Raw genomic sequence first — 56,258 nt, 5'->3', positions numbered from 1 at the left:
CACCTTCGTCGCCACGGTGCTGACGCACGTTCAGCTTCGGTCGAGTACGGCTCGCCTCACCGACCGGGCACCGCGCGCGACCCGTCGAACCAACCGGGTCCGCGGCACGCGGCGGTGCCTGTGCGGCACCCCACCGGGCAGCCCGAGCCGCTACAGCCGTCGCCGGTGGAAGTAGCGCCGGACAGGGTCGTCCGCATGACTGGCGAGATGCCGCTCTGCTGTCGCTCTGAGGCGCGGGTGCAGGTCGGGCTGCCTCCCAAACCCGACGGCTGCGATCAGATCGGCCAACTCCTGGTGTTCCTCCATGCTCCGGGTGAGCGACCAGGAGTGAACGGCGGACGCGTCGTCCACGTCGGGCAGCAGGGTGTCCACGATCGCAACGGGTATCCGGTCGCTGTTCTGGTAGGGCGTCAGGCGCCCGAGATGGGGTTTGAACACGACAAACCGGTGGGCCAGTCGTGCCACGCCATGGAACATCCGTAGGTGCAGTCGTCGCTCCTCCTCGGCGCAGAGCACGTCGAGCGCCGACAGATACCGTCCCAGTAACAGCGCGGGTGACTCGTGCGGCACCACGCGCCACAGGGCCCTCGGCGTGGGCGGCGAGTTCACGCAGCACGTCCGTGAGGGTCCCGCTGGGTATATGCTCCGGCTCGACGCCGAACTGGGAGAGCGGAAGAGGCCTGAGGCCGGGCACCAGATCGACCGGGAGCAGGCGCTGGATCCGCTTGGCCACCTGCGGGTCCAGCGCTTTGCGTGTCGGCCCGTAGCTCATCAACCCGTCGGCGTAGACGTGGATGGGGCTGTCGGAGAAGATCTGGGCAGCGGTGTGGGACGGTCGGCCCTGGATGTTCGTACGCGATCTCGATGTCCCCTGTACCCAGGTTCCACGTTTTCTGATCAGTCATGACCAGGATGCGCCGGTGCTCCGACCGTCGCCCGAAGAGCCCCGCCCGAACCGCGGCGGTCACGGTGGCGGCCGCATACTGCGGGCAAGCGCAGAATAGTTGCGTGGCGGCCGTAGGTCGCCGTTGCTCCCCGACGGTTCGTGTGCCCCCCGAGGCTGGAGGAGGCCGGGCCGTCGAGGCCTGAGCCGCGGCACACCGGCGGGTGCCGCGGCGCCGGCGTCAGGTCGGCAGTCCGCTCATCGGCGCCGTCGCGAACTCCTCCATCCCTTCCTCGAAGCTGATCCGGGGTCGCCACTTGAGCTCGCGGATGATCCGGTCGGGCGAGGCCACGATGTGCCGGACGTCGCCGATCCGGTACCTCCCGCAGGCCACGGGCGCCGGCGCCCCTGCCGCCTTGGCCAGGGCGTGGGCGACGTCGCCGATGGTGTGCGGGGTGCCGCTGGCGACGTTGAATGCCCGGTGCCCGGTGCCCGTCCACCGTTCGGCGGCCAGGCTGGCCTCGGCGACGTCCTCGACGTGCACGAAGTCGCGCAGGGGCCCGCCGTCCTCGTAGACCACGGGTGCCTCTCCGCGTGCGACGGCACTGCGGAAGACCGCCGCCACGCCCGAATAGGGGCTTTGGTAGGGAATGTTCGGCCCGTACACGTTGTGGTAGCGCAGAGAGACGGCCTGGCCCCCTGTCTCGTTGGCCCAGACGCCCACCAGGTACTCCTGGGCGAGCTTCGTCACCGCGTAGATGTTGCGGGGCGGGTCGGGCGGGTCGGTCTCGCTGACCGCGCTGGACACCAGCTCGGTGCCGCATTCCGGGCAGCGCGGTTCGAACCGCCCCGCGTCCAGATCCTCGCGACTGCGCCGGCCCGGCAGCACCCGGCCGTGCGCGGCGCAGTCGTAGCGGCTGTCGCCGTAGATCGCCACCGAACCGGCCAGCACCAGCCGCCGCGTCCCGGCCTCGGCCATGGCGGCGAGCAGGTTCGCCGTTCCCAGGTCGTTGCAGCTGACGTGGTGGCGGGCGTCAAGGATCTCCCGTCCCCGGCCGATCACGGCCGCGTGGTGGCTGACCATGTCGACGCCGTGCAAGGCGGTCTCGACGGTCTCCCGGTCGCGCACGTCACCCAGGACGAACTCCACACCGTCGGGCAGGGGTGGGGGAACGCGCTGCCGGTGCGTGTCGCTCAGCAGCGCGTCCAGGACCCGTACCTCGTGTCCCGCCCTGGTGTAGGCATCGACCACACGGCGTCCGATGAACCCGGCCCCTCCGGTCACCAGCACCTTCATGGGCGGGGTCCACCGTCGACTCGGCATGCGAAGCCCATGAAGTACCGCTCCTTGCGTACCTCGAGCACCTCGTCGAAGACCGAGCGCAGCACGGCCACGGCCTCGTCGCTGGGGGTGAGTTGGGTACGGTAGGCACCGGTCTTGAGGCGGCCCGCCGAGGCCCGGATGATCATTGCCGTGCCCAGGAACGAGGCGGTGCGCGTCAAGTGACCCGCGACGCCGTAGCGCTTGCGCTGGAACTCGTGGAAGTTGTCGCCGGTCCACAGGTTGCCGATGAAGATGCCGCCGGGCTTCACCATGGAGCGGAGCCGGATCAGCACCTGCCTGAGGTCTCCCAGGTGGTGGATGGCGTCCAGGCACTGCACCAGGTCCGCCTGTTCCAGGCCGTTGTCGGCCCAGAAGTCGCCCTCCACCAGCCTGAGGTCGTCGTGCTTGACCCGCTGCGCCGTGCGTGCCAGGCCCTCGGCGGAGATGTCGATCGCGGTGATCTCGACAGCGGGCGTCAGCTTCGCGGCCATCTCAGTGAACTCACCGGTGCCACAGGCCACTTCGATGACCGACTTGGCGTCCTGCCCGTGGGCACGCAGCAGATCGGCGATCGTCTCCTTCTGGGTCAGGAACTCGGGCCGCAACTGCACGTGCTGCTCGGCTGCGGCGCGGTCCCAGAAGCGTGCGGCCCAGTACTCCCGGCCGTCCGGGGGGAAGCCCTCCAGCAGTGCTCGGCCGCTTCGAGCGAATAGTTCTGCCAACATGTCCGTCCTCCAGGAGCAGTGGATCGACACGAAAAAGCGTCAGACGCCCACCTCGGGGGGTGGTCCAGCCGTGGTAGTCCACGCGGTTACAGCGGCCCACGCGTCCGCCCTCACCGAGCGCGGACGACGCATGCCGCCAGGCCCCCGGCGGGGCCGCGCGGGTCATCCTGCGATCGGCTCCTTCCGCGCGACCGCCGCGTCCGCGCCTGCCGTGGCCCCGAACAGGCGCAGTGCGTTGTCACGTTCGATCGGTCGGCGAGCAGCTTCCGGCAGGGTCCCAAGCGCCTGAGCGCAGGAGGCGACGGGCCCGGCCGGCGCGGCGCACCAGTCGGTCCCGAACAGGATCCGCTCCGGCCCGGCGACCGCCAGGAGCAAGGTCAGCGCGGACGCGCCCACCAGGGCGGTGTCGTAGTAGAAGCGCCGCAACGCGGCCCGCAGGCGGGCCGGTTCGATGCCGTAGAACGCCTCGCCGAGCACCTCGATCCGTTCGGCGGCGTACGGCAGGAAGCCGCCGCCGTGCGCCAGGACGAAGGAGATGTGCGGGTACCGCTCCAGTGCGCCGGACCTGATGAGGCCGATGGCGCCGCGCGTGGTGTCGAGCAGGAAGTCGGCCAGGACGGGGGGCGCCGCCTCGACGGGCCCGCCCGGCAACGTCATCGGGTGCACGAGCACCACGGCGTGGCGGCGGTTCAGCTCGGCGAGGAGTGGTTCGAACAGTTCGTCGCCCAGGTAGTGGGATCCGGCGTGCGGCACCAGGACGACACCGTCGGCGGCGAGTTCGTCGTAGACGAAGCGGAGATGGTCGAGGGCCTCGTCGAGGAACGGCATGGGCAGCGCGGCGAGCAGCCCGAACCTGCCGGGGTGGTCGGCCGCCAGTTCGGCGACGGCCTCGTTGGCCCGGCGGGTGAACGCGGACGCCTGCCGAGCGTCCGTGAACAGGTCCCCCGGGATCGGGTTGGACACCACGGCACGTGCGATGCCGTGGGCCTGCATCACCTCAAGGGTGCTCTCCAGGGACCAGGGGAGCGTGAACCGGGCGCCGTTCTCCCTCATCAGCGCGGCGATCTTCGGCACGATCGCGTGGTGGTGCACATCGATGCGGCGCGGAGCGCTCATCGTCTGCCTCCTGTGGCCGTCGGGCCCGTGTCAGTGCTCCGCCCGGACCTCGTACAGGCCGAACGCCGATCCGGCTGTCCGGTTCTGGTACGGCCGCAGCGGTGCGGTCGTGTCGCGATGGTGTGGCCCGTTCTCCCAGGCATGGAAGGCGTCGGCGTCGTGCCACTCGCTCAGCACGGCCCACTCCTGCGGCGCGGCGAGGCCCTGGAGCAGCTCGTTGCGGAGCAGCCCGGGGGTGCCCGCCAGTTCGCGGCTGACGCGGTGGTAGAGGTCCTCGACACGGTCCTCCTCCCCGGGAGCGACCCGTAGGTGGAGCAGTACCCGCACGCCCCCCTTCATCCCGCACCGCCCTTGCCGGTGAGCCGGTGCAGCAGGTGCATGGTCGTCATCTCTCCCTCACAACGGTACGGTGCCAGAGATCTGCGGTGTTCCTGGTGGCTCGTGCCGCGTTCGTAGGCGAGGAAGGCCTCCTTGCTGACCCAGTCGCTCACGACGTAGTAGGCGCCGTCCCCCTCGCCGCGGGACAGCTCCTGGCCGGCGTTGCCCGGGTCGTCGGCTATGCGGGCGGCGCCCGCCAGCCATGCCTCCTGGAATTCCTTCTCCATGCCGGGCCGTATGGGCATCCGCAAGGTGACGCGGTAGAGCTCTTCCGCCATCTCAGATGCCCCCGTCGACGCTGACGGTGGCACCGGTCATGTAGGACGCCAGGTCGCTGGCGAGGAACAGCACCACGTGGGCGAGCTCCTCGGGCGTGCCCAACCGCCCCAGGGCGGTCATCTTCTGGTAGCGGGTGCGCACCTCCTCGGACAGCTCGGCCTCGGTCTGGATGACACCCGGGGACAGGACGTTGACGCGGACGCCACGGGGCCCGAGCTCCTTGGCCAGCGACCGGGTCAGGCCGATCAGCCCGGCCTTGGCCGCGGTGTAGTGGGCGCGGTGGTGGATGCCGGCCAGTGCGGAGCCTGAGCCGACGTTGATGACCGAGGCGCCGGGGCCGAGCAGTGCGACGGCTCGGTGGACGATGTCGTAGGCGGCGGTCAGGTTGGTGTCGAGGATCTCGCGCCAGCCGTCCATGCCGAGGTCCTCGATGGGAACGTGGGTGATGCGGCCCGCGTTGTTGACCACGACGTCGAGCCCGCCGAGGCGTTCTTGGCAGGCGTCGACGAGGCGCTGGACGTCTTCGGTCCTGCTGACGTCGGCCGTCACGAAGTGGTGGTCGCCGGGCGTGGCCTTGAGCTCGCGCGCGAGGGCGTCGGCTGCCTCGCCGCCGGTGCGGGAACACGTGAGTACGCTCGCTCCGGCCTGCGCGAACGCACGGGTGATCGCGGCGCCGATGCCACGCGTTCCGCCGGTGACGAGGACACGTTTTCCGGACAGGGATATGTGCATGGTGTGCTTTCCCCTCCTGGGGAGCAGTGGGGGCTCAGCCGAGCCGGACGGTGGCCACGATGTTGGTCGCGAAGGCGAGCAGCGCGATCGATGTGCGGGTGGTGTTCCAGGCCCGCCACCTGCGCCGCGGATCGGTCGCGGCCCAGTCGGGGGGTTGCGCGGCGGGGCTGAGGGACTTGACGTACCGGTTGACGGGGACGTTCTTGGTGACGGAGATGCCCATCACGCACAGCAGCAGTGCGCCCGCGGTGGCGAATCCCGCCTGGGCGAGGCCGTCCCCTGCCGTGAGCGCGAGGAGCAGGTCCATCAGCACGGTCAGGCCGTTGGTCAGCGGCATGACGGGGTCGAAACGGGGCCACAGGAAGTGCACCGTCTGCACGTACCGCTCATAGGGCAGAGTCAGCATCAGCGGCACGATGCCGATGACGGTCGCGGTCATGATCCCCGCCGCGATGCCGTTGGTGAGGAGCGCGAGAGGGGCCAGTACGGTGCTCATTCAGGCCGCCTGGCGCGCTGCTCGACGAGTTCCTTGATCCGTTCCATCTGGATGAGGGTGTTGCGGTTCATCCGCTCCTCCATGGCCGCGTCGTCGAGCGGGGCCTGCGGGTTCAGGTGGAAGTCCTGCACCCACCGCATGTGCACGCCCTGCGGGGTCGTGCGGTACTCCCAGAAGATCTCCATGTAGGCGAAGGGGCCGCGTTCCACGCGGTGTGCCCGGACCGTGCCCCTCTCCTTGTCCATGCGCCGCTCGGAGACCCAGCTCCACTGGGTACCGTTCTCGTCGGGCACCGTCGTCAGCCGGAAGGTGACGGTGTCGCCGTCGCGTTCGAGGACTTCGGCCGAGGCGTATTCGCTGAACAGCTCCGGCCAGGACGGTACGTCGTTGGTCAGCTCCCAGACCAGTTCGTAGGGGGCGTCGATGACGACGCTGTTGTCGACGTGGCCCGCGCTGGAGGCGCCGTTGACCAGGGCGACGACCTCGCGGGGCGTGCGCGTGATCTCGATGACGTCGTCGGGGTCGTTCACCCGGTGCTCGGATTCGAGCACCGCGGTGATCTCCAGCATGATGAGCGAGTCGAAGCCCAGTTCCGCGAAGGTCACGTCGAAGATGTCGCCGTCGACGGCATCAAAGTCGCCCGCGGCTTTGCGCAGCACGCCCCGCAGGTCGTCGAAGGTGAACCCGGTCACCCGGGTGGTTCCGTTGTCCGTTGACATTGCTTCCTCCACTCATCGCTGTTCGCCGGTGAGCACGACGGCCGAGTTGTGGCCCCCGCGGCCGCGTGCCAGGACCAGCACGGCCCGCAGGGCGGCGGGGCGCGGCCGGTCCAGCACGAGCTCGATCCGGTAGTGCTCGGGCAGGTCGGGGGCCCCGGTCGTGGGCGGGATCACGCCGTCGCGCAGGGCCAGCAGCGCGGTGGCGATGTCGAGGGCGCCGCCTCCGGCGTACAGCCGGCCGACCATGGTCTTGGGCACGGTGACGGGCACGCTGTACGGGCCGAAGACCGCCTCGATCGCCGCCGCCTCCCGTTGGTCGAGTTCGGGCACGGCGGCGCCGTCGGCGAAGACCGCGTCGATGTCCGCAGGGGTCAGCGCCGCACGCTCCAGGGCCAGTTCGATCGCCCGGCGCAGTCCCGGCCGGCCGCCGCTGCCGGGCCTGGGGTCGAAGGTCGCCGCGTGGCCCGCGAGGTATCCGTAGGGCCGGCGGCCGGTTGAGGGGCTGTCCTCGACGACGAACATGGCCCCACCCTCGCCGGGGACGTGCCCGTCGGCGTGCCGGTCGAAGGGGCGGAACGCCCGCTCGGGGTCCGTGTGGGGGGAGATGCGGCCGTCTACCCGCTGGCAGGCCAGGGCGTACGGGGACAGCGGGGCCTCCGTACCGCCGGCGAGCACGACCCGCGCGCCTCGCTGCAGCACCCGTCCCGCTTGCGCCAACGCGTCCAGTCCGGAGGCCTGTTCGGTCACCACGACGCGGCAGGGGCCCCGCGCTCCGTGGCGGATCGACACCTGGCCGGTGGTCGCCGCGTAGAACCAGGCGATGGACTGGTAGGCACTGACGCCGGCGGGGCCTGCGGTCCACAGCTTCCCGATCTCGCGCTGGCCGAACTCGTTGCCTCCGGAGGAGCTGCCGGTGACCACTGCGATCTCGTACTCGGGGACGGCAGCCAGATCGGTGCCGGAGTCCTGGAGGGCCAGGGCGGTTGCAGCAAGGCCCAACTGCGTCCACCGGTCGGTCCGTACGATCAGCTGCGCGGGCATGTACTGCGCCGCCTCGAAGCCGGAGACCACGCCGGCCACGCCGTCCGGGATGGGCTCGATGCCGCTCTTGCCGTTCAACAGCTGTTCCCAGTAGGCCTCGTGGCCGATGCCGTTGGGCGCGACCACGCCGATCCCGGTCACCGCACAGGGTCGCATCACGCAGCCTCCGCCGCTTCGGGGCGGCCCAGTACCAGCGCGGTCTGGAAGCCGCCGAATCCGCTGCCGACGCTGAGGACCACGTCGGTGGGGTGTTCACGTGCCACCCGCGGCACGTAGTCCAGGTCGCACTCGGGATCCGGCTCCGTGAGGTTGGCCGTGGGCGGCACCACCTGGTGTTGCAGGACGAGCGCGCACGCTGCGGCCTCCAACGCCCCGATGGCGCCCAGGGAGTGCCCGATCATCGACTTGATGGAGCTCACCGGCACCTTGTAGGCGTGCGTGCCCAGGCTGCGCTTGAAGGCTGCCGTCTCGTGCCGGTCGTTCTGCCGGGTTCCGGACCCGTGGGCATTGACGTAGCCCACATCGGCCGGGTCCACGTGGGCCAGGTCGAGCGCCACCCGGATGGCCTCGCCGAGCTCCCGGCCGTCCGGCCGCAGCCCCGTCATGTGGTAGGCGTTGCTGCGGTGGGCGAAGCCGAGCACGCTGCCGTACGCGTGCGCGCCGCGGCGCCGGGCGGCCCCCGCCTCCTCCAGGATCAGCACGGCCGCGCCCTCCCCCAGCACGAACCCGTCGCGGGTGTGGTCGAAGGGGCGACAGGCGTGCTCCGGATCGTCGTTGCGGGCGGTGGTGGCCTTGATGGCGTCGAAGCAGGCCGAGGTGATCGGCGAGAGGGGAGCCTCCGAGGCGCCCGCGATCACGACGTCCGCGATGCCGTCCTCGATGAGCTGTGCGGCCGTTCCCACCGCGTCCAGGCCCGACGTGCAGCCGGTGGACACGCACTCGACCTGGCCCTGGGCGCCATGCTCCAGCGCCACCTCGGCGGCGATCGAACTGGGCACGAGGTAGTCGTAGAGCTCGGGTACGGCCTGGCGCTGGTCGACCTGCCACAAGCGGCCGTGGTCGCTCACCCGGAGGTAGTTCTCCTCCAGCCGCATGGTGCAGCCGACGGCGCTCCCGACGACGACGCCGACCCGCTCGGGTGCCGGCTCGCCAGGGACGAGGCCGCTGTCGGCCATCGCCTCGCGCGCGGCGACCAGCGCGAACTGCGTCACCCGGTCGAGGCGGGCGGCCCGGTCGGGGTCCAGCCCGGCGGCGACCGGGTCGAAGTCGCACTCGGCCGCGACTCGGGAGCGGAACCCGGAGGCGTCGAACAGGGAGATAGGCCGGGTCGTGGTACGGCCCGCCGTCAGCAGATCCCAGTACGCGCTGACGCCCAGGGCACCCGGCGAGACGACCCCGAGGCCGGTGATGACCGCCTTGCGTCCGCCCATCACGACATCCCGATCCCCACGTGGCGGTCGGCCCTCACGACGCCCCTCCGGCCGACCACTCGTAGAAGGACTGCGCCATCGCGTCGCGTGGCTCGCGCCAGCCCGGGTCGTACGGTCGTACCAGTTGGGCCAGTTCGGAGTTGAGGTCCTGGAACCCTTTGGTCGATCGCGCCTTTTCCAGACCGGGGCGGATGTCGCGGTCCGCCTCGATCAGGTGAAAGTACAGATCGTGGAAGCCGAAGAGCGTGCGGCGGCTGACGCCTACGTCATGGGGGAGGTCGGTGGTGTCGGAGCTGGCGAACAGGTCTGCCACCCGCTGCCGGTGAACGGGCTCCAGCCGGGCGACGATGAGCGTCCGATGTGGCATGCCAACGGTCCTTTCCTGGTTCCTCCGCGAGGATCAGCCCACCTTTGGGGGCGTTAGTCGACTCTCGGTCCAGCGAAGTTGGTGTCCCTGGAGCGACGGCGGGGGTACGAGCGGCACTTGACCGGCTCCCTAGGCCAACGGCCCAGGGTGAAGCCGACTTATCCGTGCGTCGGAGGGACGTTGCGTGACCGGCAGGACCCTTGCATATCCGTTCGCGTGGCCGTCCGCGTCCGAACAGCCGAAGGAGTTCACGGGGCTCCACGACGACCCCGTCGTCACCGTCGTACTGCCGAGTGGTGACGAGGCGCTGCTCATCACCCGGTACGAGGACATCCGGGCGCTGCTGACCGACCCCCGGGTCAGCAAGAACAGGAACCGGCCCGGCATCGCCAGAATGACGACCCGTAAGGTCAAGGCCTTCCAGAGCCAAGTGTCCATGGATCCGCCCGAGCACACCCGGATGCGGTCCCTGATCTCCAAGGCGTTCACAGCGTCCCGGGTGGAGCGGCTGCGGCCGCGGATCCAGGAACTGACCGACGGACTGCTCGACGTGATGGAGGCGGGGCCCCGGCCCGTGGACTTCGCCACGGCTTTCGCGTTCCCGCTCAGCATCCAGGTCATCTGCGAACTGCTGGGCGTGCCGGCCGACGAGCGTGAGCAGTTCGCGCTGAAGCAGACACCTCCGTGGGACTACATGACGGACCTCATCGAACGAAAACGCGCCAGCCCGGGCGAGGACCTGATCAGCGCACTGATCGAGGTCCACGACGAGCAGGACGGCCGCCTGGACGCCACCGAGCTGCACTGGTGGTCCACGATGCTGCTGCTGGCCGGGTACGAGACCAGCGCGAACCAGCTGTGCAGCGCGCTGGTCATGCTGACGGCCCACCCCGACCAGCTCGCCAAGCTCACCCAGGACCCGGGGCTGCTGCCCGGCGCCGTCGAGGAACTGCTGCGCTGCCAGGTGGTGGGCACCTCCCTGTCGATGCTGCGGTACGTCACCGACGACATCGAGGTCGGCGGTGTCACCGTCCCGCGCGGCTCCAGCATCATCACCGCCCTGGAGGTCGCCAACCACGACCCGTCCGCCTTCGGCTGCCCCGCCCGATTCGACGTCACCCGCTCCGGGGACGCACCGCAACTGACCTTCAGCGTCGGCCGGCATTTCTGCGTCGGCGCCGCGCTCGCCCGGGCTGAACTGCAGGTGGCCCTCGCCTCCTTGCTGCACCGCTTCCCGAACCTGCGGCTCGGCGTGCCGGCGGACCGCCTGGTGCGCGTCGAGGACGCCTTCACCCAGGGCTTCCAAGAAGTCCCCGTGACCTGGTGAGCCCGTACCCGGAAAGGCCCTGCCATGGCTGAACGCTGCCCCTATCCCTTCCCGCGCCCCACGGCGCTGGGCATCCCGGAGCGTCTCGCCGGGATCCACGACGAGCCGCTGGTGCCCGTCGTACTGCCGAGCGGCGACGAGGCGGTCCTGCTGACCCGGTACCAGGACGTGCGGCAGGTGCTCACCGACGACCGCCTCAGCCGCAATCTGGACCGGCCGGACGCGGCCCGCATCAGCCGGCACAACAGCATGTTTCAGGATCCGCGCATCAACCCGGACCCGCCCGAGCACACGCGGGTGCGCAACCTGGTCGCGTCGGCGTTCAGCGCGGCCCGGGTACAGCGGCTGGAACCGCGGATCCATGCCGTGACCGACGAACTCCTCGACGCGATGGAACGCTCGGGCGGCCCTGTCGACCTCAACGAGGCGCTCGCCTTCCCCCTGCCGGTGCGCGTCATCTGCAGCCTGCTCGGCGTCCCCGACGAGGACGTGGCGCTGTTTCGGCACTGGACGTCGGCGTTCCTGTCCGTCAGCCACTTCCCGCGCGAGGAGATCCGGGCGGCGATGACGGAGATGAGCCGCTACATCGCCGAGCACATCTCCCACCGCCGCGCGCACCCCGGCGACGACCTGGTCAGTGCGATGGTCCGGGCCCATGACGACGAGGGGCGGCTGAGCGAGTACGAACTGCAGTGGTGGTGCCGGCTCCTGCTCCTCGTCGGATACGAGACGACCGCGACGCAACTCGGCGGCGGCGTCGCCATGCTGCTCAGCCACCCCGAGCAGCTGCGGCTGCTGCGTGCGGATCCGGCGCTCCTGCCGAACGCGATCGAGGAGCTGCTGCGCTGGAAGCTCGTCGGCTCCTCCGTGTCGATGCTGCGGTACGCGACCGACGACATCGAGCTCGAAGACTGCGTGATCAAGAAGGGCACGAGCATCATCCCTGCGGCTGACTGCGCCAACCAGGACCCTGACCGCTTCTTCGATCCCCGGACCTTCGACATCACCCGCTCCGACAACCCTCACCTCACCTTCAGCCTCGGCCCCCACTTCTGCATCGGCGCCTCTCTCGCCCGAGCGGAGCTCCGCATCGCCACACAGGCTCTCCTGACCCGTTTCCCGAACCTGCGGCTGGCGGTACCGGCCGAGGAGTTGAAGAGGCAGGAGGGGGCGTTGCTGGAGGGATTCACCGAGATTCCCGTGACCTGGTAGCGGCCCGGCCGTCACCCCTATCCCGGCCCAGACGGTGCCCCCGGCTCGGCCGGCCAACACAGCGGAGGTCCTATGTCCCCGTCCGAAGCAACCTCCCCGGCGGCGCGGCACGCGCCGGCCGGTCCCCCCGGTCCCCCCGGCGCCACCGGTCTTCCCGCCCCGAGGTCGATCGCGCAACGCCGCGCCGACACCGAGCGGCTGCTGGCGGAGGAACGGCACCTCTGGCTGGCCAGCGAGGGGCCCCGCCCGCACGTGGTCCCGCTCTCCTACGTCTTCGACGGCGGTGTGATCACCATGCTCACCCGGCGGTCGGGCCGCACCGGCCGCAACCTGGCGGCCGACGCCAGGGTCCGGGCAGCGTTCGGTTCGGCGACCGACGTGGTGCTGATCGACGGCACCGTGGAACTGACCGATCCGGCTGACGCCCCAGCCCCGGTCCGGGCTCGCCACGCCCGTCTCCCGCTTGATCCCGGCCGCGTGCCGGACACCGTGAGCGTGTGCCTGACGCCGCGCCGCGTCCAGGCCTGGCGGAACTTCGGCGAGATGCGGGACCGCGTCATCATGAACGACTGCGTCTGGCTCGGCTGACCGCGCGGACGTCCCGTGCCGCGGGTGCGCAGGAGCGCCCTGCGCCTCCCCCGCACGCACCCGCCGCTTCGTCGCCCCGGGCCGTCACCAGGCCCGTTTCCGCGACCGCAGATCAGGCCGGGCCGCTGCCCACGGCCCCCACGCCCGCCATCGCCTCAGCCGCCGCCCGCACCACCGCAAGCTGCCCCGCCAGTGTGCGGCTGAGCACGGTCAGCCCCAGCGTCGTGACGCCTGCCGCGGCGTACTGGGCGATCCGTGGCGCGATGCGGGCCACCGGGCCGATCAGGGCGGTGCGGTCCATGAAGGCGAAGGGAACGGCCTTGGCCGCGCCCGCCCGGTCGCCCGCCGCGCAGCGGGCGTGGATCTCCTCGGCGGCTTCACCGAAGCCCATCTCGGTGGCGAGAGCGAAGTAGACACCGCGTTCCTTGCTGGCGAGGCCGATGAAGTTCGCGTAGTAGCCGCGCAGGGTGTCGGCGGCCTGTTCCGGGTCGTCGGCGATGGCGACCGGGACCGAGGGCACGACCTCGAAACCGTCCAGAGTGCCCCGCACCTTGCGCACATGCTCCAGGGATTCTGCGATGCGCCCAGGCGAACTGAAGACGCCGACCCAGCCGTCCGCGAGTTCGGCGGCCAGTCGCAGACTGCCGGGGCGGACGCCGGCCAGATAGAGGGGAAGGTCGGCGCGGACGGGTGCGGCGACAAGGTGGGCCGCCTCGTCGGTCCCGTCGGGCGGCAGCTGATAGTGGCGGCCGCGGTGGCGGACCGGCTCGCCGCGCAGTGCCATCCGTACCACCGTCACGTACTCGCGCAGGCGACTGAGCGGCTCGGGGAACGGGACGCCGTACCAGCCCAGGGACACATCGGGGTTGGACACCCCGAGACCGAGCCGGAACCGCCCGCCGGACACGCTGTCGAGCGTGGCCGCGGTGAGCGCGGTCAGCACGGGGGTGCGGGCAGGCACCTGCATCACCCCTGACGCCAGTGCGATCCGCCGCGTGCGCGCCGCCACGGCACCCAGCACCGTGGGAGCGTCCGAGCGGAACCCCTCCGGTACGAGGGCCATGCCGTATCCCAGCCGCTCGGCCTCCTCCGCTACGTCGCAGGCGGTCTCGTGGGACAGGAAGACTCCCAGCTCCATGACTGAACTCCTTGGTCGGGTGGCGGCATCCTCACCGCGCGCGCTGGAGGACGGGCGGAGCCGTGGTCGATGCGGCAGGGCGGCGCCGCGTCCGTTCCAGGCGCGCTTCACCGCGGCGCGAACGATCCCCGAGCAGCGGGCCGCAGGATCAGGGCTCGGGCCGACACGGTCCAGGGAAGGGCCCGATCAGAGGAAGGTGCTGCCGTGCGCGTGCTGTTCGCCAGTTGGGCCTGGGCCTCGCACTACATGCCGCTCGCACCGCTGGTCTGGGCGCTCCAGGCGGCGGGCCACGAGGTCCGCGTGGCGAGCCAGCCGGCGCTGACCGGGGTGATCAACGACTCGGGTGCGACCGCCGTGCCCGTCGGCCCGGATCTGGACCACGGCGAGGTGCGGCGCCGGCAGATGGCGGGGATGACGTTCTCCGACGTTCCCCGGGTGCCGACCGCCGGGTCCTCCATGGCGAACTGGCCGCCCGAGCGGCTGCGCCGGGTGCAGCAGGTGTTCGGGACCTTCGCGGCGTACTCCGATGCGATGCTGGACGACCTCGCCGTGTTCGCCCGTGCCTGGCGGCCCGACCTGGTGGTGTACGACCCGACCACGTACGCGGGCCCACTCGTCGCGGCGTGGCTCGGGGTGCCCGCGGTCCGGCACGTGCACGGCATCGACGTCACCTACCAGGCCCGGAACGTCGTCCCGGATCTGATCAGGGCGATGGCCGCGCGGCTGGGGGTGGGCGAGGTGGACGTCCTCGGGCACGCGACCGTCGACCCGTGCCCGCCGAGCCTGCAGATCCCCGCGGACGTGCGCCGTGTCGCCATGCGCTATGTCCCCTACAACGGCCCTGCGGTTCTTCCGCGTTGGTTGCGAACCCCGCCCGCGCGGCCCCGGGTCTGCGTGACGTGGGGGACGTCGACCAGCCGTATCACGGGACCGGACACGTTCATGCCGGCGCGGCTCGTCAAGGCGCTGGCGGGGATGGACGTCGATGTCGTGATGGCCCTGGTCGGCAAGGACGCGGACCGTCTCGGGGAGGTCCCGCAGCAGGTGCGGGTGGTGGACTCGCTCGCCCTGCACCTGGTGCTCCCCGAATGCGCCGCGATCATCCACCAGGGCGGCAACGGCACCGCCCTGACGGCCGCGGTGCACGGAGTGCCGCAACTGCTCCTCCCGCAGATTCCGGACCAGATATTCCAGGCGGAGCGGGTGCTGGCGGCGGGAGCCGGGGACGTGCTGCGGCCCGAGGAGTTCGGCGAGGCCGAGACGGCCAAGCGGCTCGACGCGGTCCTCACGGGTGCCGCGTACCGCAGCCGTGCGCAGGCGCTGCGCGAGGAGATGCGGGACCAACCCGCACCGGCCGAGGCGGTCGCCCGGCTTGAAGAGCTGGCTGCCGGGCGGTGCTCGCCGGCTGCCCTGGGGGCTTGAGGAGGCAGACTGATGCGTGCGTTGTTCATCACCTGGGCCTGGAGGTCGCACTACTACCCCATGGTGCCGTTCGCCTGGGCGCTGCGCGCCGCGGGCCACGAGGTCATGGTCGCCAGCCAACCTTCGTTCGCCGGGGTCATCACCGAGGCCGGGCTTCCCGCGCTGCCGGTCGGCGAGGACATCGACCTGAAGAACCGCGTCATCGTGCCCGGAAGGCAGCGCCCGGCGAGCCTGGACGACAGCGACGAGGGCGAGGCGGGGTATGCCTCGGCAGCCGAGCGCGGGCTGCGGGACATCGCCTGGACGGCGGCGCCCGCCGAGAGCGCGGCGGCGATGGCGGTCGACACCTACCGGTTCGCCGAGCACTGGAAGCCCGATGTCGTCGTGTACGAGCCGATGGCCTACCTCGGCCCCGGCCTCGCTCGCGATCTGGGCGTGCCCGCGGTACGCCTGTTGTGGGCCACCGACTTCGCCGCCTCCATCGTGCAGCGCAACCCGGACATGTTCGACCAGCTCGGCGGGCAGCTCGGCCAGGACGTGGCGAAGTCGTTCGGCGATGTGACACTGGATCCGTCCCCGCCGTCGCTGCGGATCTCCCACGACGACGTGGTGCGCCGACCGATGCGGTACGTGCCCTACAACGGCCCTGCCGTGCTGCCCGCCCACCTGCGCACGCCACCCGCCCGGCCACGGATCGCCGTCACCTGGGGCGGCTCGCTCTTCGACCTGGGCTGGCACGACGGCATCCTCGGCCCCCACGTCGTACGCGCCCTCGCCGGACACGACGTCGAGATCGTGATCGCCACCAGCGACGCCCAGCGGCACCTCTACACCGACCTGCCCGGCAACGTCACCCACATCGGCCCCGTCGCCCTGCACCTTCTCCTGCCCTCCTGCGACGCCGTCATCCACCAAGGCGGAGCGGGCACCACCATGACCGCCATGACCACCGCCACCCCCCAACTCATCATGCCCTGGGCTCCCGACGCCGCCGTCAACGCCCGGCAGATCGAGAAGACCGGCGCCGGGCGGCACCATTCCACCCAGGGCCTCGACGCCGCCGCTCTGCGCACCACCGTGGACGCCTTCCTCACCGATCTGCCCGACCACCGCAAAGCCGCCGATCTCCTGTACGCCGAACACCTCGACATGCCCGTTCCCGGCGATGTCGCCCGCCACATCGAGCAGCTCCTCCCGGTGGACGGCCCTGCCCGCCCCTGACGGGCGTACCCCCCAACCATCCGCAGTGAGTCCCCGGTACGAAAGGCAGCGAGCCATGTGGTGGAAGGACATCTACGTCAGTGCCAGCGCGGCGTGGCTCGGGCGCCGGGAAGACGTCTGGGACGCGGTCGCCGAAGGCCGCTACGACGCGGCGGAGGCGGCCCGGGACGAGTACCACGCCGTCCGGGTCGCGGACGACGTCCACCCGCCGGACATGGCGGTGGCGGCGGCCCGGCTGGCCGTGGAACGGTCTGCCGTCCCTACGGGCGACTTCGCCCTCGTCGCGCACGCGAGCGTCGGTTTCCAGGGGCGGGACCACTGGGTCCCCGCGTCGTACATCCAGGCGCGTACGGTCGCCGGAAGCGCGACGGCCCTGGACATCCGGCAGGCCTCCAACGGCGGCCTGGCCGCCCTCGACCTGGCCGCGTCCTGGCTGGCGGCACGCTCTGAGTCCAGGGCGGCGCTGGTCACCACGGCGGACCGGTACGGCCTGCCGGAGTTCGACCGCTACCGGTCCGACAACGGCCTGCCGCGGGGCGACGGCGCCGCAGCGATGGTCCTGTCCCGGGGCGAGCGTGCGGGCACGACGGCGGTCGCCCGGCTGCTGTCCACCGTGTTGTCCGGTGACTCCACGCACGAGGGCGCGTACCGGGGCACCCGTCCCTGGGGCGAGCCCCGCGCAGGCCGCACCGTACCGGTCGACCTGCGTGCGCGGACCCGGGAGTACCTGGCGACGGGGGCCACCGGCGATGCTGTCGTGGCGGCGCTGACCGCGGGGCAACAGCGCGCCTTGAAGCAGGCGCTGGACGAGGCGGAGGTCAAGGCCGACGAGGTGGCCCGGTACGTGTTCCCCAACGGCCGGTGGTGGAACAGCGACCTCGATGCGGACCGCACCACCTGGGAATGGGGCCGCCAGGTCGGCCACATGGGCGCGGGCGATCAGGCGGCTGCCTTCACCCACCTCGTGGAGACGCGAGCGGTGCGGGCCGGCGACCGCGTGGTCCTGTCCGGCGCGGGGGTCGGCATGAACTTCGGCTGTGCCGTCCTGGAGATGCTGCAGATCCCGGACTGGGAGACGCCCGGGAACGCTGCGGGCACGTGGGTGGAGGAGAGTCTGTGATGGCCGTCCTGAGCGCGTTCGTGCTGGCCGCCAGCGGAGTGCTGGCCGGCGTGCTGGTCGCGGTGGCCCTGGGGGTCGTACCCGCGTTCCGGGGGCTGCCTGCGGACCAGTACATCCGTGTGCACCGGCTCGTCGGACAGCACTACGACCATGTCATGCCGCCGCTGGTGATCTGCTCCACCGGGGTCGACATCGCCCTGGCAGTCCTGGCCGACGACGGTGGCCGCGTCGTCCTGTTCACGGCCGGCGCCGTCGCCCAGGCGGGGGTGAGTGTGGTGTCCCAGCTGGCCAACGTGCCCATCAACCGGACGGTCAAGAGCACCGATCCGCTGTGCGTCGGCCCTGACTGGGACGATCCGCGGGCCCGCTGGGCGCACTGGCATCTGGTGCGCACCGTGCTGGCGCTGTGCGCCGTGCTGGCCAACGCCGCCGCCCTGGCGATCCACCGATGACGAGTTGACGAGATGACGACCCGTGTCCGTGTCCGTGTCCCACCGACTGTGAGGTTTCGACGATGACCGAGCTCGCCGAGTCCATGCCAGATGCTGCCTCCGCCGCGGTCAAACGCCTGGCGAACGGGTTCTGCCACGCGAAACTGCTGCTGGCCGCCGAGGAACTCGGCGTCTTCGCCCACCTGCACCGTTACGGTCCCTCGACAGCAGAGGACCTGGTGGAAGGGCTGCCGCTGCATCCTCGCGGCGCCCGTGACCTCCTGCACGGGCTGGTCGTGCTGGGGCTTCTGGAGCGGCGGGACGGCCGCTACGCCAACAGCGCCGCGGCCACGGCGGCCTTGGTGCCGGGCGGGGCGGACTACGTGGGCGGGTTCCTGCGGCGCGCCGACCGGATGCTGTACCCGGCGTGGCAGCACCTCGCCGAGGCCTTGGTCTCCGGCAAGCCGCAGACGCCCGGCGCCGGACCCGAGGCGTTCCGGGCCATGCTGGGCGATCCGCATCAGCGTGAGCAGTACCTGAGGATGATGGACTCGGCCAACGGGCTCGTGGCGGGCCACCTCGCAGGCGCCTTCGACTGGGCCGCCCACAGGCACGTCGCCGACATAGGCGGTTGCCGCGGCAACCTCGTGGGGCAGTTACTGAGGCTTCATTCCACCTTGCGCGCCACGGTGTTCGACCTGCCGGAGCTTGCGGAGTCGTTCGCGGAGCACGCCACCGCGCTCGGCGTCGCCGACCGCGCCGACTTCCGGACCGGGGACTTCTTCACCGATCCGTTGCCCGAAGCCGATGTGCTGGTCCTCGGCCACGTCCTGCACAACTGGTCGGTGGAACAACGAAAATTCCTCGTCGCCAAGGCGTACCGGGCGGTCAGGCCGGGTGGCGCGTTGCTGATCTATGACGCGATGCTCGACGAGGAACCCACCGACCTGGCGCGCGTCCTGGTGAGTCTCAACATGCTGCTGGTCACCGAGGAGGGCTCCGAGTACACGGCCGGCGAGGCCACCGCGTGGCTGGGGGCCGCGGGCTGCGGCGACGTGCGGGTCGCTCCGCTCGGTCCGGCCGACACCCTGGTCGTCGGCCGCAAGCCCGCCGCCTGAGGGCACGGCACGGAAGGGGGGTTGGAAGCGTCATGCTCGCGGTCTACTGTTCCCGGCCCGACTCCGCCGACCCGCTGCGAGCCGCGGTGGTCGGTGACTATCCCCGGCAACCGGTGCCCGAGGGGTGGAGGGTCGTCCGGATGCTCACCACGTCGCTGAACATGCGGGAGATCAACGTACTCGGCGGCCGTGCGGGCACCGGGCAGCGCTATCCGGTCATCCTGGGCAGCGACGGCTGCGGTGTGCTCGACGACGGCACCGAGGTGGTCGTGCACGCGTCCGTGGGGTCCCCCGGCTGGACGGGGCCGGAGAGTGTGGACCCGGGGCGCACCGTGCTCTCCGAGCGGCACGAGGGGACCTTTGCGGAGTTCGCGGTGGTGCCGTGCCGCAACGCGCTGCCGAAACCGCCCGAACTGTCGGCCGTCGACGCGGCGTGCCTGCCCACCGCGTGGCTGACCGCGTACCGCATGCTGTTCGTCACCGCGGGCGCCGTGCCCGGTCAGACGGTGCTGGTCCGGGGCCGTCGGCGGCTGGGCACCATCGCCTCGGCGGTGATCGTGCTCGCGAGCGCGGCGGGCGTGCACGTGTGGGTCGCCGGGGAACCGGACGACCGGGAGCTGGCGTCGGGGCTCGGTGCGGAGGTCTTCGTCACCGACTCCCGCCTGCTCCCCGCGCCCGTGGACGCCGTACTGGACGCCTCCGTCAGCGGAATGGGCTGGCTGGACGACGTGGCCGCCGTACACCCGCACGGGGCGATAGTCTGCGCGGGCTACCGGGCCGGTGGCGGAACGCTCCCGCGGAGCGCGGCGGACGCCATGCGCAACCTGGTGTTCCGGGAGATCCGGGTACTGGGCTCGGGCATGGGAACGGCCGATGACCTCCGTGGCCTGATGGAGTTCCTCGTCGCCACTGGTGTGCGGCCCGCGGTGGCCGACGTACTCGACATCCGTGAGGTGGGCCGCGGTATGCGCGCCATGCTCACCGGGGCGACGACCGGCAAGCTCGTCTTCCGGCTCCCTTGAGCCTGCCGGTCTGCGCCGGGGGATGGTGCGCGGTGGTCAGCCGGATCGTCCGGTGTCGAGGAGGCGCTTGCTGCGCAGGATGCGTTCGGCGCCGGCCAGGGAGTCGCTGACGGCTTGGTAGCCGTATTCCCGCATGGCGGTTTCGTACTGTGCGATGGCGGGTTGGACGAGGTCAGGGAAGTCCGCGACCTCGGCGAGGTTGCGCGCCAGGGCGGCGGCGTCGCGCAGGGCGACGTTGGCGCCGACCCCGCCCACGGGGGTGGTGGCGTGGATGGCGTCGCCGAGCAGCGTGACCCGGCCGGCCGGCCAGGTCGCCCCAGGCCGGCAGGCCTGTATCGCCAGGGGGAAGGTCACCGCCGCGAGTGACTCGGCCAGCATCCGCTGCACGATCGGGCTCCATTGAGCGGTCATGTCGCGGGCCTTCGCGTGCAGCCATTCCGGGGAGCTGCCGAAGAACTGCGCCGCGTCGACCCCGAACTGCTCGGCGGGGGCGATGAGGTTCCACTTGAGGTAGTCGTCGACGGGGGTGACCTCGGCCGGCGGGGCGAACTGGGCGATCGCCTCGTCAATGGGCATCTGGGGCTGGAAGGACCCGAGTGCCAGGGTGCGGCCCTGCGGGCCGAGGACGGGCCGGGAGCCGCCGAAGACGTTGTCCGGCAGCCACTTGCGGTTCTGCTCGTCGAGCATCAACTGGCCGTAGATCGACCACAGCCCGGTATCGATGACCTCGGCGTCCGGCACGAGTTGGCCGCGCACCGTCGAATTGATCCCGTCAGCGCCCACCAGAACGTCCGCGAACCAGATGCTGCCGTCCCGGCAGTGGGCCACGACCCGGTCGTCGACAAGCTCGTAACGCTCGAATTCCTTGTCGAAGAAGACGTGGCCGCTCATCTCGGACATCAGGATCTGGCGGAGCGTGTGGCGGTTGACGACGATGCTCGCCGTCGCCTCGTCCACGGGCCGGGCGGGGACGGCGGAGTGCAGTTCGTTGAGGTTCTCGTCCAGCGTCACGCCGCGGGACTGGTAAGGCTTGTTCGCCGTCGCGGTGACCAGCTGGTAGTAGTCCTCGTCCAGGCAGTCCGCGAGCGCGGCCCGGCCGTGTGCGTCTATCTTGAGCCGGAGGCCCTGCGCCCGGGCGTCCGGGGCGACGTCCCGTTCCAGGACCACGACTCCGATCCCTCGTTTGCGCAGCCCCTGCGCGAGGCACAGCCCTCCCACGCCGGCACCGGCTACCAGTACGTGCATCTCATCCTCCAGAGGTCGAACGTGTCGACGCGGTCGGCGATTTTGCTCTCCTGCACGCGCTCGGTGACGGCACCCGCCCGCAGCCGGGCCCGGCTGCGCCATCAGCCATGGCGCTGCTCGGTGCGCCGGGCGGTGAGGAAGGCGTTCAGCCGAACGGTGCCGGCGGTTCCGTCCACCTCGACCAGGTCCCCGTCGCGCAGGACGGCGGTGGCGTTGCCCGTGGCGACCACTGCCGGGATCCCGTACTCGCGGGCGAGGATCGCCGGATGGGACAGCAGGCTGCCGCCGTCGGCGACGAGGCCCGCGAGGCTGGGGAAGAGCACCGCCCACTGCGCGGTGGTCTCGGGGCAGACGAGCACGTCACCCTTGCGCACCCGGCCGAAGTCGCCCGGGCCGCGGACGATGCGGGCAAGGCCGGTGGTCCGGCCGGCGGAGGCGCCGAGCCCGCCGAGTCCGCCGAGTCCGTCCGTCTGTGGTGTCTGCGGCGGTGCCGTCTGCATCTGGCGGGTCGTCCAGCGGGCCACGTCCCTCACGTGCCGGACGCCTGCGGGGAGTTCGGACGGGTCCGGGTCCGGGTCCTGGGCGGGTCCGGCGGTCGGGGTGCCGTAGAAGCGCGGCCCGGGGTGGGCGAGGGCCCACTGGTGCCGTGTCCGGCCGAGCCGTACCTCCTGGTGGAGGTCGGCCGAGTTGCCGAGTGCGGCCAGGGCCTGCTGGAGCGGGACGTGGAAGACGTCCTCCTGCCGGTCCAGCCGTCCCGCGGCGGCCAGGCGGGCACCGATCTCCAGGGCGGCGTAGCGCAGCAACGCCCAGGCGGAGACGGCCAGATGGGACTTCTCGTCGCGGATGGGCGCGCTGAGCTCGGCGGCGGCGAGCGCCGCGGCGAAGGCGTGGCGTTCGGTGGCCGGCCGGGAGGCGAGCCGGCGTTCCAGCTCGGCGCGGAGCGGGTGGACACGGCGGGCCAGGGCGGCGCGGCGCTCCTCGGGGTCGAAGTGTTCGTCGAGTTGCGCGCTCACCATGGCGAGTACCACGGCGGGCCGTTCGGCGAACGTCGGCTCGGTGAGGTCGAAGCCGGGGCTGCGGTGGCCGTGCTCGTCGAGGTACGTCTCGAACGCCTCGGCGAAGTGCGGGTTGAGCGAGTGAAGGCGTTCGAGGGCGCCCGTCGTGTCGCGTTCCAGCTCCGCACGCAGGACGGGGTCGTCGGCGGCCTGCCTGGCCAGGTCACCCAGTCCGATGACGGCGCCCATATGTGCGCCGGCCAGCCCGCCGCGCAGGGGCAGCAGGTCGCCCGGCGGCCAGTCGAGGTACCGCTGGGCCAGCAGGCCCAGTTGTGCACTGAGGAACATGGCGGCTCCGGCGAGCCGGAAGTAGACGTCGTGGAATTCCGCGAAGAACGCGGCGACCTCCTCGGTGTGGGCGGCCAGCGCCGGCTCGGTCAGGGCCCGGATGTCGCGTTGGCGTAACTGCCCGATGCGCGCAGCGTAGGCCGGTTTCCACTCGGACTCCCAGCGTTCGACGAGGGCGAGCGGCTCGCCTTCCGCGACCTGTTCGGCGATGCGCCGCGTGCTCCCGGCCTCCGCGGGACCGGAGTTGAGGTACACCCAGCCGCCGATCTCCGTCGCGGTCAGCGCGACTCTCGTGGTGAAGGCGAACAGGTGCCGCGCGGACGCCGACAGCACGGGCAGGTACACGGTGGCCTCCAGGCGGGGCCTCGGGGCCGGGGACCTCGGGTCCCTGACGTGGAAACCCGGCGGCACCTCCACGGCGGGGGGCGCCGGATCGTCCGCGAGCGTGGTGATGGGCCGGGCCTGCAAGAGCCACAACGTGCCGTCGCTGAACGCCCATTCCACGTCCTGGGGCGTGCCGAACTGCTCGGCGACCCGGTCGGCGAGCTGGGCCGCCTCGCCTGCCTGCGCCGCGGTGATGGCCTTGCCGGGACCGGACACCAGTCGGGCCGTGCCGTCCCGGACGGACCACTCGTCGGCGTCGCTCTCGCCCGCCATCAGCCGGTCGCCGAGACCTGTCACGGCGCTCACCAGAGTCTCGTCGCGGTCGCCGGTGACCGGGTTCGCGCTGAAGGCCACTCCCGCCGCGGTGGCGGGGACCATGGCCTGGATGAGGACGCCGACCGGTGCGGGGGTGCCCACGCCGCTTCGGTAGGCGGCGAGGTGGTCGGAGAACGCCGAGGCCCAGCACTGCCGGAGCGCCTTGATCACGGCGTCGACGCCGACCACCTTGAGTACCGAGTCGTATTGTCCGGCGAACGACCGTCCCGCCAGATCCTCCTCGACTCCGGACGACCGGACCGCGACGGGCACGCCGCCGAGTGCGTCGAGCGCCGCCGACAGCTCCTCGCGCAGCGCCGATGGGAGGGGGGCGGTGCGGATGCGCTGCACGGCGGCGCGCGGGTCGTCGCCGACGCCGTCGAGTACGTCCGCGAGAACCTGCCAGGGCACCGCGAACCCGTCGGGCACGCGGAAACCGGCGTGGCGTGCCTCGCCGAGTACCGCGGCTTTCCTTCCGACCCGGTCCCAGTCGTCGAAGCGGAGTCGGGCGAGTTGAATGAGATCGGCCATCGGCTCTGTGACTCTTCCGTCGCTAGGTGTCCCGCGCGGAGCGGGAGTTGGCGTGTCTGTGACTGTTGGGATGGTCGGTGGGGACGAGCTTCTTCGAGACCGGGCCGGTGGTCACGAACAGCATGATCCCGGCGTCGTCGCACGGGAGCAGGAAAGCCGATGTCAGAACCATGGCCGCGGCGATTTCGACGAATTGGGGGCCCACCACCACATCCGGTTTGCGCCAGTGAATCGTGCTCGCGCCGTGAACGCCCCGATCAAGATGCCGGGGGCCGTGAGCGCCGGTATCACGCGGACGCCGAACGCGCTCAAGGCCTGAGAACCGCCGATCGGCAAAGAGCGAGGAATGCGGTTGCGATGCCGCCGAGCTGCGGTCGTTTCCGCTTCATAGGTTCCCCTGCGCTCCTCGCCTTGCGTGCTCGGTTCGTCAGCAGTCATTCCGCCGGCCCCCGGACCGTGTAGTGGACTACATACGGCCTTCGCCGAAAGTTTTCTCCCCTGTGCGGTGCTCCGGGCCCGGCGCGAGTATCTTTTCGCCGGTTCAGGTTCCGACCGCGCGCATCATGGCGAGTTCGCCGTTCATCAGGGCATCCATGAAGGAGTGGACCAGCGGAGGCATGACGTAGCTGCCCGGTCCGATGCCGGCGGCGACCGAGCGCAGAAACCGCAGATCTTTCAGCTGGGTGAGGACGCGTTCGGCGTGGAGGCGGTCCCAGCCGCACAGTTCGGCGATCCGCACCGACGTCATGGAGGTGAGCTCGGAGACCGCCATCATGGTCAGGGCCTTGCGTCCCTGGCCGTCGAGCAGGCGGTACCCGGCGGCGTAGGTGTCGCGGATGTCCCATTCCCCGAAGCGGAGTTCCTCCAGCCGGGCCTCGGGGTCGGTCAGCCGCTGGGCGGCTGCCGTCAGCGAGGTGTATGCGCCGGTGGCGATTTTTGCGGCCACGATGCGCAGCGCCACCGGAAGCTGGTCGCACAGCCGGGCGATGTCGTGGGCGACGTCCTCCTCGCCCGCCATGCGTTCCGCGCCGACCATCGAGCCCAGGATCGCCACGCACTCGTCCAGCGCGGGGACGTCCAGCCGGAACGACCGCGACCCCTCTAAGCCGCCGATGGCCAGCTGCGTTCCGGTGATGAGGACCGTACTGCCCGGTCGCGACGTCAGCAGCGGGCGTACCTGGACGCGGGAGGCGGCGTTGTCCAGCAGGATGAGGACCTCGTGCTGCCCGGTCCAGCTCCGGAACAGCTGGGAACGCTCGTCGAGGTCGGCCGGGATCTCCTCGCCCTTGAACCCGGCACCGCGCAGGAAACGGCCGAGCACCTGGTACGGCTCGACGGTGCCGCCGCCCAGGTCGGCGTAGAGCTGGCCGTCACAGAAACGGTCCCTGATTTCGTGGCAGACACGGACCGCGAGCGCGGACTTCCCCGTCCCCGGGCTGCCCGTCAGGGTCACGACGGTCGGCGCCAGGGTGTTCTGGTTCGTCGTCAGGATACGGTCCAGCTGCTCTATCTCGGCAGCCCGTCCAGTGAATTCCGCGATGTTGCCGGGCAGTTGTGCCGGGGAGATCGTCTCCCGCGCCTGCCACGATGACTCGATTTCGCTGACGGTGCTGGAGTCAGCGTTCAGAATCTTGTTCTGGAGTTCCTGCAGACTGGCTGAGGGGTCGATGCCGAGTTCGTCTTGCAGGTTCCTCCGGATCATCTGGTAGACGACCAGCGCCTCGGAGCGCCTGCCCATTCTCTGCAGGCTTATCATGAGTTTCGCGTGCAGGTTCTCGTGATACGGGTGCTCGGCACACAGCAGTTTCAGTTCCGCGACGAGTTCCTGATGATATCCGAGCCGCAGCTTGGCCTCGATCCCCAGTTCCACGGCCTGCAGCACGGATTCACCGATCTGGCCTATGTAGGAAGCGATTATCTCACCTCCGATCACATCGTTCAGCGGTGCCGCCGGGCACATATCGAGTGCCTTGGTGACGATCGCGAGTGCGGATTCGTCGGCTCCTTCCTGAAGATGCTCCCGGGCCTGCTCCACCAGGTTACGAAAAATGTCCAGGTCCAGTTCTGTCGACCTGAGCCGCAGTTCGTAGCCGATCGGCTTGGTGAGGAGGATTTCCTTGCCGTTGAGGCCGTTCTGGGTGAGGATCTGCCGCAACTGGTACATGTACGTCTGCAGGGTCGCCGTGGCGCTCACCGGCGGCTCCTGCCCCCAGAGTTCGCTGATCAGCGACTCGATCGCCACCACCCTGTTGCTACGGAGCGCCAGATAGGCGATGATCGTCCGCAGTTTCGGAGCTGTCGGCGTGACGTCGACGCCCCCGACGGTGAGACTCAAGGGACTGAGCACCGAAATCATCAACGATGACGCGTCCGCTCTTCCGGTGCCGCGGTTTACCCGATGACGGTCCGATTCACTCCCGTTGCCGTCTGCGGCGCACCGGTCAGCCGCCACATCTTTATACTGCCACATACCGAACAGATCTCCCCTGTTGCCAAGCTTCCCGCTACTGGTCATCCATGACGAGTTCAAATGCCATAGACAGCGGTGCGATTCGGCCATGCACGTTCGATAATTGCTCGCGATCACCATTAAAAACTAGGTGTCTCAAGCACACAAGGCGGTATTCACATATGGCCCGATAGCTTCCCCGCACCGGACGGCCGACGAGCCGGTCTGCGGCCCGGGGAGGGCAACGGTCCGTCACCTGTGCGTTGCGAACAGTGCGCTTGGGTCAGAAGAATCGGGAACAATCCGGCAAAGTCTCGGTACTTGTCGCGGCCGGCACCGCCCGTCGGCTCGCAGTTGCATTTGTATTTCTACACCATTTCCTTGCCAGATCATTGCCTTGGGGTTCAGTATCGGCCTTCTTGTGTGCAGATCCGGTTGCGTACCCGAGGAGTTCGTTTCACTGAATGGCTCCGGGATATACAGGAAAGGCGGGAGCGTCATGAATCAAGCCCTGTCACGTAATCGGTGGTACCGAGGTATGACGGACATCGTTGACATCGCGCACTGATCGGCCATCCCGTGACGTGCGTCGGTTGGTGTCAGCGGCGGATCCCGGAAGCAGGCGAAGACGGCGCCGCAGTCTGGTAACGGAATTTTCGCCCCGGTGCGCGATGACAGCCGCAGGCCACGACTGGTCGCCGCGGCGGCGCAGTGGTACCGGCGGACGCGAGTCATCGCGGCGAGTCGGCACACACCTTCACAACCGTGTCCACTTCCGCGCGCCACAGGCCGGCGAGGCGCGCCGCGCGCCGCTGGTCGAGGACGTCGACGCGGTGTTTGATCCGCGCCGTGGTCCTGGTGGCGAACCACACCTCCAGCGTCACCTCGAACGCGGACTCCGGCTTGAGCCGAGGCACGTACACACTCTCGGCGCCATCGAGGCGCAGGGTGAGATCAGTCTGTTCCTGCGATACGAACGCCGCCTGGCACAACGGTGTGCGGTGTGCGTCGTGGGCGACGGCTTCGCCGACGATGCTTTCCAGCGGAGAGAATTGGAAGCGCAGGGCCTTGGCCAGTCCCGCCACGGTTTGCCCGAGGTCGCGCTCGACGTCCCGCTCGACGTCCCGCTCAACGTCGCCCTCGACGTGTCCGGGGGCCCGGAACCTCAACGGCACCACCGAGACAAAACATCCGATCGCGGTCATGCTCGCCAGCGAGGTGCGCCCGCTGACCGGCAGCCCGACGGCAAAGTCGCGACCGCCGGTGAGGGCGCGCAAGGCCCTCACCCAGGCGGTGAGCAGAAGGGCGTTGGGCGTGGTGGCCGCGTTCCTCGCGGCCACTTCGAGCAGACCGGTGTGGCGGGGCGACAGAACGACCAGCTGTTCGCCGAGGGCGCCGGGTGAATCGGGCACGGGGCTCAGCGGCAACGGCAGGTCAGGCACGCCGACGAGGTCCTGGGCCCACTCCATCAGGTCGCTGCGGTCCCGTTCCGTCTCCGCCTCGCTCTGCGCACGCCAGATCCGCTCGTAGTGGCTGGGCGGATCGCCGGGCGGGAGTTCGCCGTGCCTCAACGCGCGGTAGGCGGCGCCGAGCTGGGAGAAGAACAGCGTCGCCGACCATCCGTCGAACGCGACGTGGTGCACGCAGACGACGAGGTGTGAAGGCCCGTCGTCGGTCGTGCCGCAGGCCACCAGCAGCGCCCGCACCGGCAGGTCGCGGTCCAGGTGGAAGGGGCGGTGGGCGAACGCGCGCAGAGCCTCCTCGTGCTCAGGCGGCGCGGCGTGGCGGACCTCCAGCACCTCGCCCACGGCGTCAGGTTCCACGACCGTGGTGAGGAGCCGGTGGGACTGCCTGGTGATGAGGGTGCGCAGGGCGGTGTGCCGGCCGATGACCGTGCGCAGGGCCCCCCGCAGCGCCGCCTCGTCGACCGGGCCGGTGATCCGGAACGTGAAGGAGTCCATCGCGTCCGGTGATCCGGGGCTCTCCTTCTCGCCGAACCAGTACCGGGCCTGCGGTGCGGGAAGACCGGCGAGCCACCGCACGTCCTTGGTCACGACGGCAGAACCAGCGACGTGAAGCAGGCGACGAGCGCGCGGTCCATGGCGGTCAGGAACGCCGAGAAGGCGGCCGGGTCGAACCGGTCGACGGCGCCCTTGGTGGCCGACATCACGAGCCGGGCCGCACCGTCGACGGTGCTGTAGGCGTTGCAGAGGTAGCCGGGGACGCTGCCGAAGTGGCCGATACCGGTGCGGCCGGGGGCGAACTCCCGGCGGAACAGACCAGGGCTGACGCCGGGGCTGGGGGGTGGCGGGACGAACGAGGTGACTTCGGCGAGCGCGGGCGGGGGCAGCAGCCGGCCGTCGAGCAGCGCGGCGAGGAACACGTCGAGGTCCCGGGCGCTGGAGATGATCTCGCCGGCGGCCCCGTACCAGGACGGGCTGGAGTGCGTGACGTCGGCCACCATCGGCCGCCCGTCGTGCCGGTAGCCGAGGTAGCCGTGGGCGTGCGGGCCGGGGATGGCCATGTCGCCCCCCGGCACGGTGGTGTCGGCCAGGCCCAGCGGCTGCACGATCCGCCGGTCCACCTGCTGTGCGTACGGTTCTCCGGTGATTTCCTCGATGAGCAGTCCGACCAGGACGTAGTTGGTGTTGGAGTACGCGAAGCCCTCTCCGGGCGCGAAGTACGCGGGCCGGTCCAGCGCGAAGCGGACCAGCTCGTCGGGGGTGTAGGAGGTCGCAAGCTGCCGTACGTACAGCTCGCCGCTGGTGGCGAAGAGCCCGGTCTGCGCCTTGCTGTCGCGCTCGTTCTCCCCCGAGTAGCTGTACAGGCCGCTGACGTGGGTGAGGAGCATCCGTATGGTGATGCGGCCATCAAGGCCGAAGCGCGGAAGGTACCGGTCGACTGGATCGTCGAGATCCAGCTCGCCCTCGGCCATGAGCAGCAGCACGACGGCCGCCACGAAGGTCTTGGTGACGCTGCCGATGCGGAAGCGGGCATCCTCGGGGACGGGATCCGGCCGACCGCGTCGGGCGACGCCCGCCGTGGCGGTCCACACGCCGAGCCGGTCGTGCACCCGTACCAGGACTCCGGTGGCCCCGGCGGCGACCATGTCGTCCATGGCTCTGGTCAGCGCCGTACGTGCGCCGCTGTGCAGCGGGGCCGACTGCGTGTCGTTCAACTCCTCGTCTCCCGTCCGTCGAAGGGTTGTCCGTCATCCGCGGCCGGCGGAGATCCAGTGCGGGTCCCGGGACCGGGCCCCCGCCACCGCCCCGGCCACGGCGTCCAGTCGCCGGATGTGGTCCTCGCCGAGCACGGCGCCGGCCGATGCGAGGTTGTCGGCCAGATACCGCCGTCGCCGGGTGCCGGGGATCGGCACCACCGGCAGGCCGAACTCCCGGCCCTTGGCCTTCAGCCAGGCAAGGCTGACTTGCGCCTGGGTCAGTCCGGTCTCCTCGGCGACCGAGGCGATGGTCCCGGTCGCGGAGACGTTCACCGCGAGGTTGTCCTCGCTGTAGCGCGGCATCAAGGCCCGTCGCAGGTCGTCGGCCGACAGCGAGTCCTCGCTGACCGTGCCGGCGAGCATGCCGCGGCCGAGCGGCGAGTACGGTACGAACCCGGCGCCGAGCTCGGCCGCCGCCGGGACCACCGTGGCCTCGACGTCGCGGCTCCACACGCTCCACTCGGACTGCACGGCCGCTATCGGGTGGACGGCGTGGGCACGACGCAGTTCGGCCGCGGTGACTTCGCACAGACCCAGGTGGCGCACCTTCCCGGCGGTGACGAGTTCGGCCATCGCGCCGACGGTCTCCTCGATCGGCACGTTCGGGTCCACACGGTGCAGGTAGTACAGGTCGATGGTGTCGGTGCCCAGCCGCCTGAGGCTGGCTTCGGCGCAGCGCGCCACATAGGACCGGTCGCCGCGGGCGCACCTGGTCCCCTGGAGATCGCCGGTGATGCCGAACTTCGTCGCCACCGTCACTTCGGCGCGCCGGTCGGCCAGCAGCCGGCCGACGAGTTCCTCGTTCGCGCCGTTACCGTACACATCGGCGGTGTCGAGGAAGGTGACACCGATGTCGACGGCGTGCCGCAGGAGCGCGAGTGCCTCGTGCGGGCTGACGGGTTCGGCAGCCGGGCTGAAGACCGACATGGTGGTGCCGAGGCCGACGGGGCTGAGCCGCAAGTCCTCGCGGAGAAGAACAGTCATGGTGGATGCAGCATGCCGGGGACGGCTCGGATACCGATCCAGCATCGCTGTCCTGTCCCTCGATCAGCAACTCGATGCGGGCACGAATCCGCTCCGACGGCCGCGCACCAGCGTCGGCGGCGCCACCTGAGGAGAACGGAGGTCGGCGCATGGACGCCCCCGATGGACGCGGAGAAAGCCCCGCGGCCGGTGGCAGGTGCCCGGTGGAGGCCGTGCCCGCAGGCGTGCCGCTGTTCCCGATGCGCCGGCCCTGCCCGTTCGGGCTGCCGGCCGCCTACGCCGAGATGCGCGAGCACGCGCCGGTACGGCGGGCGCGTCTGGCCGGCGGCTCCCTGGTGTGGCTGGTGTCCCGCTACGAGGACATCCGGACCCTGCTGGGCGACGCCCGGCTCAGTTCGGACCGGTCGCGGCCTGGTTTTCCCTCCCTCGACAGCGAGACCGCCCAGCTCGCCACCGTGCCGGTGTTTCTCGGCATGGACGCGCCGGACCATCTGGCGCACCGCCGCATGTTCCTGTCGGAGTTCCTGCCCAGGCAGGTCGATGAGCTGCGGCCGTTCGTGCAGAGTTGCGTCGATGGGCACCTGGACCGGATGGTCGCGCAAGGGCCGCCGGCCGACCTGGTGACATCGCTGGCGATGCCCGTGCCCGCGCTCACGATCGGCCGGATCCTCGGCGCGCCGGAGGGCGCACTGCCCCGGCTGGAGCAGTTGTCGGTGGCCGCGCTCACCCATCGTGGCACCGAGGCGTTCGAGGAACTGTTCAACTTCGTCAGGGAGATCGCCGACGACGCAGCCGCATCGCCCGCTTCGGCCGGCGCCGGCATGATCGGCAGAGTGCTCCGGGAGTACGTCGCGGCCGGTCAGCTCGAAATGTGGTCCATGCTGGCCACGGTGTTCGTCATCCTGCTGGCGGGCTACGAGACGACCGCGCACATGATCTCGCTGGGTGTCCTGACACTGCTGCACCATCCGGAGCAGCTCACCGCGGTACGCCGGCATCCGGAGTTGGTACCCCAGGCGGTCGAGGAACTGCTGAGGTTTCTGTCGGTCGGTGAGCTCGCCGCCGTGCGGATCGCGGCCGAGGACATCGAACTGCGCGGGACGACGATCCGGGCCGGCGACGGCGTGGTGCTGCTGGGCGCCGCGGGCAACAGGGACCCGAGGGTGTTCGAGGACCCGGAGCGCTTCGACGTCCACCGCTCCCCCGGTCGGCACCTGGCCTTCGGTCATGGCCCCCATGCCTGCATCGGGGCGCGGGTCGCGCGGCTGGAGCTGACCGTCGTCCTGACCACCTTGCTGGAGCGCCTGCCCGGTCTGCGGCTCGCGCAACGCATCCCCCACGACGCGGTCGACTACGAGGCCGTGCTCTTCGGGCTGAAGAGGCTGGAGGTCACGTGGTAAGCGCACCACCGCAGGCGGTCCTGAGCGGGGAAGCGGCCGAGCCGCCCACCGACTGGCCGGCCACTCTGAGCGCCGCGCTGCTGCGTGCGGCGGACGGTGGCCGCACCGTCACCACCGTCGACGCAGGCGGCGAGGAACTGGCGGTCACCTACGGTGATTTGGCCCGTGCCGCGGGCCCGGCGCGGTCGGCGCTGCGCGCGGCGGGCGTCGGTCCCGGTGAGCCGGTCGTGCTCGCGGTCCGCGACAGCATGCGATTCCTCACCGCGTTCTGGGCGTGTGTGCTCGAAGGAGCGGTACCGACCCCGATCGCGCCGCCGGCGGCGGGCCCCTCCGGGGAGGCCGACCGGGGCCGGCTGGGGGGCGTGTGCGAGCTGTTCCGCGGGCCGTTGGTCGTCGTCGACGAGGACTGGGCCGACGAGGACGCCGCCATCCGCCGCCTCGACCTGCGAGCGCTGCCCCCGTCCGGCAGCCAGGCGGCCGAGCCGCAGCCCGGTGGGGCCGTGCAGCGGTGCCCGGACGACGTCGCGGTGCACTTGCTGACGTCGGGCAGCACCGGCGTGGCGAAATGCGTGCCGCTGACCCACCGGGCGCTGGCCCACCGTGCCTGGGCCGCGGCCCGGCACAACGGGTTCGGGCCCGACGAGGTCGCGCTGAACTGGATGCCGCTCGACCACATCGGCGGTCTGGTCATGTGGTGCCTGCAGTCCGCGTTCTTGGGGTGTGACTACGTCGACGTGGACACCCGCCTCATCCTCGGGGACCCGCTGGCCTGGCTCGACCTGCTCAGCGCGCACCGCGCCACGATGACCTGGGCGCCCAACTTCGCGTACGGCCTCGTCAACAGCGAGCTGCGCCGGGGCACCGGGCGCAGCTGGGACCTGCGCGCGCTGCGGCACGTGCTCAACGGTGGCGAGGCCGTCGTCGGCGCGACCGCCCAGGAGTTCGCCGCCCGGCTGGCCGGGCACGGTCTTCACACGGACGCCGTGCACCCGAGTTGGGGCATGTCGGAGACGGGTTCCGGGGTGGTCTACTCGCGCCTGGACGCCGCCGACACCGCCGTGGGCATGGTGCATGTGGACGCGGCCTCCCTCGATGGTGCACTGGCCTTCGTCCGCCCCGGCCTGCCGAGGTCGCTTGCCCTCACCGTCACGGGCGTCCCCCTGCCGGGCGTCACGGTCCGCATCACCGGCGAGGACGGCCAGGTGCTGCCGTGCGACCGGGTGGGCGACCTGGAGATCAGCGGGTCCACGCTGTTTCGCGGTTACGTGGGCAACGTGGAGGCGAACCGGCAGGCGTTCACCGCCGACGGCTGGTTCCGCACCGGGGACCGGGCGTTCGTCCACGAGGGCGAGCTGACCCTCGTGGGGCGGGGAACCGACGCCATCGTCGTCAACGGTGTCAACGTCCCCGTCCACGACATCGAGGCGGCACTGGAGTCGGTCCCCGACCTCAGGCCCGGCTTCGTCGCGGTGTGCGGGGTGCACACCCACCGCGGACAGCGCCGCACCGTCGTCTTCGCGGCCCGCACCTGTGCCGCCACCGCGACGTCGCAGGAACTCGTCGCCTCCGTACGTGAGGTGACGGGACGTCAGTTCGGTTTCATGCCCGACGACGTGGTGTTGATCCCGGCGGAGTCCTTCCCGAAGACGGCGATCGGCAAGATCCAGCGGAAGCGGCTCGCCAAGGAGTACGCCCGTTCCGAGGACCCGGCATCCTGGATGTGCACGGAGATCTGGGACCCCACCCCCGCGCCACCGCTCCAGGGGACGCAGCCAGAGGCGCTGCTGCTGTTCGGCGACGCGGAGGACGCGCGAATCGCGCCGCCCGGCAGCGTCGTCGTCTCACGCGGCCCCGCCTTCCGTGAACTGACCCCGCTGCGCTACGAGATCGACCCGGACGACCCCGCCTCGCACGCGGCTGTGCACACCGCCCTGGACCGTCACGGCCTGCGTCCCCGGACGGCGGTCTACACCTGGCTGCCCGGCCCGGACACCACGCTGCCCCGGACACCGGGGCCCGAGGTCCTCGACGGAGGCGGCCCCGCCTCGCTGCTGGTCGCCCTGCAGTCCGCGCAGCGTGCCCCGGCACCTCCTGAACGGTTTCTCATCGTGACGCGCCACGCATGCGCGGTCCGCGCGGACGAACCGGTGAACCCGCTGGCGGCGACCGTGACCGGACTGGTCAGGACGGCACGGACGGAGGGCGTCCGGCTCGACGTGCGGCAGGTGGACTTCGGCACGGCCGAGACCCCCGCCACCGTCCTGGACACCCTGGCCGGCGAGGCTCGTAGCGCCGACGGCGAGGCCGTCGCCGCCTATCGGGACGGCACCCGGTACGTGCCCCGCAAGGTCCCCGTGCAGGCGCCGGCTCCGGCTGGCCGCGGCGCCCCGTCCGCGTTGCGCACCGGCGCGACGGCACTGATCACCGGTGGTTTGAGCGATGTGGGGTACGAGCTCGCGCGGCACCTCCAGGGCCGGTACGGCATGGACCTGGTGCTGGTGGGACGCACCCCGGTGTGCGTGGGCGGCGCCGGAGAGCGCGCGCGGCGTCTGACCGCGCTGGCGGAGCGGGGCCGCGTGCACTATGTGTGCTGCGACGCCGGTGACGAGGCGGCCCTCGAGGGGGCCGTCACCGAGACGGAGTCCCGGTGGGGCGGCACGGTGGGGCTGGTGCTGCACCTCGCGTCGCAGGACGTGGGCAGCAACTGGCTGGAGCCGGAGGGGCATGTGGTGGCGAACGAGCCGGTGGACACGTTCCGCTCCGTCCTGCGGAACAAGTTCCTGACCGCCTGGGCCGCCGCGCGACTGGCGGCCCGGCGCCCCTCGTGCACGCTGGTGCTGTTCTCCTCGCTCAACGGCGCCTTCGGTGCCTCCCCGTTCGGCTCCTACGCGGCGGCCTGCACAGGCGTCGACGCCTTCGCCCGCGGCCCGCGCCGGCCCGGGTCCGCATCGGCGCACGCCCAGGCGTGGAGCGTGTGGTCGGGCCTCGGTATGAGCCGGAAGGCCGCCGAGCTCGACGTGGCGGTCCGCCGCCGGGGCTTTCGGACCATGGACCGGGACGAGGCAGTCGACCTGTTCGAGCTCGCGCTCGACGCGGGCGAGCCCTACCTGCTGCTGGGTTACGTCCCGGGACGGGGCACCGGGACGCGGGACGCGGACCGGCCCGGTCCGCGGTCCGCGCGGGCAGCCACCGGGGACGTCCGCCCGCTGACACCGTGGCAGGACGCTGTCGTCCGGGTGTGGTCGCAGGTGCTGGAGCGGCAGGACGTAGGGGTCGACGACAACTTCTTCTCCCTGGGCGGGACTTCGGTCATGGCGATCCGGGCTGCCGCTCTCCTGTCCGACGACTGCGGCGTCCGCGTCCCGGTCGTCGAGATCTATGACAACCCGACGGTGCGCGCACTGGCCACCGTCGCCGAGCGCGCTGCCGAGCAGCCTGGACCGTCATGAGCGCCCGGGGGCCGGGGCGAGGTGACGGCGCCCCGGCGCCCGGCTGGAGCGTCGTCAACGGTTCCTGATCACCCTGCAGCCGCGGGGACGGCCGCACGCCACGCCTCCCTGACGCCGTCGGTCAGGGACGTCCGCGCCTGCCAGCCGATCGCGGTACGGGCCCGCCGCACGTCCAGCCAGACCTGAGCGCGGTCGAGGCCGCGGGACGGTAGGTGTTCGAAAACCAGGGGACGGTCCACCACCCTCCGTACGACGTCGGCCAGTTCGGCGAGGGAGGTGGGCCGTCCTGAGCCGACGTTGAGGACCAGTGGGTTTCCCCAGGTGGCCAGGAGCCCGCTCCGGTCGACGTGCAGAAGCCGGTGCATACAGTCGACGACGTCGTCGATGTACACGTAGTCCCGGGTGCTTGCCGGGTCGCCGATGATCCTCAGCGGTGTGCCCTCGTGCACCGCGCGCAGCCAGTGGGCCAGGACGCCCTGCCCGGCCGTCGCGCGCTGTCGGGGACCGTAGACGTTCGACAGGCGCAGGATGATGCCCGGGATGGTGCCGCAATACGCGGACAGCTCCTCCTCCAACGCTAGTTTGGCGGCGCCGTAGGAGGCCGTGGCGCGGGTCGGCGAGACTTCCGAGAACGGCGGGCGGACGTCCGGGTCATACACCGTGCCGCCGGAACTGGTCAGCATCACCGTTGGCGGATCCTGCATCTGGGCCAGTCGGCAGAGCAGTTCCGCGAACAGCCGGTGGTCCGCCTGGGCCCTTTCGGGGTGCTGTTCCCCGAGCAGCGGGTTGATGCTGCTGGCGAGGTAGAAGACGACGTCCGCGGTGAGCAGGCAGTGCGCGAGCCCGACGGGCGGCATGAAGGCGGCCTTCCTGGTGAAACACGCGGTGTCGATGCCCGTCTGGTGCAGCACCGCGCTGAGCTCCCTGCCGATGAATCCGCCCGCTCCGATCACCACTGCCCGGCGTATGGTGATGGGCTTCCCGCGGGATGCGAGTCCGGGCATCTGGTGCGCCCCCCTTTTTCCTTGGCTTTCCATTGGCGCGAGCTCGGCCATACCGGAAGGCCAGTACAGTGCCCGGGGCTCCAGAGCCGCTGGACATGTGTCGGCGTCGGCTCCTGCACGTGGCTTCTACCGGTTCCCGAGACGTCCTGGTTACCGTCCGGGCCGACTCGGGGTGCCGTACGAGCCCACGTGGTCAGGCGGCCCGGCGCAGGCACCGGGTGACCTCGTGGCCCCGCTCCACCGCGAACCGGATGATCGCGCACACCGCGGTGATGTCATCAGCGGTGACGCATTCCCCGGTGGGCAGCACCATGACGCGGGCGGCGATGCTGTCGGTACCCGGGAACGGGCGGTGGGTGCGGTAGGGGTCCATGCGGTGGCAGCCCGGATAGAAGTAGCGGCGGGCGAAGACGTTTTCAGCCGCCAGGACCGCCAACAGGTCGTCGCGGTCCAGTCCGGTGCGTGCGGCGTCCACGTCGAGCACGACGTACTGGTAGTTGTTGGCTTCGCGCTCGTCGACCTCCAGCAGCCGCAGTCCCGGCGTGCCGGCGAGCTCGTCCCGGTAGCGCCGGTAGTTCTCCCGGTTGCTGCGTACGAAGTGGTCCATGTCGTCCAGGGACGTCAGGCCCATGGCGGCGCTGGCCTCGTGCAGCTTGGCGTTGGTGCCCACCGAGACGACGTCGTCATGCCCGGCGATGCCGAAGTTCCGCATCCGTCGGGCCCGGCGGGCCAGTTCCCCGTCGGCTGTGACCAGCGCACCGCCCTCGAAGGAATTGATGAACTTCGTGGCGTGGAAGCTGAACACCTCGGCGTCGCCGAAGCCGCCTATGCGCCGCCCGTTCCAGCCGCACCCGAAGGCGTGCGCGGAGTCGAAGATCAGGGCGAGACCGTGGCGCCGGGCCAGCGTGGTCAGTTCGTCCAGCCGGCTGGGCCGACCCCAGATGTGGACGCCCAGGATGGCCGTGGTGTCCGGGCCGATGAGGGCTTCGGCCTCCGACAGCAGCAGCGAGCCGTCGTCGGGGTCGACGTCGCACAGGACTGGGGTCAGCCCGATCCATGACAGGGCGTGTGCGGTCGCGGCGAAGGTGAATGCCGGCATGATCACCTCGCCTGTCACGCCCCGTGCCCGCAAAGCGAGTTGAAGGGCGGAGGTGGCGTTGCACGTGGCGATGCAGTACGGGGTGCCGGCCTCCTGGGCGACGCGCCGTTCGAACTCCTCGCACAGGACGCCGCCGTTGGAGAGCCATCTGCTGTCGAGAACCGTGTCCAGCCGGTCGTAGAACGCCTTGCGTGAACCGATGTTGGGCCGCCCGAAGACGACGGGAGTGTCGAACGCCGGCGCGCCGCCCAGGACGGCCAGGCTCCCCAGAGTCCGTTTCACCGCCGCTCCCCGGCCTCGACGAGGCGCAGTTCGCGCGCCCGGTCGCCAGAGCGGGCGGTGCGCATGGGGCGGGTGACAGCGGGCACACGCATGTGAGGAACCCCTTCTCTCAGGTCCCTCACGATGGACCGCGCCGGTCGAGGACTGGTGAAGGACAGCGCGAGTGCCGCCCGCTACAACCAGCCGCGGTCGCGCGCGATCCTGATGGCCTGGCCCCGGTTGCGGGAGGCGGTCTTCGCGATCGCCGCGGTGATGTAGTTACTGACGGTGCTCACCGACAGATGCAGGTACTCCGCGATGTCGGCCAGGGTGTCGTGGAACTGGGCGGCACGCAGCACGTCACCTTCCCGCTTGCTCAGCGGGCTGTCGCCCGACTCCATGGCCAGCCGCACCTGCTGGCCGGAGAAGAGGAGTTCGCCTGCGGCCACCCGTCGGATGGCGGCGGCGATCTCTCCCACCGGCGAGTCCTTCGTGATGTAGGCGCGTGCTCCCGCCTCCAGCGCCCGCCGCACGTACCCGGGCCGCTGGAATGTCGTCAGCATCATCACCAGCGGTGGGTGGGAATGCTGCTTGAGCGCCTCGGCGACGTCCAGACCGCTGACACCGGGCATCTCGACGTCCAGCAGGAGAACGTCGCATCCGGTATCCGCGAGGGTCTCCACCGCCGTGTCCCCCCGGCCGAGCTGGGCCACGACCCTGATGTCGGGCTCCAGTTCCAGCAGAGCTGCGATAGCCGAACGTAACATCGCCTGGTCCTCGACGATCGCCACATTGATCACGAACGTCCGCTCTCCCTCACGCCTGTCCCCTACCGTCCAGGCTACCGGGCGGACCTGCCCCGGCGGCGCTGCGACCCCCGGGGCGGCTGGGTCCGGTGCGGGCGCTGCGCTGACCAGACCTCAAGGTCGAGCAGCCGTTCCCGCTCCGTCAGCGGCACGTCAGGCCTCACGCGCTCGGGGTGGCCGGCCCGCGGCCCGGCCAGCCTCGCGGGCTGGTGCGAGGCGTAGCGGACCGGGGCGAGCCAAGAAGTGGTGACGTACACGAACTGTTCGACGATGCAGAAATCGAACGGGTCGGGGGGGACAGGTGTGACGTGGAGTGATCCGTACGTCATCAGGCAGCGCCACAGTGGCCGCAGGCAGTAGTCGCTCACCAGACCGCGTACGGTGCGCAGCGTCCCCCTCACGCCGCACCGCCATCAGTGCCGACGGCACCGCCGCTCATCGCCTTCCTCCGTATGCTCATGGAGAGATCTGCACCTCGCTGTGATCGCCGAGGATCAGCCGGTTGCTGAACGGCTTGCGCGCGGCGGGGGTCACGCTCGCGTTGCGGCCGATGAGGGATGCCCGGAGCCGGCCCACACCGTCCAGGCGGGCCTCGCGCAGCACGATGGAGTACTCGATCTCGGTGTCCTGCACCCGGCAGTCCTCCGCTATGGAGGTGTAGGGGCCGACGTACGAATTGCTGATGACCGTGTTGCAGCCGATCACGGCCGGGCCGACCACGCGGGAGCCAAGTACCTGTGCGCCGGCCTCGATTCTGACCCGGCCGATCACCTCGCTGTCCGCGTCCACCGTGCCCTCGGTCCGCGGCTCGACGTTCTCCAGCACCGACCGGTTGGCCTCCAGGACGCCGGAGGCGTCGCCGGTGTCCTTCCAGTAGCCGTGAAAACGCGTCGACCGGACCTCATGCCGGGTGTCGATCAGCCGCTGGATGGCGTCGGTGATCTCCAGCTCGCCGCGCCAGGACGGCTCGACGGCTCGCACCGCCTCGTGCACGACGGGCGTGAAGAGGTACACGCCGACCACGGCCATGTCGCTCTTGGGCCGCGCCGGCTTCTCCTCCAGGGCCAGGATCCGCCCGTCGTCGGCCACTTCGGCCACGCCGAAGACGGTCGGGTCCGGCACCTGGGTGAGCAGGACCCGCGCGTCGGTCGGGTCGGCGCGGAACTCACGCACGAGGCACGCGGCCCCGCCGACGGCGAAACTGTCACCCAGATACATGACGAAGTCGTCGTCGCCGAGGTATTCCCGGGCGATGAGGACCGCGTGCGCGAGTCCCAGCGGCTTTTCCTGCGGCAGGTAGGTCACCTGCAGACCGAACTTGGAACCGTCGCCCACCGCTTCCTGGATCTCGAAGGCGGTCTCCCCGACCACGATCCCCACCTCGGTGATCCCAGCTCGTGCGACATCCTCAAGGGCATAGTAGAGAACCGGTTTGTTGGCCACCGGTACCAGTTGTTTGGGCGAGGTATGCGTCAGGGGCCACAGACGCGTGCCCGAGCCACCGGACAAAACGAGAGCCTTCATGCAACGAACGTTAGGACGGCCTTCTCGAATACCGCTGAGGGACCGGTCGATAGGCATGCCGGTATCCCAGAGTGAGCGTCAAAGGTCATGACGGAGCAGGCACAGCCGGTTCTCGCGTGGCAGCCGCGCTCGGGCCGCGGTGGCCCGCGGTGGCCCGCGGCGGGGCACGTGCCCGACTGCGGGCGTCTACTTGGAACGCGTCGCCCGACGGTCCGCGGAGTCGGGGGCGACGTCGGCGTCGCGCTGAGGATTCACCGCGGACCACACCTCGGTGAGCGCGTCGCGCAGTTGTTGCCGAGGCGTCCAGCCGAGCAACTCGGCGGCCGTCGAGATGTCGAGGCGCTGCCATTCGATCCGGTCGGTTCCCGACGGCGGCGCATCGTCGCGGATCTGTGTCGGCCAACCGCTGACAGCCACCAGCGTCTCGACCAGTGATCGCACGGAGATCGCCTCCCCGTAGCCGAGGTTGATGATCCGGCCCACCGCCTGCCTGCTCTGCGCCGCCGCCAGGACGCCACGGGCCAGGTCGTCCAGCGCCAGGAAGTCCTGATGGGCCGTCAGCCGGTACAGCCGCAGCACCGCGGGCCGGTTCTCCCGCACCGCGGCGGCCAGTGCCGCGGAAACCGTACCGAGCAGGCTCACCTGGGGACTGCCCGGCCCGATCGTGGTCGGCAGGCGCAGGATCACACCCTCCAGTTCGCCTCGCCGCGTGGCCGCAAGCACCGCTCGGGTCGCCGACAACTTGCTTTTGCCGTAGGTGCTCACGGGCCGTGCGACGGCGTCTTCGGCGATCGCGACGCCGGCCGGTCCGGTGCCGTACTCCTTGGCCGAACCCAGCTGAATGAGACGTACCGCTCGGGGATGTTTCGCGAGCGCGGCCACCAGCCGGTCGACCAGCACGGCATTGGAGTCGATCAGTTCGGGTTCGCTCAGTTGCCATACCCCGCCGGCGGCGTTGACCACCAGGCTCGGCTGCGCCTCGGCCAGCACGTCAGAGATGTCCGCACTGGTGAGATCCGCCACCAGCAGCCGGGCTGCGGTGACCGGTACTGACCGGCGCCCTACGGCGAGCACGGACCAGCCTGCGGCGTCCAGTGCCGTACACAGCCGACGACCCAGGTAGCCGGTACCACCCAGCACGAGCGCGCGCGGCTGCGGTGGGGTCACGTCGGCCGGCCCGGGTGCGCCTGGGCAAGAGCCCGGCATTCGTCATAGGTCGGCAGGAGCTGTTCGTCCAGGCACTCGCGGAGTCCGCGGCCCTGGGCCGCGATGTCCGACGGGATCGGATCGGCGACCGGCCAGGTGATGCCGAGTTCGGGATCCAGCGGGTTCAGCACGTACTCGATCTCGGGAGCGTACGAGGTGGAACACAGGTAGGAGACGGTGGCGCCCTCGGTGAGGGCGCAGAACCCGTGCCCGAAACCCTCGGGCACATACACGCTGTGCTGTTCCGTCGCGTCCAGTCGAACACTTTCGTGCTGTCCGAACGTCGGCGAGCCGAGCCGCAGGTCCACCAGGACATCGACGATCGCGCCGCTCATGCAGGAGACGTACTTGGCCTGTCCCGGTGGCGTCCTGGTCAGGTGCAGGCCACGGATCGCACCCAGTGTGGAGACCGACAGGTTGACCTGGGCTACGTTCAACGTGTGTCCCGTGGCCTCGCGCAGCCAGTCGGCGCGGAACCATTCGAGGAAGACACCCCGCTTGTCGCGATGCCGGTCGGGTATCACCTCGAACGCGCCCGGTAGGGTCAGCGGACGAGCCTTCATCTGAACTCCCTCGCGCCCTTTGGATTACGCAGGTTTCCTGGCCGCCCACAGGCCCGTGCCTGCCGCTGAGTCCCGCTCGATCTGGGTGACGACCTCGGCCGGCGTAGGCAGAGCGAGATGCTCGTCCTGTAGTCGCGTGGCGGCGTTCTGGTAGTCGGGTAGATCGGCGACGAACTGGCAGAGCGCCTCTTTCAGGGTGGCGTCCTCAAGGTCGACCGGCCACAGGTGGCGTCCGCTGCCGGTGGCTTCGACCTGCCTGGCGTTGACGATGGCGTCGGGCCACCAGGGCACGACGAACTGCGGCGTACCAGAGCTCACGGCCGTCATCGTGGTGCCCGCGCCGCCCTGGTGCACGATGGCCGCGCAGCTGGGCAGCAGCAGATGCAGCGCGACCGGTCCGACGTGCACGACGTTCGCGGGCAGGTCGGTGAACATCTCGCGGTACTCCCCGTGCACCGCGACGACGACCTCCACGTCCTGGTCCGCGAGGGCACGCACGACGCGAGGAGCGAGAATGCCCTCGTTCCAGCCGTACTGGAACAACGACCCGCCCCAGGTGACGAGGATGCGCGGCCGGCTGGGCGGGGTGCGCAACCACAGCGGCAGCTCAGCGGGACCGTTGTAGGGGATGTAACGCATGGACGTGCCGGTCACCCTGGGGTCGACCCGGCGCAGCCGCGGTGGGCACGGGTCCAGCGTCAGGTCGCCGACCAGGTTCACCCGGTCCGCCCCGATCCGCTGGGCGAGGCCGCCCAGCATCTCGTCCTGGATGCGCGCGATTTTCGCGGACGAGTCGGTGGCCCACAGCAGGCGCATCGAGGGAACCCCGAGCGCACTGGCGAGAACCGGCCCCAGGAAGGCCATCGGCTCGAAGACGACGAAGTCCGGCCGCCACTGCCGGGCGAAGTCCGTTGCCTCCTCTGCCATGGCCTCCGCGGACTCCGCGATCCGGTACAGCGAGACGATGCCGTTCTTTCGGTGTGGGCTGTTCTCGACGACGGCCCGGTCGTTCTCCGGGCGCCAGCCACGGTACATTTCCGACAGCTGACCGACGATGTCGAGGTCGGGGCCCACGGGCAGCGCGGGCAGCCCGGCTCCGGTGATCGTGGGCGCGAAGGACGGCTGACTGGCAACCATCACATCGTGCCCCGCGGCGCGCAGTGCCCAGCCCAGCGGTGCCATCGGATAGAAGTGAGAATTCCACGGCCAAGTGATGAACAGTGCGCGCATCAGCGTGTGCCTCCACTTATTCGGTCCATGGTCATGTTCCGGCAGCGGGCTGGGGAACGACTCGTGCATGGCTGGGAACGGACTTGGGCCCATGGACCTGTGCGGCCGCTGAGCCGTGCGGCGAGCAGGGTGGCGACCTCAGAGGGGGTGGGCAGGGCCCGGTTCTCCCTGCCCAGTCGGCCGGCGTGGTCCTGGTAGGTGGGCAGGTCTGCGAGGAATGCCTCGAGTGCGTCGGTGAGTGCGGTGTCGTCGAGGTCCTGCGGTGGGAGGTGACGTCCGCTGCCGGTGGCCTGGAGTTGCCGGGCGGTGACCACACCGTCGGGGATCCAGGGGAGGAGCAGTTGGGGGACGCCGTGACTCATCGCGGTCATGGTGGTACCTCCGCCGCCGTGGTGGATGATGGCGGCGCAACCGGGCAGCAGGAGGTCCAGCGGGACGGGCCCGACATGGCTCACGTTGTCGGGCAGCGCGGTGTAGTGCTGACGTTGGTCGGCGGAGGTGGCGACGACGACGTCGACGTCGTGGCGGCCGAGTGCGCGGACGATACGGGGGCCGAGGGTGCCGTCGTGCAGGCCGATGGGAAGCAGGGTCTTGCCCCAGGTGACGGCGATGCGTGGCCGGTCGGGCCGACGGTGCAGCACAGCGGGCAGCCGGGCTGGGCCGTTGTAGGGGACGTAGCGCAGCGGCTGGCGGGTGACGTCATCGGCGGGGACCTGCAGCCGGGGTGGGCACGAATCCAGCGTCACATCCCCCAGCGGGGCGAACTCGTCCACGCCCAGCCGTTCGGCCAGGCCGCCGAAGAGCTCGTCGCCGAGCAGGGTGATCGCGCGCGAGAAGTCTATTCCCCACAGCAGCCGCATTGCGGGGACGCCCAGGTGGGCGGCCATCAGCGGCCCCAACAGCGCCATCGGCTCGTACACGACGACATCCGGTTGCCAGGAGTGCGCGAAGTCCATCGCCTCGTCGGCCATCGCCTCGGCGCAGTCCGCGGCGAGTTGGTAGGTTCTCCGGCCGCGTGGGGCCTTGGATGTGCCCTTGGCACCATGGGCAGGCGCGGTCGGGCGCCAATTGCGGTACGCCGCTGTGACGCGGCCCTGCATGTCGATGTCGGGGCCGACCGGCAGGGCGGCCAGGCCCGCGTCGGTGATGGTGCTGGTGAACGAGGGCTGGCTGGCGACCATGACCTCGTGGCCTGCCGCCCGCAGTGCGTGGCCGAGCGGGACCATGGGGTAGAAGTGAGTGTTCCAGGCCCAGGTGATGAACAAGGCGCGCATCGCCCCATGGTCGGCCGGACTGCTCGCGAACACCTGGGAGAACCGCTGGCCCCTTGCCGGAGCCCCGCCCCACCGCATTCCCACCGGTCCTTGAGGCGGCGGGGCAATGCTGACCCGAACGGCACGAGAGGAATCCGGCATGCTCGCGAAGAAGGACATCCCGCCCGAATACCGGGAGTGGAACAAGCGCTGGGGGGCACCCTACGGTTTCCACGTCGACCACTCGCAGGTGAGTCTGCAGAGGTTCAGCGCCAAGAACCCGGAACGTTATGGTCCCTTCGGTTTCCAGCCGACCAGCCACACCAGGACCATGGAGTATCCCTGGGCTTACTTCACCGCCGATCCGCAGCCGGGAATGCGGGTGCTGGACGTCGGCGGATGGCTCAGCGGGTTCCAGGTCGTTCTGGCAAAGCAAGGGTGCAAGGTCGTCAACGTCGATCCGTCGGAGGACGAGAAGTGGTCGGTCGGGGTCGAGAAGACCAACGACGCGCATGCGGAGATCCACGGTTGGTTCACCTCGATGTTCGACGTGGACGTCACGCTGGTCAGCGAACGCTTGCAGGACGCCGACTTCGAGGCGAACTCCTTCGACCGGATCTTCTCCCTCTCGGTTCTCGAACACGTGGACCAGGACGAGGCCGAGCTGATGGTCGACACCATGTGCCACCTCCTGGCACCGGGCGGGCTGATCGTGCTGAGCATCGACCTGTTCCTCGACGTCAAACCTTTCGGGCTGCTTGACAAGAACGCCTGGGGACGAAACACCGACGTGCATGCCCTGTTGTCGCGAAACAACCTGACGGTCGAATGCGGCGACCCCGCCGAGCTGTGCGGATTCCCGGAGTTCGACCCGCAGCGCATCGCGGACCGGATCGACGAGTTCTTTCCCAGCTGGAACTATCCCGTCCTCAGCCAGTTCGTCACGTTGCGCAAACCGCTTGGCTGACAGACGGAAAGCGGAAGGGTGGACTGTCCCGGACCGGGGCAGTCCGTCGCTGGCCACCCACTGGTGAAGCGTTCGCCACTCACCGGTGAAGCAGAGCCGGTCCGTTCCCGACGCCCCGCTCCGCCACGAGACGCTCAAGCGAGTCCACCACCTGCGCCGCGGACGGCTGGGCCGCCATCTCTTCCCGCAACCGCAGTGCCTGCTCGCGCGGGCCCCGGTCCTCCAGCAGCCGCTCGACGTGGTCGCGGACGGCCTCCGCGGTGACCGATTCCGCGGACAGCCAGTCTCCCGCACCGCTGCGGGTGAGCCGCCCGGCGTTCCAGACGTGGTCGACCGACATCGGCAGCAGTAACTGCGGCACGCCGTAGGCCAGCGAGGTCATCACGGTCCCGCCGCCACCCTGATGGATCACCAGGTCACACGTCGGCAGCAGCAGATGCAGGGGGGTCGGGTCGATCACCCGCACGTTGGCCGGCAGCGATTCGAGGAATGCGTCCGTCCGGCTCCCCGCGATCGCCAGAACCTCGACGTTCAGCCCTGCCAGGCCCCGCAGCACCGCGGCGAACAGTCCCTTAGCCGAGTCCGTTTCGCGGTAGAGCTCGGCGATGCTGCTGGCCAGCAGGACGATGCGCGGTCGCGTGGGCGTCTCCAGGTGCCATGGCTGGAGGACGCCAGGACCGTTGTACGGCACGAAACGCATCGGCAACCGGGCTACGTCAAGCTCGGTCTGCAACGACGGTGGACAGGGATCCAGGGTGACCGTGCCCAGGGTGTCCATGGGGTCGACCCCGATGCGCGAGCACAGTTTCCCGAGTGCTTCCGGCTCGAATTGCCTGGTCACCGAGGTGTAGTCCATCCCCCAAATGTGGCGTGCCGCAGGGACGTTCACGGCGGCGGCGGTCAGCGGGCCGACGAAGGTGGTGGGATCGTAGACCACCAGATCAGGCCGCCAGGTCCGAGCGAATCTCAATGTGTCGTCGATCGTCGCTTCGGCCATCGCCACGTACATCGCCACGGCATGGGGGCCCAGCTTCCGGACGTCCTCGACCCTCGCGGGCCCCGGCAACGACGCGAGCCAGTCGAAATAGAATCCGGTCATCCGTCGCGTCACATCCGGGCGCTCCTGCCCGAGCACCACGGCGGGCAGCCCGGCGTCCCGGATGGCCGGCACAAGACCCTCGGTGCTTGCGACGATCAGTTCGTGCCCGGCTGCCCGCAGCGCCCAGCTCAGCGGAACCATGGGCTGCAGATGCGAGGGCCAAGCCCATGTGACAACGAGAACGCGCACAAGCGGTTACCTCCATCCATGAGTAGTTCCCTCGACCATGGACCGAACCGGTCGAGGACCACTCAAGAAGCGCCCGGCACGGTGAGGGGTGGTCGCTACGGCCGACCGGCTTCGGCTTCGGCTTCGGCTTCGGCTTTGAGACGGTCGACGTAGTCGAGCACGATCCGCCGCGCCGGCATGACCATGGCCCTTGCGACGAAACCGATCAGCACGAACATCACGATGCCGGCGCCGTTGGACAGCAGCAGCGACAGATCGATCCGCGAGGCGGGAAAGAGGTAGATCACCAGCACCCGTAACCCGGAGTCGATGACCATGATGGAGCCGACCGCGAACGTCATGGCTCGTTGCGCACGCCGGTAGTCGGGGCTCTCCTGCCACGCCAGCTCGAAGGCCTTGGCCCGCACGGGATCTCCGAAGGTCGCCGCCGACCCGATGAAGGTCGCCGTCAAAGGCCGGGCCGCGAGCAGGGTGCACAGACAGAACACTCCGCCGAGCAGCACGTACAACGGCTGGCGGCAGGCCGCGATGCGCACATCACCTGTGCTGAGCGACAGCGCCAGTGTCGCCGCCAGTTCGAGCAGTACGAGTATCCCCGTCGCATCGAGCTTCCTGCGGCGAATCGTGCTGCCCAGCGCGATGAGACCGACCACGATGCCGGGAATCGCCAGCGACCAGATCACGCCGATGCCGAATGCTCGCAGGCAGTAGTACCCCGCGATGGACACGACCAGTTCCAGGATGATCGTCAGCAGACCGCCGACTTGTGGCCGAGACTGCGTTGTGTGTGCCATGTGCCCTTCCCCTGTGCCGTTCCCTCGCGCCGCGGCCGTTGTGCCGCCGGCCCGTCATCGATCGTTTCAGTCGCACCGAGAGCCGGACAGAGGCGGAACTACCCAGTTGTCCAGGAGCTTTCTCCTGTGCCGTGCCGGTCGGCGGACCCGGATCAGGACGGCTCGTCCGCAGCGATCGGCAGTTCCATGGTCAGCCGGAACCCGCCGTCCTGCCGGACCTGGGCCGTCAGATCGCCACCGAGTTCCCGCGCGCGTTCCCGCAGGCCGGTCAACCCATGGCCACCCGAGCGGCCGGTCTGGACCGTTCGGCCGCCCAGGTCGTCGTTGACGACGTCGAGCCGGACCGATCGTCCGGTCGACTCGACGGTGATCGCGCACTCGCTGGCATCGGCATGCCGGAGGACGTTCGTCACCGCTTCCCGTACGCCCCAAGCCAGTACCGAATCGACCTGGGCCGGCCATCTCCGGTCCGGCACGGTCACGACGACGCTGTGGAACAGGGGATCGAGACTCCGGTGCGCCTGGTCGATCTCGTCAGCCAACGACGTCGACCGGTAGCCGGTGATCGCCTGCTGCACTTCGAGGATGGCGGTCCGTCCCACTTCGTGGACATCCTTGGCAGCCGCCGCTGACGCTGCCGGGTCCACGCCGGCCAGCCGTTGCGCCAGTTCTGCCTTCGCCATCATGGTGACCAGGCTGTGGCCCAGCAGATCGTGCAGATCCCTGGCGAACCGCAGCCGCTCGTTGTCGACCGCCGCTGTGGCGTAAGCCTTTCTGCTGGCCCGGGACCGGGCGACCTCCAGCAGGAGGCGGCCGCGCAGGACGGCGATGGCGCCGGAGGCCGCGACCAGCGCTGCCGCTGACAGCGCAGCACCCGAGAGCAGGCTCAGCAGTGTGACGGCAGCTATGCCGAGGACCGCCTCACGCGTGCGGACGAGGAGATTCGCGCACGCGACCGCCGTCAGCACGGCGGTCGCCCACCACCCCGGTGCCAGCGCCCACTCTCCCCAGGCCGTCAGTGCGGTCAGTCCCGCGTAGCACGACAGCCGAATAACGAGCGGATACGTGGGGGTGATCCACTGGCTCACGGCGAACAGTGCCGCAAAGAGGCCGAGGGCACCGGAGTTGAGCACCGCGAGCCCGGCTGGAAGGCCCATCGCCGTATAGGCCGGGCCGATCAATGTGAGGAGCAGGATGAAGAGTCCGCCGGGGTAAGGATCGTCGGCATGGATCATCGGCCCGTACCAGGGCCTTGGACGTCCCGAGGGGATCACCACCTCAGTGTGCGGCTGACGCGGTGCTCAACTGGTCCGGCGGAAGAGCAGGATGAGCACGATGTAGCCGATCGCGGCCACCATCACCATCCAGTAGTAGGGATTGCCGCTGCGGCCGGATGCGAGTTCGCCGATGAAGGCGCTCAGGTTTCCCACCGTGAGGATCACGCCCACGCCGGCCCAGGCGCGCAAGTTGATCGAGTGGGAGCGTTCGTCCGGATGAGCGACGGCCTCGCGGTAGCCCTCACTGCGGTGTGCCAGCACCAGTAACGTCAGGCTGCACAGCGCCATGACGCCGAACACCACGAGCCCGATGCCGACATGGCCGCCGACCGACGCAGTCACCAGGCAGACCACGCCGATACCGAGGAAGAACGCCGGTACGGACCACGTGGCCGGGGTCCTAGTCATGGGCTTTGTCCCCGTCGGCATAGAACATCTCCTCTACGTTGCTCTGGAAGAACCTGGCCAAGGACAAGGCAAGCGGCAAGGACGGCGTGTACCGCTCGGCCTCGATGGAGTTGATGGTCTGCCGTGAGACCCCGACGGCCGCCCCGAGCTGCGCTTGGGAGAGCCCGCGCGCCGCGCGCAGCTCCTTGACCTTGTTCCGCATATGGAAAGCGTACTTGTCACCCCCCAGGGTGTCAAGCTTGCTTTCCATCTCGCCACGTCACATCCAGGGCGTGCAGCCCGAACACCAGGGCCTCGTTGTCCAGCAGGTCATCGGTGATGGCGCCGGCCAGCCGCAGCTCAGGCAGGCGCGCTATCAGCGTGGAGAAGATGATGTTCAGCTCCAGTCGGGCCAGCCGCCAGCCGATGCACTTGTGCGGCCCGTGGCCGAAGGCCAGGTGCCGACGTGCGTCCCGGTGGATGTCGAAGGTGTCGGGGTCCGGATAGGCTCTCGGGTCGCGATTGCCTGCCGCGCCCAACGCCACGATGCCCTCCCCCGCTTGGATGTGCACACCGCGCATGGTGAAGTCCTCGCCCGCGATCCGTACCGACGCCAGCTCGCCGACGGAGAGGTACCGCAACAGCTCGTCGACTGCTCCGTCCATGAGTGCCGGATCGGCGCGCAGCTCGGCCAGTTGATCCGGATGTTGCAACAGCGTCGCGATGCCCAGCGACACGAGGCCCGCCGTCGTCTCGATGCCGGCCGTCATGATCATAAAGATGGTGTGCAGCACATCCTGGGTGGAAATGCTTCCACGCTTCACATGCTTTCGCAGAACCCGGCTGGTCAGGTCGTTTCCGGGCACCCTTCCCCGATAGTCGACGAGGTCACGCATGTACGCGAACAGCGCGGCGAAGTGCGACTCGTCGCGCTTGGTCATCGTCGCCGTCGCGATCCGCTCGAACTCGTCGTAGTCGGATTCCGGGACGCCGAGAACCCGGGCGACCGCCAGCGTGGGTATCGGATAGGCCAGGGCGCGCGCCATGTCCGCGGGAGGTCCGGCCGCGATCAGGCGGTCGACGCGCTCGTCGACACAGTGCTTGAGGAACGGCCGCATCGCTTCGCAGCGTTGGGCGGTGAACTCCGTCTGATACATGTGCCGTGCCGGTCCGTGGTCGGGCGAGTCCATGCCGAAGAAGACCCGGACCTGGCGCAGATGGGTGGTTTCCGCGTTGAGAAAGGGAAACCCCGGAGCGGACCGGTCGGCGCGAATCCTGGGATCGGTCAGGGCCGCGCGGATGTCCTCGTAGCGGGAAATCAGCCACACGGCGGTGTCGTTGGCCAGCCTGGCCCGCCGGACCGGACAGTGTTCCAGCATCCGGGCGTACTCGGCCGGCAGTTCAAACGGCCCCGGCCTGCTCATCGGAAACAACGGAATGTCGGCGTCGGGCTTCTCCGTCATGGTCGCCACTCTCCCGTCGGTTCGAGGCTGTTTGCTTCCCGAAGTTCGTCCATACGCCGGTGGCGTGCTGGAAGTCGTGCGCGAGCTGGGTGGTGACCGCGGCCGGTGTGGGCAGCGCCAGGTGTGCCCGGAGCAAGTCGTCCGCGCACTCCTGGTGCCCGGCCAGACCGCCGAGGAACTCCTCGAGTGCGTCGGCCAGGCCGGCGTCATCGAGGTCGTCAGGCCGCAACCGGCGCCCGCTGCCGGTGGCTTCCACCTGTCCGGCATTGACGATGGCATCGGCCGCCCAGGCCAGGATCAGTTGCGGGACGCCGTAGCTCACCGCGGTCATGGTGGTGCCGGCTCCGCCCTGGTGGATGATCGCCGCGCAGCCCGGCAGCAGCAGGTTCAGCGCGACGGGGCCGACGTGGATGACATTGTCGGGCAGGCAAGTGAAGCTGTCGCGTTGCTCGTCGAGTACCGCGACGACCACCTCGATGTCGCGGCCGGCCAGCGCCGCCACGATGCGGGGTGCCAGGAACGCCCGCTGCCAGCCGAGGTGGTGCAGCGAGCCGCCCCAGGTGACGACGACACGCGGTCGCTGCGGCGGTGTGCGCAGTCGATGCGGCAGCTGAGCGGGGCCGTTGTAGGGGACGTAGCGCATGCCCTGCCGGGGCAGGTCGGCGGCGATCTGCAGCTGCGGCGGGCAGGGGTCCAGCGTCAGGTCGCCGAACGCGTTGGACTCCTGCAGCTCCCGCCGGGTCGTCAGCCCGCCGAGGAGCTCTTCCCCGGTCGGGCCGAAGTCCGTGACCGAGGCGAGGAAGTCCGTCGCCCAGAGCAGGCGCAGTGCGGGGATGGCCAGGTCTCGCGCGATACCGGGACCGAGGTATGCCATCGGCTCGTAGACGACGAAGTCCGGGCGCCAGTGTGCCGCGAATCGATAGGTGTCCTCGGCTATGGCGATCGCGCTGTCGGTTGCCGCCTGCACGGCAGCCGCGCCCCGGTGCTCGATCGCCGTGCGGTCCAGGGAGTCGTGCTGGTGTGCTCGGCGGAGCTGCCCCTTGACGTCGACGTCCTCGCCGACCGGGAGCGCGACCAGACCAGCCTGGGTGATCGTCGAGGCGAAGGCGGGCTGCGCGGCGACGACCACGTCGTGTCCCGCCGCACGCAGCGCCCACCCGAAGGGTGTCATCGGATACAGATGCGAGCCCCAGGGCCAAGTGATGAACAACGCGCGCATCGTTGCTGCCTCCGTCGGTGCCGTTCGCGGTATCTTCCGCCGCCGGACTCCGGAACCACTGGTGTCCGGTTGGTCGGCGAGGCCCCCAGTCCGCTCCCAGCGATGTCCGACCGGGCCGTCCGACGCTGAGTCGTCAGAGCGACTCGACCGGAAGGAGCTGCGGTGTCACAGGCCAACCGTGCCGCGGTGGAGAAGGTCCGATTCAGCGATGTGCCGCCGAATCGTCGCCGGGGCGGTGAGATCAGGGTCGGACTGAGTCCGAGCACTGTCGGCTCGGTATCGGGGTTCATGGGGGCGGTGACGCTCGAACCGGGCGAGTACGTTTCCGAGCACTACCACCCCTATTCCGAAGAGTTCCTCTACGTGGTCCGGGGCCGTATGGTCGCGACCGTGGACGGCAGGGACATCGAACTCGCCGCCGACGAAGCGATCATGGTGCCGATCGGTACGAGGCACCGGCTGGTCAACCACGGCAGCGAGTCGGCGCTTGCCGTGTTCCACCTCAGCCCGCTGGCACCGGAGCCCAGGCTGGGCCATGTGGACACCGAGCCACCGCCCCACGCCGACGAACCGCCTGTGGACGTGGCTGGGAGTTAGTACGCCGGCAGCGCCGTGGGCCGCTGCCACGGTCCTGCGACGGCGCGCCGCGGTGCGGCGCGCTCACGACGTCGCTCACGTCCGCCCGTTGATGGCACATATGCGCGCCCTGTCACGAACGTCGTCGACGAGCTGGGCCTGTTCCAGGAAGTCGCTCTCGCCGTACCGCTGGATCTGTGAATTCCGGGTCTGTGCGACGAATTCGGAGATCGTCGTCAAGAACTGGTCTTCGGCAGGGACGACGACCTCGCGCCCGTGATCCGCGCGTGCCAGGCGAATCACCGGACTGAACCCCGGTGGCGGCGTGTACGCGCGGTCGACCGACACCACACCCTCGCTGCCCCACAGCCGATAGCTGCACCGATAGGCATGCTCGAAACCGAAGGTGACGTGAGCGGCTGGGCCGGACGGTGAACAGAGCAGCGCGTGTCCCGCGACATCGACGCCCCGGGCCGGATCTGTCTTCAACACGGCACCCGCAACGGTGAGCCCGGCGCCCAGGAACCGGGTTGCGGCGTACAGCGGGTACACACCTACGTCCAACAGCGCACCGCCGCCCAGGTCACTGGCGTACCGCACATCCGTTGCGGGCAGCGGCGGAATACCGAAACACGCCTCGACACCGCGCACCTCACCGATTTCTCCCGCCGCGACCAGCTCAGAGACGGCTGCGTGCAGCCGGTGCCGGGCAGCGGTGAGATTCTCCTGCAGGGTGAGTCCGAGCCTGTTCGCCAGCGCGGTGAGGGCGAGGGTGTCGGGGTGACAGGTAGTCAGTGGCTTTTCCGCCAGCACGTGTTTGCCCGCGACCAGTGCCGACTCGATCCATTCGGCGTGCAGGCCGGTCGGCAGTGGAACATAGACGGCATCGATGTCATCGCGTCGGAGCAGGTCGTGATAGTCACAGGCAGCGACTCCCCCGAAGTGGTCCGCGTAGTGTTCGGCCTTGCGCGGTGTGCGGGAGGCCAGCGCGACCAGCCGCGCGGTGGGGGCGGCGAGGATGGCCGGAATGGTTCTGCGCACGGCGATATCGGCGCAACCGAGCACGCCGAAGCGTAGTGGCGGCTGCTCGATGTCGCCGGTCATGCGCCGCACCTGACGGCCTGGAGGCAGGCCAGCAGGCTGCGGGCCTCGACGTTGACGTAGTAGCCGTGTCGCAACAGGGCTTCGAGCTGGTGGACGCTTGCCCAGCAGAACTCCGGCGGCAGTGCCACCGGAAAGTCTTCGTCGGCCTCGATGAGCATGTACCGGTTTTCGGAGTGGTAGAAGCGACCGCCCTCCTCGGTGAGGACGGTGTCGAACAGGATGCGGTCCGCACTGGCGCCGAGGACGTAGTCCAGGAAACGCGGCGGGTGCTGTAGGTAGTTCGCGGGAGTGCACTGCACGGTCGGGCCCAGTTCCGCGGCGTCCAGCACTCCTGCCTGGAACCGGGCCCGCACTGCCAGGTGGGCGACACCGTCGAAGTTCTTGACGACGAAGGCCACGACGCCCTGCCCACGGGGAGAGAGCATCGGCTGATCCCACTCAAGGACCTCCCGGTCGGCCGCGGTGACGCACACACCGACGATGTCGAAGTACAGCCCCGAATCGTGTGTGATCCGCTCCGGCCCGTACCGCCATCCCTCGATGCCTCGCAGGGGAACTCGCCGGGTCGCGACTTCGTGCCTGCTCTTGACCCCGGTGAACCACCGCAGGAGGCGGGTCGTGTCGGGCTCGCCACGCTCCCCGTCAGGCAGACACGACAGCACCGACCGGGTGTCCATGTTGATCAGCTGCTCGACCCTCAGCAGCCGCCGCAGATCACGGACGTCCACCCAGCGGTAGCCGTCGTCGACTGCGAAGTCCTCCTCGACCAGGACGATCATGTTGCGATTGCGTTTGCGCAGGAACCACGAACCTTGTTCGGACTGCAGAACGTCGACCAGGACGGTGTGATCCTGCGGATCGGTGAAGTACTCGAGATAACGGGTGGCGCTCCCGTGGTGCGCCCGGGTGTAGTTGCTGCGAGTCGCCTGGACGGTCGGTGACAACTGCATCATCTTCGCGTTGCCGGGTTCCATCTTCGCCTGTATCAGGCATTGCAGGGTGCCGTTGTGTTTCCGGACCAGAAGTCCGAGGATACCGATCTCGGGCTGGCTGATGATCGGCTGGCTCCACTCGGCGACGGTGCCGTGGGTCGTACGGGTATGCAGTCCCTCGATCGTGAAGAACCGGCCGCTGCTGTGCTTGATGTTCCCCGTCGATGCATCCAGGTGCCAGGAGCGCATCTCGGCCAGCGCAATTCGGTCGACCGAGCACGAGATCTTCCGCACCCGCCTCTCCAACCAGGCCAGGAACTCCTGGTCGACCCCGGAGTCGGCGAGTCGGGGCCACCGTTGGAGCATGCCTATATCCGAGCTCTGCAGCGTCGCCGAGCTGTCTTCGCGATATCGGCGCATCGGTGTGCCTCCGCTCCCTCAAATTCAAGGCCCTCGCCGGTCCACGGTCAGCAACCGTGCTCGTGGATGGCTGGGGCGCGCTTGGAGGGACGGCGTCACGACGACATCGTCCTCGTCGCGCCTGCGCAACGGCGACGGTTCCCATGCACCCTGCACCTGCTCGGGCGTCGCTTCGCCGAACCGTCAAGCGGCGGTGGGCTACCGGGGACGCCAGGTGCGGATCTCGAGGTGGAGGATCTGGGCGTCGGCGCGGATGCGTCCCGTTTCGACAAGCCATGGGTGGACGGCTGCGGTGACGTCGCCGCCTGCGGTGTCGGCTCGACGGGCGAAGTCGGCAGCGTCGAAGCCGCCCATCTGGGCGCAGCCGCAGGAGCGTTCTTCGGTGCGATGGGCGCGTTGGACGACGCCTCGGCGGATGCCGGGTGAGTCGGTGCGGCTGCCGGAGGGGGCCCGCGCCCGAGACAAGGCCGGCAACGCGTCGGCCTGGAGCCCGCCGCGCTGCACCGCCGTCGCGATGGACGACCGCTCTCTGACCTCCTCGAACGGCTGGTCCAGGACCACGGGCAGCGCCTACTACGCGGGCACCGCCACCGTCACCAGCAAGGCCAAGGTCACGCTGACACGTGCGGACGCGCAGACCAAACACATCGCGCTGATCGCCACCCGCTGTCCTAGCTGCGGGTCCGTGGCTGTCTACGGGAACAGCTCTCTGATCAAGACGATCAGCCTGCGTGCGCCAGCCACACAACGACAAGCCGTACTCGACGTCACCACCTTCAACAGCATCAAGTCCGGCAAGCTCACCCTGCGCACCCAGGACACACGGTCGGTACAGATCGATGGACTCGGCCTGAGCCGCTCGTAGCAGGCGCTGCGAGCGGCCGTACGGCGCGGTGAAGATCACCCTGGTGGTGCTGCTCGTGGTGATGCTGCGCAACTGAGGACACCGTCGTCGCTCGGGGCTCCAGACAAGCCTCGGCCGCCAGGCGGGCGGGCGTGCCCCGGCCGTCGCCATGACCGGCGTCCCGCTGCGCCCAGGAGTTGTCCGTACACCCGGCCAGCGCGTCCGCCACGCCGACACGGGGTGTTCCGGCCTGAGGGCCAAGCAAGACCTGAAGGCTCTGGTCCTCCCCGCCGACGCGGAGGTATTCCGAAACCCCGCTACCAGCTGGGTGGCACCCGGCTCGCCCCCCGCCACATCCGCGCGGACGTCGACGTCCAGGAGGTGCCGTTGTTCGGCGAAGGCGGCGCCCTGTCATGAGTCAGGGTCGGGCCGTGGTCGGCTCCATGGGGCCGATCAAGGCGGCCGCGCGCAGTCAGAGGCTCGAGTGCCGGGCGTGGCGACCTCCCAGTCGGTCGGCACGGCCTCGGCCGGGGCCCTCGGCGTCCGGGAGCGTGGCGGGATTTCCCGGTGAGGTCGTCCGTGATCTGCATGACGGCGATCGGCGGGCGGTGTCGGCGGCAGTGGCCGCCGAC

The 56,258-nt window shown here is 70.0% G+C and carries 53 protein-coding genes and 1 pseudogene; 15 read left to right on the top strand and 39 right to left on the bottom strand.

Annotated features, from left to right (window positions below; genetic code table 11):
- Positions 1–150: 150 nt before the first annotated feature.
- The 13 genes and pseudogenes from AB0B40_RS26780 to AB0B40_RS26720 form a co-directional block, all read right to left on the bottom strand.
- On the bottom strand, positions 151–609 hold the full coding sequence (locus tag AB0B40_RS26780; RefSeq protein ID WP_362265969.1) for a hypothetical protein: 459 nt from the start codon (positions 607–609) through the stop codon (positions 151–153).
- 515 nt (positions 610–1,124) lie between these two features.
- On the bottom strand, positions 1,125–2,180 hold the full coding sequence (locus AB0B40_RS26775; RefSeq protein ID WP_362265967.1) for an NAD-dependent epimerase/dehydratase family protein: 1,056 nt from the start codon (positions 2,178–2,180) through the stop codon (positions 1,125–1,127).
- Positions 2,177–2,932, bottom strand: coding sequence for a class I SAM-dependent methyltransferase (locus AB0B40_RS26770; protein ID WP_345058116.1), 756 nt, complete (start codon positions 2,930–2,932; stop codon positions 2,177–2,179). The genes AB0B40_RS26775 and AB0B40_RS26770 overlap by 4 nt, the downstream gene beginning before the upstream one ends.
- Positions 2,933–3,094: 162 nt before the next feature.
- A complete protein-coding gene (locus AB0B40_RS26765) occupies positions 3,095–4,048 on the bottom strand; it encodes an amidohydrolase family protein (RefSeq protein ID WP_362265965.1) in 954 nt (317 codons plus the stop codon).
- A gap of 30 nt (positions 4,049–4,078) precedes the next feature.
- Complete coding sequence (locus AB0B40_RS26760; RefSeq protein ID WP_362265963.1) at positions 4,079–4,375, bottom strand: antibiotic biosynthesis monooxygenase; 297 nt, start codon at positions 4,373–4,375, stop codon at positions 4,079–4,081.
- Positions 4,376–4,383: 8 nt separating this feature from the next.
- Positions 4,384–4,704, bottom strand: coding sequence for an antibiotic biosynthesis monooxygenase family protein (locus AB0B40_RS26755; protein ID WP_345058122.1), 321 nt, complete (start codon positions 4,702–4,704; stop codon positions 4,384–4,386).
- A gap of 1 nt (position 4,705) precedes the next feature.
- Positions 4,706–5,437, bottom strand: a complete 732-nt coding sequence (locus AB0B40_RS26750) for an SDR family NAD(P)-dependent oxidoreductase (protein WP_345058124.1) — start codon at positions 5,435–5,437, stop codon at positions 4,706–4,708.
- 34 nt (positions 5,438–5,471) lie between these two features.
- Positions 5,472–5,933, bottom strand: coding sequence for a DUF1772 domain-containing protein (locus AB0B40_RS26745; protein ID WP_345058126.1), 462 nt, complete (start codon positions 5,931–5,933; stop codon positions 5,472–5,474).
- Positions 5,930–6,406: an SRPBCC family protein gene (locus tag AB0B40_RS26740; protein ID WP_345058270.1), complete on the bottom strand. Its 477-nt coding sequence runs from the start codon at positions 6,404–6,406 to the stop codon at positions 5,930–5,932. The genes AB0B40_RS26745 and AB0B40_RS26740 overlap by 4 nt, the downstream gene beginning before the upstream one ends.
- 6 nt (positions 6,407–6,412) lie before the next feature.
- Positions 6,413–6,652: pseudogene (locus tag AB0B40_RS26735) on the bottom strand (phosphopantetheine-binding protein); the annotation flags it as partial.
- A gap of 12 nt (positions 6,653–6,664) precedes the next feature.
- Positions 6,665–7,849 (bottom strand): ketosynthase chain-length factor, encoded by a 1,185-nt coding sequence (locus tag AB0B40_RS26730; RefSeq protein ID WP_362265998.1) that lies wholly within the window; start codon positions 7,847–7,849, stop codon positions 6,665–6,667.
- On the bottom strand, positions 7,849–9,123 hold the full coding sequence (locus AB0B40_RS26725) for a beta-ketoacyl-[acyl-carrier-protein] synthase family protein (RefSeq protein WP_345058130.1): 1,275 nt from the start codon (positions 9,121–9,123) through the stop codon (positions 7,849–7,851). Before AB0B40_RS26725 ends, AB0B40_RS26730 begins: the two co-directional genes overlap by 1 nt.
- Positions 9,124–9,157: 34 nt before the next feature.
- Complete coding sequence (locus tag AB0B40_RS26720) at positions 9,158–9,490, bottom strand: TcmI family type II polyketide cyclase (RefSeq protein WP_362265961.1); 333 nt, start codon at positions 9,488–9,490, stop codon at positions 9,158–9,160.
- A 184-nt stretch (positions 9,491–9,674) separates the two neighbouring features.
- Between AB0B40_RS26720 and AB0B40_RS26715 the strand changes: the two genes are divergently transcribed.
- From AB0B40_RS26715 to AB0B40_RS26705, 3 genes are all read left to right on the top strand, one after another.
- On the top strand, positions 9,675–10,817 hold the full coding sequence (locus AB0B40_RS26715) for a cytochrome P450 (RefSeq protein WP_362265959.1): 1,143 nt from the start codon (positions 9,675–9,677) through the stop codon (positions 10,815–10,817).
- Positions 10,818–10,841: 24 nt separating this feature from the next.
- Positions 10,842–12,029, top strand: a complete 1,188-nt coding sequence (locus AB0B40_RS26710; protein WP_362265957.1) for a cytochrome P450 — start codon at positions 10,842–10,844, stop codon at positions 12,027–12,029.
- Between the two features lie 72 nt (positions 12,030–12,101).
- Positions 12,102–12,617 carry a pyridoxamine 5'-phosphate oxidase family protein gene (locus tag AB0B40_RS26705; RefSeq protein WP_362265955.1) on the top strand — a complete coding sequence of 172 codons (516 nt, stop codon included), beginning with the start codon at positions 12,102–12,104 and terminating at the stop codon, positions 12,615–12,617.
- A 112-nt stretch (positions 12,618–12,729) separates the two neighbouring features.
- On the opposite strand, the gene AB0B40_RS26700 is transcribed toward AB0B40_RS26705, so the two are convergent.
- Positions 12,730–13,755, bottom strand: a complete 1,026-nt coding sequence (locus tag AB0B40_RS26700; protein ID WP_362265954.1) for an LLM class flavin-dependent oxidoreductase — start codon at positions 13,753–13,755, stop codon at positions 12,730–12,732.
- Positions 13,756–13,959: 204 nt separating this feature from the next.
- On the opposite strand from AB0B40_RS26700, the gene AB0B40_RS26695 reads away from it, so the two are divergent.
- The 6 genes from AB0B40_RS26695 (at position 13,960) to AB0B40_RS26670 (ending at position 20,089) form a co-directional block, all read left to right on the top strand.
- Positions 13,960–15,177 (top strand): nucleotide disphospho-sugar-binding domain-containing protein, encoded by a 1,218-nt coding sequence (locus AB0B40_RS26695; RefSeq protein ID WP_345058142.1) that lies wholly within the window; start codon positions 13,960–13,962, stop codon positions 15,175–15,177.
- A gap of 12 nt (positions 15,178–15,189) precedes the next feature.
- Positions 15,190–16,398: a nucleotide disphospho-sugar-binding domain-containing protein gene (locus tag AB0B40_RS26690; protein WP_345058144.1), complete on the top strand. Its 1,209-nt coding sequence runs from the start codon at positions 15,190–15,192 to the stop codon at positions 16,396–16,398.
- Between the two features lie 55 nt (positions 16,399–16,453).
- Positions 16,454–17,518: a ketoacyl-ACP synthase III family protein gene (locus AB0B40_RS26685; protein ID WP_345058146.1), complete on the top strand. Its 1,065-nt coding sequence runs from the start codon at positions 16,454–16,456 to the stop codon at positions 17,516–17,518.
- A complete protein-coding gene (locus AB0B40_RS26680) occupies positions 17,518–17,970 on the top strand; it encodes a DUF1772 domain-containing protein (RefSeq protein ID WP_362265952.1) in 453 nt (150 codons plus the stop codon). Before AB0B40_RS26685 ends, AB0B40_RS26680 begins: the two co-directional genes overlap by 1 nt.
- Before the next feature lie 62 nt (positions 17,971–18,032).
- Positions 18,033–19,067, top strand: a complete 1,035-nt coding sequence (locus AB0B40_RS26675) for a methyltransferase (RefSeq protein ID WP_362265950.1) — start codon at positions 18,033–18,035, stop codon at positions 19,065–19,067.
- Positions 19,068–19,099: 32 nt separating this feature from the next.
- Positions 19,100–20,089, top strand: coding sequence for a medium chain dehydrogenase/reductase family protein (locus AB0B40_RS26670; protein WP_362265948.1), 990 nt, complete (start codon positions 19,100–19,102; stop codon positions 20,087–20,089).
- 36 nt (positions 20,090–20,125) lie between these two features.
- On the opposite strand, the gene AB0B40_RS26665 is transcribed toward AB0B40_RS26670, so the two are convergent.
- The 7 genes from AB0B40_RS26665 to AB0B40_RS26635 all read right to left on the bottom strand — a co-directional run bounded on the left by AB0B40_RS26665 (position 20,126) and on the right by AB0B40_RS26635 (position 30,560).
- A complete protein-coding gene (locus AB0B40_RS26665; RefSeq protein WP_345058154.1) occupies positions 20,126–21,334 on the bottom strand; it encodes an NAD(P)/FAD-dependent oxidoreductase in 1,209 nt (402 codons plus the stop codon).
- A gap of 101 nt (positions 21,335–21,435) precedes the next feature.
- The gene (locus tag AB0B40_RS26660) at positions 21,436–23,907 is read right to left on the bottom strand and encodes a PEP/pyruvate-binding domain-containing protein (RefSeq protein ID WP_362265946.1); all 2,472 of its coding nucleotides are present in this window, start codon (positions 23,905–23,907) and stop codon (positions 21,436–21,438) included.
- 22 nt (positions 23,908–23,929) lie between these two features.
- Entirely contained in the window at positions 23,930–24,079 is a 150-nt protein-coding gene (locus AB0B40_RS26655; RefSeq protein ID WP_345058158.1) for a hypothetical protein, read from the bottom strand.
- A 369-nt stretch (positions 24,080–24,448) separates the two neighbouring features.
- Positions 24,449–26,467: a BTAD domain-containing putative transcriptional regulator gene (locus tag AB0B40_RS26650; RefSeq protein ID WP_345058160.1), complete on the bottom strand. Its 2,019-nt coding sequence runs from the start codon at positions 26,465–26,467 to the stop codon at positions 24,449–24,451.
- A 620-nt stretch (positions 26,468–27,087) separates the two neighbouring features.
- Positions 27,088–28,410, bottom strand: coding sequence for a condensation domain-containing protein (locus AB0B40_RS26645; RefSeq protein WP_362265944.1), 1,323 nt, complete (start codon positions 28,408–28,410; stop codon positions 27,088–27,090).
- Positions 28,407–29,534 (bottom strand): serine hydrolase domain-containing protein, encoded by a 1,128-nt coding sequence (locus AB0B40_RS26640; RefSeq protein ID WP_345058164.1) that lies wholly within the window; start codon positions 29,532–29,534, stop codon positions 28,407–28,409. The genes AB0B40_RS26645 and AB0B40_RS26640 overlap by 4 nt, the downstream gene beginning before the upstream one ends.
- A 33-nt stretch (positions 29,535–29,567) precedes the next feature.
- Positions 29,568–30,560 carry an aldo/keto reductase gene (locus AB0B40_RS26635; RefSeq protein ID WP_345058166.1) on the bottom strand — a complete coding sequence of 331 codons (993 nt, stop codon included), beginning with the start codon at positions 30,558–30,560 and terminating at the stop codon, positions 29,568–29,570.
- 149 nt (positions 30,561–30,709) lie between these two features.
- Here AB0B40_RS26635 and AB0B40_RS26630 point away from each other — a divergent pair, with 149 nt between their 5' ends.
- Together AB0B40_RS26630 and AB0B40_RS26625 are read left to right on the top strand one after the other, a co-directional pair.
- Positions 30,710–31,960: a cytochrome P450 gene (locus tag AB0B40_RS26630; RefSeq protein ID WP_345058168.1), complete on the top strand. Its 1,251-nt coding sequence runs from the start codon at positions 30,710–30,712 to the stop codon at positions 31,958–31,960.
- Positions 31,954–35,409: an SDR family NAD(P)-dependent oxidoreductase gene (locus AB0B40_RS26625; RefSeq protein WP_362265942.1), complete on the top strand. Its 3,456-nt coding sequence runs from the start codon at positions 31,954–31,956 to the stop codon at positions 35,407–35,409. The genes AB0B40_RS26630 and AB0B40_RS26625 overlap by 7 nt, the downstream gene beginning before the upstream one ends.
- A gap of 68 nt (positions 35,410–35,477) precedes the next feature.
- On the opposite strand, the gene AB0B40_RS26620 is transcribed toward AB0B40_RS26625, so the two are convergent.
- The 9 genes from AB0B40_RS26620 to AB0B40_RS26580 form a co-directional block, all read right to left on the bottom strand.
- A complete protein-coding gene (locus AB0B40_RS26620) occupies positions 35,478–36,413 on the bottom strand; it encodes an NAD-dependent epimerase/dehydratase family protein (RefSeq protein WP_362265940.1) in 936 nt (311 codons plus the stop codon).
- A gap of 193 nt (positions 36,414–36,606) precedes the next feature.
- The gene (locus tag AB0B40_RS26615) at positions 36,607–37,794 is read right to left on the bottom strand and encodes a DegT/DnrJ/EryC1/StrS family aminotransferase (RefSeq protein WP_345058174.1); all 1,188 of its coding nucleotides are present in this window, start codon (positions 37,792–37,794) and stop codon (positions 36,607–36,609) included.
- A gap of 173 nt (positions 37,795–37,967) precedes the next feature.
- Entirely contained in the window at positions 37,968–38,573 is a 606-nt protein-coding gene (locus tag AB0B40_RS26610) for a response regulator transcription factor (RefSeq protein WP_345058176.1), read from the bottom strand.
- Between the two features lie 41 nt (positions 38,574–38,614).
- Entirely contained in the window at positions 38,615–38,980 is a 366-nt protein-coding gene (locus AB0B40_RS26605; RefSeq protein ID WP_345058178.1) for a DUF6059 family protein, read from the bottom strand.
- A 55-nt stretch (positions 38,981–39,035) separates the two neighbouring features.
- Positions 39,036–40,103, bottom strand: coding sequence for a glucose-1-phosphate thymidylyltransferase (locus AB0B40_RS26600; RefSeq protein ID WP_345058180.1), 1,068 nt, complete (start codon positions 40,101–40,103; stop codon positions 39,036–39,038).
- Positions 40,104–40,289: 186 nt separating this feature from the next.
- Positions 40,290–41,270, bottom strand: a complete 981-nt coding sequence (locus AB0B40_RS26595) for an NAD(P)-dependent oxidoreductase (RefSeq protein WP_345058182.1) — start codon at positions 41,268–41,270, stop codon at positions 40,290–40,292.
- Positions 41,267–41,872, bottom strand: coding sequence for a dTDP-4-dehydrorhamnose 3,5-epimerase family protein (locus AB0B40_RS26590; protein ID WP_345058184.1), 606 nt, complete (start codon positions 41,870–41,872; stop codon positions 41,267–41,269). Before AB0B40_RS26590 ends, AB0B40_RS26595 begins: the two co-directional genes overlap by 4 nt.
- A 24-nt stretch (positions 41,873–41,896) precedes the next feature.
- A complete protein-coding gene (locus AB0B40_RS26585) occupies positions 41,897–43,102 on the bottom strand; it encodes a nucleotide disphospho-sugar-binding domain-containing protein (protein WP_345058186.1) in 1,206 nt (401 codons plus the stop codon).
- Positions 43,102–44,376, bottom strand: coding sequence for a glycosyltransferase (locus AB0B40_RS26580; protein ID WP_345058188.1), 1,275 nt, complete (start codon positions 44,374–44,376; stop codon positions 43,102–43,104). The genes AB0B40_RS26585 and AB0B40_RS26580 overlap by 1 nt, the downstream gene beginning before the upstream one ends.
- 139 nt (positions 44,377–44,515) lie before the next feature.
- On the opposite strand from AB0B40_RS26580, the gene AB0B40_RS26575 reads away from it, so the two are divergent.
- On the top strand, positions 44,516–45,322 hold the full coding sequence (locus AB0B40_RS26575) for a class I SAM-dependent methyltransferase (protein WP_345058190.1): 807 nt from the start codon (positions 44,516–44,518) through the stop codon (positions 45,320–45,322).
- A 79-nt stretch (positions 45,323–45,401) separates the two neighbouring features.
- Here AB0B40_RS26575 and AB0B40_RS26570 read toward each other — a convergent pair whose 3' ends face one another.
- From AB0B40_RS26570 to AB0B40_RS26540, 7 genes are all read right to left on the bottom strand, one after another.
- On the bottom strand, positions 45,402–46,562 hold the full coding sequence (locus AB0B40_RS26570) for a nucleotide disphospho-sugar-binding domain-containing protein (protein WP_362265936.1): 1,161 nt from the start codon (positions 46,560–46,562) through the stop codon (positions 45,402–45,404).
- 143 nt (positions 46,563–46,705) lie between these two features.
- Positions 46,706–47,404, bottom strand: coding sequence for a VC0807 family protein (locus AB0B40_RS26565; protein WP_345058194.1), 699 nt, complete (start codon positions 47,402–47,404; stop codon positions 46,706–46,708).
- Positions 47,405–47,556: 152 nt separating this feature from the next.
- On the bottom strand, positions 47,557–48,639 hold the full coding sequence (locus AB0B40_RS26560) for a histidine kinase (RefSeq protein ID WP_345058196.1): 1,083 nt from the start codon (positions 48,637–48,639) through the stop codon (positions 47,557–47,559).
- Between the two features lie 66 nt (positions 48,640–48,705).
- On the bottom strand, positions 48,706–49,089 hold the full coding sequence (locus AB0B40_RS26555) for a hypothetical protein (RefSeq protein ID WP_345058198.1): 384 nt from the start codon (positions 49,087–49,089) through the stop codon (positions 48,706–48,708).
- The gene (locus tag AB0B40_RS26550) at positions 49,082–49,291 is read right to left on the bottom strand and encodes a helix-turn-helix transcriptional regulator (RefSeq protein ID WP_345058200.1); all 210 of its coding nucleotides are present in this window, start codon (positions 49,289–49,291) and stop codon (positions 49,082–49,084) included. The genes AB0B40_RS26555 and AB0B40_RS26550 overlap by 8 nt, the downstream gene beginning before the upstream one ends.
- A gap of 31 nt (positions 49,292–49,322) precedes the next feature.
- Positions 49,323–50,531: a cytochrome P450 gene (locus AB0B40_RS26545; protein ID WP_362265933.1), complete on the bottom strand. Its 1,209-nt coding sequence runs from the start codon at positions 50,529–50,531 to the stop codon at positions 49,323–49,325.
- Positions 50,470–51,750, bottom strand: a complete 1,281-nt coding sequence (locus AB0B40_RS26540; RefSeq protein ID WP_362265931.1) for a nucleotide disphospho-sugar-binding domain-containing protein — start codon at positions 51,748–51,750, stop codon at positions 50,470–50,472. The genes AB0B40_RS26545 and AB0B40_RS26540 overlap by 62 nt, the downstream gene beginning before the upstream one ends.
- A 162-nt stretch (positions 51,751–51,912) precedes the next feature.
- Between AB0B40_RS26540 and AB0B40_RS26535 the strand changes: the two genes are divergently transcribed.
- On the top strand, positions 51,913–52,347 hold the full coding sequence (locus AB0B40_RS26535; RefSeq protein ID WP_345058206.1) for a cupin domain-containing protein: 435 nt from the start codon (positions 51,913–51,915) through the stop codon (positions 52,345–52,347).
- Between the two features lie 75 nt (positions 52,348–52,422).
- Here the strand turns inward: AB0B40_RS26535 and AB0B40_RS26530 are convergent, their stop codons facing one another.
- Together AB0B40_RS26530 and AB0B40_RS26525 are read right to left on the bottom strand one after the other, a co-directional pair.
- Complete coding sequence (locus tag AB0B40_RS26530; protein WP_362265929.1) at positions 52,423–53,430, bottom strand: Gfo/Idh/MocA family oxidoreductase; 1,008 nt, start codon at positions 53,428–53,430, stop codon at positions 52,423–52,425.
- On the bottom strand, positions 53,427–54,728 hold the full coding sequence (locus AB0B40_RS26525) for an NDP-hexose 2,3-dehydratase family protein (protein WP_362265927.1): 1,302 nt from the start codon (positions 54,726–54,728) through the stop codon (positions 53,427–53,429). Before AB0B40_RS26525 ends, AB0B40_RS26530 begins: the two co-directional genes overlap by 4 nt.
- Before the next feature lie 282 nt (positions 54,729–55,010).
- Here AB0B40_RS26525 and AB0B40_RS26520 point away from each other — a divergent pair, with 282 nt between their 5' ends.
- Positions 55,011–55,208 (top strand): hypothetical protein, encoded by a 198-nt coding sequence (locus AB0B40_RS26520; protein ID WP_345058212.1) that lies wholly within the window; start codon positions 55,011–55,013, stop codon positions 55,206–55,208.
- Positions 55,209–55,296: 88 nt separating this feature from the next.
- A complete protein-coding gene (locus AB0B40_RS26515; RefSeq protein WP_345058214.1) occupies positions 55,297–55,647 on the top strand; it encodes a hypothetical protein in 351 nt (116 codons plus the stop codon).
- Positions 55,648–56,258 lie beyond the last annotated feature (611 nt).

The organism is Streptomyces sp. NPDC042638 (assembly GCF_040647235.1).
GTDB lineage: Bacteria > Actinomycetota > Actinomycetes > Streptomycetales > Streptomycetaceae > Streptomyces > Streptomyces rameus.
The sequence above is the reverse complement of the archived record's forward strand: the minus strand, read 5'-3'. Positions and strand labels throughout refer to the sequence as shown.

Coding starts and splice junctions, on each gene's coding strand:
- AB0B40_RS26775 (WP_362265967.1), bottom strand. CDS start 2,180: ATGAAGGTGCTGGTGACCGGAGGGGCCGGGTTCATCGGACGCCGTGTG.
- AB0B40_RS26770 (WP_345058116.1), bottom strand. CDS start 2,932: ATGTTGGCAGAACTATTCGCTCGAAGCGGCCGAGCACTGCTGGAGGGC.
- AB0B40_RS26765 (WP_362265965.1), bottom strand. CDS start 4,048: ATGAGCGCTCCGCGCCGCATCGATGTGCACCACCACGCGATCGTGCCG.
- AB0B40_RS26755 (WP_345058122.1), bottom strand. CDS start 4,704: ATGGCGGAAGAGCTCTACCGCGTCACCTTGCGGATGCCCATACGGCCC.
- AB0B40_RS26750 (WP_345058124.1), bottom strand. CDS start 5,437: ATGCACATATCCCTGTCCGGAAAACGTGTCCTCGTCACCGGCGGAACG.
- AB0B40_RS26745 (WP_345058126.1), bottom strand. CDS start 5,933: ATGAGCACCGTACTGGCCCCTCTCGCGCTCCTCACCAACGGCATCGCG.
- AB0B40_RS26730 (WP_362265998.1), bottom strand. CDS start 7,849: ATGCGACCCTGTGCGGTGACCGGGATCGGCGTGGTCGCGCCCAACGGC.
- AB0B40_RS26725 (WP_345058130.1), bottom strand. CDS start 9,123: ATGGGCGGACGCAAGGCGGTCATCACCGGCCTCGGGGTCGTCTCGCCG.
- AB0B40_RS26720 (WP_362265961.1), bottom strand. CDS start 9,490: ATGCCACATCGGACGCTCATCGTCGCCCGGCTGGAGCCCGTTCACCGG.
- AB0B40_RS26710 (WP_362265957.1), top strand. CDS start 10,842: ATGGCTGAACGCTGCCCCTATCCCTTCCCGCGCCCCACGGCGCTGGGC.
- AB0B40_RS26705 (WP_362265955.1), top strand. CDS start 12,102: ATGTCCCCGTCCGAAGCAACCTCCCCGGCGGCGCGGCACGCGCCGGCC.
- AB0B40_RS26700 (WP_362265954.1), bottom strand. CDS start 13,755: ATGGAGCTGGGAGTCTTCCTGTCCCACGAGACCGCCTGCGACGTAGCG.
- AB0B40_RS26690 (WP_345058144.1), top strand. CDS start 15,190: ATGCGTGCGTTGTTCATCACCTGGGCCTGGAGGTCGCACTACTACCCC.
- AB0B40_RS26685 (WP_345058146.1), top strand. CDS start 16,454: ATGTGGTGGAAGGACATCTACGTCAGTGCCAGCGCGGCGTGGCTCGGG.
- AB0B40_RS26680 (WP_362265952.1), top strand. CDS start 17,518: ATGGCCGTCCTGAGCGCGTTCGTGCTGGCCGCCAGCGGAGTGCTGGCC.
- AB0B40_RS26675 (WP_362265950.1), top strand. CDS start 18,033: ATGACCGAGCTCGCCGAGTCCATGCCAGATGCTGCCTCCGCCGCGGTC.
- AB0B40_RS26670 (WP_362265948.1), top strand. CDS start 19,100: ATGCTCGCGGTCTACTGTTCCCGGCCCGACTCCGCCGACCCGCTGCGA.
- AB0B40_RS26665 (WP_345058154.1), bottom strand. CDS start 21,334: ATGCACGTACTGGTAGCCGGTGCCGGCGTGGGAGGGCTGTGCCTCGCG.
- AB0B40_RS26660 (WP_362265946.1), bottom strand. CDS start 23,907: ATGGCCGATCTCATTCAACTCGCCCGACTCCGCTTCGACGACTGGGAC.
- AB0B40_RS26655 (WP_345058158.1), bottom strand. CDS start 24,079: ATGGTTCTGACATCGGCTTTCCTGCTCCCGTGCGACGACGCCGGGATC.
- AB0B40_RS26650 (WP_345058160.1), bottom strand. CDS start 26,467: ATGGCCGAATCGCACCGCTGTCTATGGCATTTGAACTCGTCATGGATG.
- AB0B40_RS26635 (WP_345058166.1), bottom strand. CDS start 30,560: ATGACTGTTCTTCTCCGCGAGGACTTGCGGCTCAGCCCCGTCGGCCTC.
- AB0B40_RS26630 (WP_345058168.1), top strand. CDS start 30,710: ATGGACGCCCCCGATGGACGCGGAGAAAGCCCCGCGGCCGGTGGCAGG.
- AB0B40_RS26620 (WP_362265940.1), bottom strand. CDS start 36,413: ATGCCCGGACTCGCATCCCGCGGGAAGCCCATCACCATACGCCGGGCA.
- AB0B40_RS26600 (WP_345058180.1), bottom strand. CDS start 40,103: ATGAAGGCTCTCGTTTTGTCCGGTGGCTCGGGCACGCGTCTGTGGCCC.
- AB0B40_RS26590 (WP_345058184.1), bottom strand. CDS start 41,872: ATGAAGGCTCGTCCGCTGACCCTACCGGGCGCGTTCGAGGTGATACCC.
- AB0B40_RS26585 (WP_345058186.1), bottom strand. CDS start 43,102: ATGCGCGCACTGTTCATCACTTGGCCGTGGAATTCTCACTTCTATCCG.
- AB0B40_RS26580 (WP_345058188.1), bottom strand. CDS start 44,376: ATGCGCGCCTTGTTCATCACCTGGGCCTGGAACACTCACTTCTACCCC.
- AB0B40_RS26575 (WP_345058190.1), top strand. CDS start 44,516: ATGCTCGCGAAGAAGGACATCCCGCCCGAATACCGGGAGTGGAACAAG.
- AB0B40_RS26570 (WP_362265936.1), bottom strand. CDS start 46,562: ATGGTTCCGCTGAGCTGGGCGCTGCGGGCAGCCGGGCACGAACTGATC.
- AB0B40_RS26565 (WP_345058194.1), bottom strand. CDS start 47,404: ATGGCACACACAACGCAGTCTCGGCCACAAGTCGGCGGTCTGCTGACG.
- AB0B40_RS26560 (WP_345058196.1), bottom strand. CDS start 48,639: ATGATCCATGCCGACGATCCTTACCCCGGCGGACTCTTCATCCTGCTC.
- AB0B40_RS26555 (WP_345058198.1), bottom strand. CDS start 49,089: ATGACTAGGACCCCGGCCACGTGGTCCGTACCGGCGTTCTTCCTCGGT.
- AB0B40_RS26550 (WP_345058200.1), bottom strand. CDS start 49,291: ATGCGGAACAAGGTCAAGGAGCTGCGCGCGGCGCGCGGGCTCTCCCAA.
- AB0B40_RS26545 (WP_362265933.1), bottom strand. CDS start 50,531: ATGACGGAGAAGCCCGACGCCGACATTCCGTTGTTTCCGATGAGCAGG.
- AB0B40_RS26540 (WP_362265931.1), bottom strand. CDS start 51,750: ATGCGCGCGTTGTTCATCACTTGGCCCTGGGGCTCGCATCTGTATCCG.
- AB0B40_RS26530 (WP_362265929.1), bottom strand. CDS start 53,430: ATGACCGGCGACATCGAGCAGCCGCCACTACGCTTCGGCGTGCTCGGT.
- AB0B40_RS26525 (WP_362265927.1), bottom strand. CDS start 54,728: ATGCTCCAACGGTGGCCCCGACTCGCCGACTCCGGGGTCGACCAGGAG.
- AB0B40_RS26515 (WP_345058214.1), top strand. CDS start 55,297: ATGGACGACCGCTCTCTGACCTCCTCGAACGGCTGGTCCAGGACCACG.